This window comes from Pseudomonas sp. FIP_A4, from assembly GCF_036701605.1.
Taxonomy (GTDB): domain Bacteria; phylum Pseudomonadota; class Gammaproteobacteria; order Pseudomonadales; family Pseudomonadaceae; genus Stutzerimonas; species Stutzerimonas phenolilytica.
Window position 1 is genome coordinate 498,650 of the sequence record NZ_JAYDXP010000122.1, and the last position, 42,316, is coordinate 540,965.

The 42,316-nt window shown below is 64.8% G+C and carries 43 protein-coding genes and 1 pseudogene (1 of these 44 only partly in view); 15 read left to right on the forward strand and 29 right to left on the reverse strand.

Going from position 1 to position 42,316, the window contains the following annotated elements; all coding sequences use genetic code 11:
* The 7 genes from U8L64_RS12500 to mreB form a co-directional block, all read right to left on the reverse strand.
* Window positions 1-75: the beginning of a YhdP family protein gene (locus U8L64_RS12500; protein ID WP_333397806.1), read on the reverse strand. The gene continues 3,729 nt to the left of window position 1, outside the view; 75 of the gene's 3,804 nt are visible here — the first part of the coding sequence; its start codon is at window positions 73-75; the stop codon falls past the left edge of the window.
* A gap of 40 nt (window positions 76-115) precedes the next feature.
* Window positions 116-1,573, reverse strand: coding sequence for a ribonuclease G (gene rng, locus U8L64_RS12505; RefSeq protein ID WP_043295785.1), 1,458 nt, complete (start codon window positions 1,571-1,573; stop codon window positions 116-118).
* Between the two features lie 93 nt (window positions 1,574-1,666).
* Window positions 1,667-2,257, reverse strand: a complete 591-nt coding sequence (locus tag U8L64_RS12510; protein WP_043295784.1) for a Maf family protein — start codon at window positions 2,255-2,257, stop codon at window positions 1,667-1,669.
* 92 nt (window positions 2,258-2,349) lie between these two features.
* On the reverse strand, window positions 2,350-3,420 hold the full coding sequence (locus tag U8L64_RS12515) for a PEGA domain-containing protein (protein ID WP_333397811.1): 1,071 nt from the start codon (window positions 3,418-3,420) through the stop codon (window positions 2,350-2,352).
* 207 nt (window positions 3,421-3,627) lie between these two features.
* Window positions 3,628-4,116 carry a rod shape-determining protein MreD gene (mreD, locus tag U8L64_RS12520; RefSeq protein ID WP_008567325.1) on the reverse strand — a complete coding sequence of 163 codons (489 nt, stop codon included), beginning with the start codon at window positions 4,114-4,116 and terminating at the stop codon, window positions 3,628-3,630.
* A complete protein-coding gene (mreC, locus tag U8L64_RS12525; RefSeq protein ID WP_431978472.1) occupies window positions 4,113-5,063 on the reverse strand; it encodes a rod shape-determining protein MreC in 951 nt (316 codons plus the stop codon). Before mreC ends, mreD begins: the two co-directional genes overlap by 4 nt.
* Window positions 5,064-5,214: 151 nt before the next feature.
* Window positions 5,215-6,252, reverse strand: a complete 1,038-nt coding sequence (gene mreB / locus U8L64_RS12530) for a rod shape-determining protein MreB (RefSeq protein WP_008567329.1) — start codon at window positions 6,250-6,252, stop codon at window positions 5,215-5,217.
* Between the two features lie 302 nt (window positions 6,253-6,554).
* Here mreB and gatC point away from each other — a divergent pair, with 302 nt between their 5' ends.
* The 6 genes from gatC (at window position 6,555) to U8L64_RS12560 (ending at window position 12,541) form a co-directional block, all read left to right on the forward strand.
* A complete protein-coding gene (gatC, locus tag U8L64_RS12535) occupies window positions 6,555-6,842 on the forward strand; it encodes an Asp-tRNA(Asn)/Glu-tRNA(Gln) amidotransferase subunit GatC (RefSeq protein WP_054093566.1) in 288 nt (95 codons plus the stop codon).
* Complete coding sequence (gene gatA, locus U8L64_RS12540; protein ID WP_234303346.1) at window positions 6,839-8,293, forward strand: Asp-tRNA(Asn)/Glu-tRNA(Gln) amidotransferase subunit GatA; 1,455 nt, start codon at window positions 6,839-6,841, stop codon at window positions 8,291-8,293. Before gatC ends, gatA begins: the two co-directional genes overlap by 4 nt.
* Window positions 8,294-8,304: 11 nt before the next feature.
* Window positions 8,305-9,753, forward strand: a complete 1,449-nt coding sequence (gene gatB / locus U8L64_RS12545; protein ID WP_333397818.1) for an Asp-tRNA(Asn)/Glu-tRNA(Gln) amidotransferase subunit GatB — start codon at window positions 8,305-8,307, stop codon at window positions 9,751-9,753.
* A 134-nt stretch (window positions 9,754-9,887) separates the two neighbouring features.
* Window positions 9,888-10,286, forward strand: a complete 399-nt coding sequence (locus U8L64_RS12550) for a septal ring lytic transglycosylase RlpA family protein (protein ID WP_054093563.1) — start codon at window positions 9,888-9,890, stop codon at window positions 10,284-10,286.
* 70 nt (window positions 10,287-10,356) lie between these two features.
* The gene (locus tag U8L64_RS12555; protein WP_273526456.1) at window positions 10,357-11,430 is read left to right on the forward strand and encodes a calcium/sodium antiporter; all 1,074 of its coding nucleotides are present in this window, start codon (window positions 10,357-10,359) and stop codon (window positions 11,428-11,430) included.
* A gap of 28 nt (window positions 11,431-11,458) precedes the next feature.
* Complete coding sequence (locus tag U8L64_RS12560; RefSeq protein ID WP_043295778.1) at window positions 11,459-12,541, forward strand: calcium/sodium antiporter; 1,083 nt, start codon at window positions 11,459-11,461, stop codon at window positions 12,539-12,541.
* Window positions 12,542-12,685: 144 nt separating this feature from the next.
* On the opposite strand, the gene U8L64_RS12565 is transcribed toward U8L64_RS12560, so the two are convergent.
* The 3 genes from U8L64_RS12565 to U8L64_RS12575 form a co-directional block, all read right to left on the reverse strand.
* Entirely contained in the window at window positions 12,686-13,627 is a 942-nt protein-coding gene (locus U8L64_RS12565) for an AEC family transporter (RefSeq protein WP_333397823.1), read from the reverse strand.
* 94 nt (window positions 13,628-13,721) lie between these two features.
* Entirely contained in the window at window positions 13,722-14,282 is a 561-nt protein-coding gene (locus U8L64_RS12570) for a response regulator transcription factor (protein ID WP_003287379.1), read from the reverse strand.
* A 33-nt stretch (window positions 14,283-14,315) separates the two neighbouring features.
* Window positions 14,316-15,569: an ATP-binding protein gene (locus U8L64_RS12575; protein WP_008567338.1), complete on the reverse strand. Its 1,254-nt coding sequence runs from the start codon at window positions 15,567-15,569 to the stop codon at window positions 14,316-14,318.
* 154 nt (window positions 15,570-15,723) lie between these two features.
* On the opposite strand from U8L64_RS12575, the gene U8L64_RS12580 reads away from it, so the two are divergent.
* Together U8L64_RS12580 and U8L64_RS12585 are read left to right on the forward strand one after the other, a co-directional pair.
* Window positions 15,724-16,428 (forward strand): SIMPL domain-containing protein, encoded by a 705-nt coding sequence (locus U8L64_RS12580; RefSeq protein ID WP_333397830.1) that lies wholly within the window; start codon window positions 15,724-15,726, stop codon window positions 16,426-16,428.
* A 181-nt stretch (window positions 16,429-16,609) separates the two neighbouring features.
* Complete coding sequence (locus U8L64_RS12585) at window positions 16,610-18,817, forward strand: TonB-dependent receptor domain-containing protein (protein ID WP_333397832.1); 2,208 nt, start codon at window positions 16,610-16,612, stop codon at window positions 18,815-18,817.
* An 80-nt stretch (window positions 18,818-18,897) separates the two neighbouring features.
* Here U8L64_RS12585 and U8L64_RS12590 read toward each other — a convergent pair whose 3' ends face one another.
* The 11 genes from U8L64_RS12590 to nirS form a co-directional block, all read right to left on the reverse strand.
* The gene (locus U8L64_RS12590) at window positions 18,898-20,739 is read right to left on the reverse strand and encodes a nitric oxide reductase activation protein NorD (protein WP_273526450.1); all 1,842 of its coding nucleotides are present in this window, start codon (window positions 20,737-20,739) and stop codon (window positions 18,898-18,900) included.
* Between the two features lie 83 nt (window positions 20,740-20,822).
* Entirely contained in the window at window positions 20,823-22,247 is a 1,425-nt protein-coding gene (locus U8L64_RS12595; RefSeq protein ID WP_043295772.1) for a cbb3-type cytochrome c oxidase subunit I, read from the reverse strand.
* Window positions 22,248-22,291: 44 nt separating this feature from the next.
* Window positions 22,292-22,732, reverse strand: coding sequence for a c-type cytochrome (locus tag U8L64_RS12600; protein WP_043295771.1), 441 nt, complete (start codon window positions 22,730-22,732; stop codon window positions 22,292-22,294).
* A gap of 199 nt (window positions 22,733-22,931) precedes the next feature.
* On the reverse strand, window positions 22,932-23,438 hold the full coding sequence (ahbB, locus tag U8L64_RS12605; RefSeq protein ID WP_043295770.1) for a siroheme decarboxylase subunit beta: 507 nt from the start codon (window positions 23,436-23,438) through the stop codon (window positions 22,932-22,934).
* Entirely contained in the window at window positions 23,413-23,856 is a 444-nt protein-coding gene (locus U8L64_RS12610; protein ID WP_043295769.1) for an Lrp/AsnC family transcriptional regulator, read from the reverse strand. Before U8L64_RS12610 ends, ahbB (U8L64_RS12605) begins: the two co-directional genes overlap by 26 nt.
* On the reverse strand, window positions 23,849-24,364 hold the full coding sequence (gene ahbB, locus U8L64_RS12615; RefSeq protein ID WP_156716286.1) for a siroheme decarboxylase subunit beta: 516 nt from the start codon (window positions 24,362-24,364) through the stop codon (window positions 23,849-23,851). The genes U8L64_RS12610 and ahbB (U8L64_RS12615) overlap by 8 nt, the downstream gene beginning before the upstream one ends.
* The gene (locus U8L64_RS12620) at window positions 24,361-24,819 is read right to left on the reverse strand and encodes an Lrp/AsnC family transcriptional regulator (RefSeq protein WP_043295767.1); all 459 of its coding nucleotides are present in this window, start codon (window positions 24,817-24,819) and stop codon (window positions 24,361-24,363) included. Before U8L64_RS12620 ends, ahbB (U8L64_RS12615) begins: the two co-directional genes overlap by 4 nt.
* Window positions 24,820-24,821: 2 nt before the next feature.
* Window positions 24,822-26,000: a cytochrome D1 domain-containing protein gene (locus U8L64_RS12625; protein WP_054093555.1), complete on the reverse strand. Its 1,179-nt coding sequence runs from the start codon at window positions 25,998-26,000 to the stop codon at window positions 24,822-24,824.
* Window positions 25,997-26,338, reverse strand: coding sequence for a c-type cytochrome (locus tag U8L64_RS12630; RefSeq protein ID WP_054093554.1), 342 nt, complete (start codon window positions 26,336-26,338; stop codon window positions 25,997-25,999). The genes U8L64_RS12625 and U8L64_RS12630 overlap by 4 nt, the downstream gene beginning before the upstream one ends.
* Before the next feature lie 17 nt (window positions 26,339-26,355).
* On the reverse strand, window positions 26,356-26,670 hold the full coding sequence (locus tag U8L64_RS12635; RefSeq protein ID WP_003287397.1) for a c-type cytochrome: 315 nt from the start codon (window positions 26,668-26,670) through the stop codon (window positions 26,356-26,358).
* 59 nt (window positions 26,671-26,729) lie between these two features.
* The gene (gene nirS / locus U8L64_RS12640) at window positions 26,730-28,442 is read right to left on the reverse strand and encodes a nitrite reductase (protein WP_054093553.1); all 1,713 of its coding nucleotides are present in this window, start codon (window positions 28,440-28,442) and stop codon (window positions 26,730-26,732) included.
* A gap of 361 nt (window positions 28,443-28,803) precedes the next feature.
* Here nirS and U8L64_RS12645 point away from each other — a divergent pair, with 361 nt between their 5' ends.
* From U8L64_RS12645 to U8L64_RS12675, 7 genes are all read left to right on the forward strand, one after another.
* The gene (locus U8L64_RS12645; protein ID WP_442965288.1) at window positions 28,804-29,601 is read left to right on the forward strand and encodes a CbbQ/NirQ/NorQ/GpvN family protein; all 798 of its coding nucleotides are present in this window, start codon (window positions 28,804-28,806) and stop codon (window positions 29,599-29,601) included.
* On the forward strand, window positions 29,585-30,172 hold the full coding sequence (locus tag U8L64_RS12650; RefSeq protein WP_054093551.1) for a cytochrome c oxidase subunit 3: 588 nt from the start codon (window positions 29,585-29,587) through the stop codon (window positions 30,170-30,172). Before U8L64_RS12645 ends, U8L64_RS12650 begins: the two co-directional genes overlap by 17 nt.
* Before the next feature lie 10 nt (window positions 30,173-30,182).
* Window positions 30,183-30,440: a cytochrome C oxidase subunit IV family protein gene (locus U8L64_RS12655; RefSeq protein ID WP_054093550.1), complete on the forward strand. Its 258-nt coding sequence runs from the start codon at window positions 30,183-30,185 to the stop codon at window positions 30,438-30,440.
* A gap of 220 nt (window positions 30,441-30,660) precedes the next feature.
* Complete coding sequence (gene nirJ, locus U8L64_RS12660) at window positions 30,661-31,842, forward strand: heme d1 biosynthesis radical SAM protein NirJ (RefSeq protein ID WP_273526442.1); 1,182 nt, start codon at window positions 30,661-30,663, stop codon at window positions 31,840-31,842.
* Between the two features lie 70 nt (window positions 31,843-31,912).
* On the forward strand, window positions 31,913-32,749 hold the full coding sequence (cobA, locus tag U8L64_RS12665) for a uroporphyrinogen-III C-methyltransferase (RefSeq protein WP_054093549.1): 837 nt from the start codon (window positions 31,913-31,915) through the stop codon (window positions 32,747-32,749).
* Window positions 32,740-34,263, forward strand: coding sequence for a nitrite reductase (locus U8L64_RS12670; RefSeq protein ID WP_077683702.1), 1,524 nt, complete (start codon window positions 32,740-32,742; stop codon window positions 34,261-34,263). The genes cobA and U8L64_RS12670 overlap by 10 nt, the downstream gene beginning before the upstream one ends.
* A 126-nt stretch (window positions 34,264-34,389) precedes the next feature.
* Window positions 34,390-35,250 (forward strand): LysR family transcriptional regulator, encoded by an 861-nt coding sequence (locus U8L64_RS12675; RefSeq protein WP_043295758.1) that lies wholly within the window; start codon window positions 34,390-34,392, stop codon window positions 35,248-35,250.
* A 12-nt stretch (window positions 35,251-35,262) separates the two neighbouring features.
* On the opposite strand, the gene U8L64_RS12680 is transcribed toward U8L64_RS12675, so the two are convergent.
* The 8 genes and pseudogenes from U8L64_RS12680 to U8L64_RS12710 form a co-directional block, all read right to left on the reverse strand.
* On the reverse strand, window positions 35,263-36,402 hold the full coding sequence (locus tag U8L64_RS12680) for an HPP family protein (protein WP_333397858.1): 1,140 nt from the start codon (window positions 36,400-36,402) through the stop codon (window positions 35,263-35,265).
* A 94-nt stretch (window positions 36,403-36,496) separates the two neighbouring features.
* Window positions 36,497-37,939, reverse strand: coding sequence for a cytochrome-c oxidase, cbb3-type subunit I (gene ccoN / locus U8L64_RS12685; RefSeq protein ID WP_234303334.1), 1,443 nt, complete (start codon window positions 37,937-37,939; stop codon window positions 36,497-36,499).
* 293 nt (window positions 37,940-38,232) lie between these two features.
* Window positions 38,233-38,658, reverse strand: coding sequence for a CZB domain-containing protein (locus U8L64_RS20390; RefSeq protein ID WP_442965289.1), 426 nt, complete (start codon window positions 38,656-38,658; stop codon window positions 38,233-38,235).
* A gap of 39 nt (window positions 38,659-38,697) precedes the next feature.
* Window positions 38,698-38,967, reverse strand: a pseudogene (locus U8L64_RS20395) (methyl-accepting chemotaxis protein); the annotation flags it as partial.
* A gap of 384 nt (window positions 38,968-39,351) precedes the next feature.
* Window positions 39,352-40,095, reverse strand: coding sequence for an SDR family NAD(P)-dependent oxidoreductase (locus U8L64_RS12695; RefSeq protein WP_043295754.1), 744 nt, complete (start codon window positions 40,093-40,095; stop codon window positions 39,352-39,354).
* A gap of 144 nt (window positions 40,096-40,239) precedes the next feature.
* Window positions 40,240-41,430, reverse strand: coding sequence for an NnrS family protein (locus U8L64_RS12700; RefSeq protein WP_043295753.1), 1,191 nt, complete (start codon window positions 41,428-41,430; stop codon window positions 40,240-40,242).
* A 372-nt stretch (window positions 41,431-41,802) separates the two neighbouring features.
* Window positions 41,803-41,988 carry a twin-arginine translocase TatA/TatE family subunit gene (gene tatA / locus U8L64_RS12705; RefSeq protein WP_043295752.1) on the reverse strand — a complete coding sequence of 62 codons (186 nt, stop codon included), beginning with the start codon at window positions 41,986-41,988 and terminating at the stop codon, window positions 41,803-41,805.
* Between the two features lie 29 nt (window positions 41,989-42,017).
* A partial coding sequence (locus tag U8L64_RS12710) for a nitrous oxide reductase accessory protein NosL (protein ID WP_333397866.1) occupies window positions 42,018-42,316 on the reverse strand: 299 nt, incomplete at its 5' end.

Genomic DNA, 42,316 nt, shown 5'->3' on the forward strand with positions numbered 1-42,316 from the left:
GACGACCAGCCCCAGCGCCGCAATCGACAGCGACTGGCGCAGCAGCACGGCGAGAAAACGGGCGAGGCGATTCATCCGGCAGCGCTCCGCGGCTCAGGCCTGACGTGCATTCGGCTCAGAGCAGCACCACGTCGTACTGTTCCTGCGAATACATGCTCTCGACCTGGAACTTGATCGAGCGGCCGATGAAGCTTTCCAGATCGGCGACGTTGCCCGATTCCTCGTCGAGCAGCCGGTCGATGACCTTCTGATTGGCCAGCACCCGATAACCTTCCGGCTGGTAGGCACGGGCCTCACGCAGAATCTCGCGAAAGATCTCGTAGCAGACGGTTTCCGGGGTCTTCAGCTTGCCGCGCCCCTGGCAGCTGGCGCAGGGCTCGCAAAGCACCTGCTCAAGACTTTCGCGGGTGCGCTTGCGGGTCATCTGTACCAGGCCGAGCTCGGTGATACCGATGATGTTGGTCTTGGCGTGGTCGCGTTCGAGCTGTTTTTCCAGCGTACGCAGCACTTGGCGACGATGCTCCTCGTCTTCCATGTCGATGAAGTCGATGATGATGATGCCGCCGATGTTGCGCAGACGCAGCTGGCGGGCGATCGCCGTAGCGGACTCCAGATTGGTCTTGAAGATGGTTTCTTCCAGCGTCCGATGGCCCACGAAGGCGCCGGTATTGACGTCGATGGTGGTCATCGCCTCGGCCGGGTCGATGATCAGGTAGCCGCCGGACTTGAGCATCACCTTGCGCTCCAGCGCCTTCTGGATCTCATCCTCGACGCCGTAGAGGTCGAAGATCGGCCGTTCGCCCGGGTAGTGTTCGAGACGATCGCGCAGCTCGGGCATCAGCTCGCCAACGAACTGGCTGACCTTCTGAAAGTTCTCCCGCGAATCGATGCGGATCTTCTCGATGCGCGGGTTGACCAGATCGCGCAGCGTGCGCATCGCCAGCGTCAGGTCCTCGTAGATCAGCGAAGGCGCCGTGGCGGTCTTCATCTGCCCGGCGATCTGTTCCCACAGCCGGCGCAGGTAGCGGATATCCATGAGAATCTCGTCGCGCCCGGCCCCCTCGGCAGCCGTGCGCAGAATGAACCCGCCGGCCTCTTCGATCCCTTCGGCGGCAACGCATTCGGCGACGATTTGCTTGAGCCGTTCGCGTTCGGCCTCCTCCTCGATCCGCAGGGAGATGCCGACGTGGCTGGTGCGCGGCATGTAGACCAGGTAGCGCGACGGAATCGATAGCTGCGTAGTCAGCCGCGCGCCCTTGGTGCCGATCGGGTCCTTGGTGACCTGCACCACCAGGCTCTGGCCGTCGTGCACCAGGGCACTGATCGGTTCGACGGCGTTGCCTTCGCGCGCTGAAATCTCCGAAGCGTGGATGAACGCCGCGCGATCCAGGCCGATGTCGACGAACGCCGCCTGCATGCCCGGCAGCACCCGCACCACCTTGCCCTTGTAGATGTTGCCGACAATGCCGCGGCGCTGGGTGCGCTCGACGTGCACCTCCTGCAGGACGCCGTTCTCCACCACCGCGACCCGCGATTCCATGGGGGTGATGTTCATCAGGATCTCTTCGCTCATTGTCGTTTTTCTCGGCCGAAAAGCGGATTTGAAGCAGCCGCAGCTGTCAGGTCTGCGCCGATTCTAACGACATAAACGCCACAGCCACAGGCTCTAACTGGCGCTTTTGCTCCAGCGCGGCAATCCGAAGCGGTCGAGCAGCTGCGCCGTTTCGCACAATGGCAGGCCAACCACCGCCGAATAGCTGCCGTGCAGCTGGCTGACGAACACCGCACCCCAACCTTGAATGGCATAGCCGCCCGCCTTGTCTCGCGGCTCACCGCTGTCCCAGTAGGCTTGCGCTTCCGACGCATCGATGGAGCGAAACTCGACCTCGCTGTCGACCAGGCGCACCTCGCAGGCGCATCGGTTCGCCAGCACAATGGCGGTCAGCACGCGATGGCTGCGCCCGGACAGCGCGGCCAGCATGGCCAGTCCATCGGCCCGATCCGCCGGTTTGCCGAGAATGCGCTGATCCAGCACCACGCTGGTATCGGCGGCAAGCACGCAGGCATTCGCGTCAGGCAGGACGGCAAGTCCGGCGCGGGCCTTGTCCAGCGCCACGCGCCGGACGTAGTCCTCGGCCGCCTCGTCGGGCAGCGGCGTCTCGTCGACGCTCACCGCCAGGAGGGAAAACGGCACACCGATCTGTTGCAGGAGTTCACGACGTCGCGGCGACGCCGAGGCGAGATACAAGCTACTCATTGCGGACCCTGTCGAGAAATGCAGGAAAGGGTCGCACACGCGCCGGTATCAGGGAAGCGAATGGCCCGGCGGGAAAGCCGGGCGCGCGGAAATCAGAAGCGGAAATTGACGACGCGATCGTCGTCCAGCGACAGCTTGCGCGTCTGGGTGACGCCTTCGTGCGTCACCTGCACATCGTACTCGCCGCTCTCGAGGATCAACGACACCGGCGTCGCGCCGTGAACCTGGTCGTTGATACGCACCTGATCGTTGAAGCGGTTGCTGCGCACGATCAGCGAATAGCTGCGCGCATCGCACAGTTCGCTGCTCACGCCGAGGATGGCACAGGGCATTACCTTCTTCGGCTTGATCGCCGCCTCGATGGTCACTTCGGCACTGACCGTGCCATCCAGGTTCATGCTCGCTTCGGAGAAATCTGCCCTGGCGCGATAGGAATACCAGTTCGGATCCAGCTGCAGGCTGTCGATCTCGTCGCGCAGCTCCTCACCCAACACGCGCTGGTAACGCTCCTGCACCCACTGCGACATGCGGCTGTCGTTGCGATGCTCGGCCAGGCAGGCCGCCATGCTCTTGCTGGTCGAACAGCGGAACGACACCGACTCGTTGAAATGCAGGGTACGCTCCAGGCGCCTGGCAATGGCCTGAACCTTCTTGGCGTTGCGCTCGCGCGCCTCGGACGCCAGCAGCGCGGTCAGGCGCTCCACTTCACGGGTGAGCTGAGCGTATTTCAGATGCTGGCGCCCCAGCTCCTCTTCGGCCACCTGCACGCGCTGCCGCGCGGCCTGCTCAGCCTCAGAGCCACGTCGGTAGTCGGCAAGCAGTCCGTCCAGGCGTTCCTGGCCGGCTGGTTGTTTGAGGAAGTCTTCGATCTCCTGGTGGATCAGCGATTTGGCGCTGGCAAGCTGCAGCAGGGCGGAATCCAGCGAGCCCTTCTCGCTACGAAGCCGCTCCTGCAGCTGCTGCTTCTCCTGCCCGGCCGCCTCCAGCTCGCGCTGCTTGCGGTTCAGCTGCTCCTCACGCGTCATCTCGGCCTGCGCCGTACCGACAGATGACTGCAAGGCGGAGCCCGTAGCGGTCGGTGCGGCGCTTTCGGCCTGGCTATAGCCGCCCCCGACCAGCAGCAGGATCGCCAGGGCGCCGCCGCCTGCCAGCCACGACCGCATTCTGCGGGAACTCACCAAAACCTCAGCATCCATAGCCACTCGCCCGCGTTCTGTCTGCGCCGTATCGAAGTAGCCCTGGACCATACGCAAATGATGGCCCAGCGCCATGAAGGCGGCATGATTTCAGAAAACCAAGCGGGGTTCAATGCGGGCCTTGGTCGAACGCCTGCCCGAATGCCGCGGCGGCGGAAGGTTACTGTGCCGGGCTCAGTTGACGTCGAAACGACGACGCAGCCAGTGCAGCACGACGAAAATCCAGGGCCAGAGCAAGGCGCTGATGGGCACCGGTACGAGGAAGATGAGCGTCGGCGGCCGATTGCCGGTCAGGGTGTTCAGCCACAACTGCACCAGCTGCGCCAATCCGAGAACGACCAGCAACACCATGCTCTGCTGCCACAGCGGGAACATACGCAGCCGTTGCTGCAGGCTCAGCACGAGGAAGGCGATCAGGATCAGCGGCAGGCCGTTCTGCCCGAGCAGTGTACCGGCCAGCACATCCAGCATCAGACCAAAGACGAATGCCAGCCCCATGCCACCGCGATGCGGCAATGCCAGCGACCAGAACGCAATCACCAGGCCGAGCCAAAGCGGCCGAGCCAGCTCGGTGCTCGCCGGCATCGGCGCGATGCTGAGCAGCAGGGCCACCAGCAGCGACAGCCAGATTACCCAGCCGTTGTGCGCACGCCCGGCAATCATGGCCGCACCTCATCGGCACTCGGTTCCGCTGGCACGGCAGGCTGGCTGTCGCCGGCCGGCGCGGCTTGCGCTTTCACCTCGGACTGATCGGCGGTCTTCTCGGCACGCTCGGCCGCCTGACGATCGGCGCTGGCCTGCGCCTCGGCAGCCGCAGCGGCACGCTCCTCGGGGCTGCGCGAGTCACTGAAAACCAGCAACAGGTAGCGACTGCGATTGAGCATGGCGGTGGGCACCGCACGGACGATGGCGAAGGGTTGTCCCGAGTCGCGCACCACTTCCTTCACCTGCGCCACCGGGTAGCCGCTGGGGAAGCGCTGGCCGAGGCCGGAACTGACCAGCAGATCACCTTCCTTTATATCCGCCGTTTCGGCGACATGGCGCAGCTCCAGATACTCCGAATCGCCAGTGCCGGCCGCGATCGCGCGCAGGCCGTTACGATTCACCTGCACCGGAATGCTATGCGTAACGTCGGTCAGCAACAGCACCCGCGCCGCATACGGCATCACTTCCACCACTTGCCCCATCAGACCATTGGCATCGAGTACCGGCTGGCCGACGAAGACACCGTCCTGGCTGCCCTTGTCGATCAGGATCCGGTGGGTAAACGGATTGGGGTCCAGTCCGATCAGCTCGGCGACTATCACCCTGTCGTCGACCAGCGCCGCGGAATTGAGCAACTCGCGCAGCCGCACGTTCTGCTCGGTGAGCGTCGCCAACTTCTGCAGGCGGCGTTGCAGCAGCAGCGCCTCGGCCTTGAGCTTCTCGTTCTCCGCGACCAGGCTGCTGCTGCTGCTGATCTGCTCGGTGGCGCCCTTCCAGGCACGCACCGGCAGATCGGCCAGCCAGTAGAACGGGGTCAGCACCAGCCCCATCTGGCTACGCACGGGTTTGAGGGAATCGAAACGTGCATCCACCACCATCAGCGCGACACAGAGCACGGCGAACACCAGCAGGCGCACGCCGAGCGAAGGTCCCTTGGCAAATAGCGGTTTGATCGTGAAGCCCTCGAAACTACCTGCTACAAACTGAACGCGGCGAGCCGAAAGCAGAGTCGGGCTCGGCCTTCGGCTCGCCGCATCGGTTACTGCCGCCTGTGGCTCACTCGGTGGAGAGCAGGTCCATGGCGTGACGATCCATCATTTCCAGCGCACGACCGCCACCACGCGCCACGCAGGTCAGCGGCTCCTCGGCAACGATCACCGGCAGGCCGGTTTCCTGCGACAACAGCTTGTCGAGATCACGCAGCAGTGCACCGCCACCGGTCAGCACCAAGCCACGCTCGGCGATATCGGAAGCCAGCTCCGGCGGCGACTGCTCCAGCGCGCTCTTGACCGCCTGGACGATGGTCGCCAGCGACTCCTGCAGCGCCTCGAGCACTTCGTTGGAGTTCAGCGTGAAGCTGCGCGGCACGCCCTCGGCCAGGTTGCGGCCACGTACGTCAACCTCGCGGATCTCGCCGCCCGGGAAGGCGGTGCCGATTTCCTGCTTGATACGCTCGGCGGTCGATTCGCCGATCAGGCTGCCGTAGTTGCGGCGTACGTATGTGACGATGGCCTCATCGAAGCGATCGCCGCCAACCCGCACCGACTCGGCGTAGACCACGCCGTTGAGGGAAATCAATGCAATCTCGGTGGTACCACCTCCAATGTCGACGACCATCGAGCCACGCGCCTCGTCCACCGGCAGACCGGCGCCGATCGCAGCCGCCATCGGCTCTTCGATCAGGAAGACTTCACGCGCGCCGGCGCCCAATGCAGACTCGCGGATCGCCCGGCGCTCGACCTGGGTCGATTTGCACGGCACGCAGATCAATACACGCGGGCTGGGCTGCAGGAAGCTGTTCTCGTGCACCTTATTGATGAAGTACTGCAGCATCTTCTCGCAGACGCTGAAATCGGCGATCACGCCATCCTTCATCGGCCGAATCGCGGAAATGTTGCCCGGGGTGCGGCCGAGCATGCGCTTGGCCTCGGTGCCTACGGCCACCACGCTTTTCTGGTTGCCGTGGCTGCGGATAGCGACTACCGAGGGCTCGTCGAGAACGATGCCGCGATCGCGCACATAGATGAGGGTATTGGCAGTGCCCAGGTCGATCGACAGATCACTGGAAAACATGCCACGCAGTTTCTTGAACATTGGGAAAGGGCCCTGGGGCAAACGCGTGGGGAAAAAAGTGCCGCAAACTCTAACAATGGTGCCAAGTTAGGGCAAGGCGCGAATCCGCCCCACAGCCGCCAGACGTGCACCATTGCGCGCAATTGTCAGGCCATCGTCGCCATGCTCGGCGCTGCAGACGCGCTACCGGGAAGCGCCCTGTGCATGTAAGATCAACCGCTTTTCCGGGCTCGAAGCCCCCTCTTGCCGCGGCTCATGCCGCCAGCGTTCCGTCGGCCGGCCGACGGATGGCAACCCGATTCGTTTTCCGCTGGAGACCTGCGATGGCGCTTGAACGCTGCGAAGTGGAAAAGATCGCTCACCTGGCCCGCCTGGGTCTGGATGAAGGCGATCTGCCGCGCACCACCGAGACCCTCAACAACATCCTCGGCCTGATCGACCGCATGCAGGCCGTCGACACCACCGGCGTCGAGCCGCTGGCCCATCCGCTGGAAGCCACCCAGCGCCTGCGCGCCGATCAGGTGACCGAAACCAACCACCGCGACGAGTACCAGGCCATCGCCCCGGCCGTGGAAAACGGTCTCTATCTGGTTCCCAAGGTGATCGAGTGATGCATCGACTGACTCTGGCACAAATTGCCCGCGGCCTGGCCGCCAAGGACTTCTCTGCCGTCGAACTGAGCGACGCCCTGCTGGCGCGCATCGCCCAGCTCGACCCGCAGCTCAACAGCTTCATCACCGTCACCGCCGAGCGGGCGCGCAGCCAGGCGCAGGCTGCCGACGCACGCCGCGCCGCCGGCGAAAACGGCGCCCTGCTCGGCGCACCGATAGCGCACAAGGACCTGTTCTGCACCGAGGGCGTGCTGACCACCTGCGGGTCGAAGATCCTACACAACTTCCAGGCGCCCTACGACGCCACCGTGGTCGCGAAGCTGGCCGCAGCCGGCGCGGTCAGCCTCGGCAAGCTGAACATGGACGAGTTCGCCATGGGCTCGGCCAACGAATCCAGCCATTTCGGCGCGGTGAAGAACCCTTGGGACACTTCCCGCGTGCCCGGCGGTTCTTCCGGCGGTTCGGCCGCTGCGGTGGCCGCTGGTTTGGTTCCGGCCGCGACCGGCACCGACACCGGCGGCTCGATCCGCCAGCCGGCGGCGCTGACCAACCTCACCGGCATCAAGCCGACCTACGGTCGCGTCTCGCGTTGGGGCATGATCGCCTATGCATCCAGCCTCGATCAGGGCGGCCCGTTGGCGCGTACCGCCGAAGACTGCGCACTGATGCTCGGCGCCATCGCCGGCTTCGACCCGAAGGATTCGACCTGCGTCGACGCGCCGGTGGACGACTACCTGGCGACGCTGAGCCAGCCGCTGACTGGCCTGCGTATCGGTCTGCCGAAGGAATACTTCGGCGCAGGCCTCGACAGCCGCATCGCCGATGCCGTGCTGGCGGTGGTCGAAGAGCTGAAGAAGCTCGGCGCCACGGTCAAGGACATCAGCCTACCGAACCTGCAGCACGCGATTCCGGCCTATTACGTCATCGCGCCCGCCGAGGCCAGCTCCAACCTGTCGCGTTTCGACGGCGTGCGCTTCGGCTATCGCTGCGAGAACCCGGTCAACCTCGAAGACCTGTACAAGCGCTCGCGCGGCGAAGGCTTCGGCGCCGAGGTCAAACGCCGCATCATGGTCGGCACCTACGCGCTGTCGGCCGGCTACTACGACGCCTATTACCTCAAGGCACAGCGCATCCGCCGGCTGATCAAGAACGACTTCGTCAGCGCCTTCGGCGAGGTCGACGTGATTCTCGGCCCGACCACGCCGAACCTGGCCTGGAAGCTCGGTGAGAAGAACGCCGATCCGGTCTCGGCTTACCTGGAAGATATCTACACCATCACCGCCAACCTCGCCGGCATCCCCGGCCTGTCCATGCCGGCCGGCTTCATCGACGGCCTGCCGGTGGGCGTGCAGCTGTTGGCGCCGTACTTCCAGGAAGCGCGCCTGCTCAACGTGGCGCACCAGTACCAGCAGGTCGCCGACTGGCACACCCGCACTCCGGCCGGATTCTGAGGACGATACACATGCAATGGGAAACCGTGATCGGGCTGGAAATCCACGCCCAGCTCAGCACCCAGTCGAAGATCTTCTCCGGCAGCGCCACTACCTTCGGCGCCGAGCCGAACACCCAGGCGAGCCTGGTCGATCTCGGCATGCCCGGCACCCTGCCGGTATTGAATGAAGAAGCCGTGCGTATGGCGGTGAAGTTCGGCCTGGCGATCGACGCCGAACTGGGCCGCACCAACGTGTTCGCGCGCAAGAACTACTTCTATCCGGACCTGCCCAAGGGCTACCAGACCAGCCAGATGGATCATCCCGTGGTTGGCAAGGGCCATCTGGACATCACCCTGGAAGACGGCACGGTCAAGCGCATCGGCATCACCCGGGCCCACCTGGAAGAGGACGCTGGCAAGAGCCTGCACGAAGACTTCCACGGCATGAGCGGGATCGACCTCAACCGCGCCGGCACGCCGCTGCTGGAGATCGTTTCCGAGCCGGATATTCGTTCCGCCAAAGAAGCGGTGGCCTACGTCAAGGCGATCCACGCGCTGGTGCGTTATTTGGGCATCTGCGACGGCAACATGGCCGAAGGCTCGCTGCGCTGCGACTGCAACGTGTCGGTGCGGCCGAAAGGCCAGGTCGAGTTCGGCACCCGCGCCGAGATCAAGAACGTCAACTCGTTCCGCTTCATCGAGAAGGCCATCAACCACGAGGTGCAGCGGCAGATCGAGCTGATCGAGGACGGCGGCAAGATGGTGCAGGAAACTCGCCTGTACGACCCGAATAAGGACGAAACCCGTTCGATGCGCAGCAAGGAAGAAGCCAACGACTACCGCTACTTCCCCTGCCCCGATCTGCTGCCGGTGGTGCTGGAAGAGAGCTTCATCGAGCAGGTGCGCGGCGAGCTGCCGGAACTGCCGGGCGAGAAGCGCGCACGTTTCGAGAGCCAGTTCGGCCTGTCCACCTATGACGCCTCGGTGCTCTCCGCCAGTCGCGAACTGGCCGACTACTTCGAGGCCGTGCAACAGGTCTGCGGTGACGCCAAACTGGCGGCCAACTGGGTGATGGGCGAGCTGTCCAGCCTGCTCAACAAGGACGGCCTGGAGATCGAACAGTCGCCGGTGTCCGCCGCGCAGCTTGGCGGTCTGATCCTGCGCATCAAGGACGACACCATCTCCGGCAAGATCGCCAAAATGGTCTTCGAAGCCCTCGCGGCCGGCGAAGGCGAGAATGCCGACGAAGTCATCGAGAAAAAGGGCCTCAAGCAGGTTACCGACAGCGGCGCCATCGAGGCGATGCTCGACGAAGTGCTGGCGGCCAATGCGGAACAGGTCGAGCAGTACCGCGCCAGCGATGAAGCCAAGCGCGGCAAGATGTTCGGCTTCTTCGTCGGCCAGGCGATGAAGGCGTCCAAGGGCAAGGCCAACCCCGGCCAGGTGAACCAACTGCTGAAGAAGAAACTCGAAGGCTAAGTCCCGCGCAGCTGGCTCTCCCGGCCGGCCGCGCGCGGAGCGCCGTCTGGTCGAGCCGGCCGCTCGCGATCGGTGCGCGCGACGCGCCAGCACCCGGTTGCGACTGGCAGAATTCTTCAAGGAACGGATCGTTCATGCACCTCGTACGCCTGCTTGCCCCGCTACTGTTGCTCGCGTTAGTCACCGGCTGCGCCGAGCGACAGCGCGCACCGGCAGCGCCGCAGGCGCCGGTGGAACGCGGCTTCAGCCAGCAGGGCAAGGCGTCCTACTATGCGCGGATGCACCACGGCCAGCGAACCGCCAGCGGCGAGCGACACGACCAGAACGCGCTAGTTGCCGCCCATCGCTCGCTGCCGTTCGGCACGCGAGTGCAGGTGACCAACCTGGCCAACGGCCGCAAGGTCACGGTGCGCATCAATGATCGAGGCCCGTTTCGCCGTGGCCGCATCATCGATCTCTCGCGCGCCGCCGCACAGCAGCTCGGCATGATCGAGCGGGGCGTGGTGGCCGTGCGGATCGAAACCGTCGAATGAGCGCGCCAGGCGGCTACGGGCCCTATCTTCGCGGCGCCAGCACGCCGCCGGCCCATTGCACGCCACCCACATGACATTGCTCACCCTTGCCTATCTGCTTGCCGGCCTGATTCTGCTGACCTTCGGAGCCGGCAGTCTGGTCCGTGGCGCGACGCAGCTGGCGGCGCGCCTCGGCATCCCGCCGCTGGTAATCGGCCTGACGGTGGTCGCCTTCGGAACCAGCGCACCGGAAACCGCGGTCAGCCTCGAGGCGGCACTCGCCGGCAGCGGCGATATCGCGGTCGGCAACGTGATCGGCAGCAACATCGCCAACATTCTGTTGATCCTCGGACTCTGCGCGCTGATCGCGCCGCTGCGGGTTTCCCGCCAGCTGATCCGCCTGGACGTGCCGCTGATGCTCGGCGCGGGGCTGCTGGTCTATACGCTGGCCTGGGACGGTCGCGTCGGCCGCGGCGAAGGCGCTGTGCTGCTCGCCTGCTTGGCTGTTTATACGGCGCTGCTCATTCGTGCCGCTCGCCGTCAGCGCCCCGGCGCCGGTCCCGATGAGTTCGTCGCGGAATTCCATGCGCAGCCCGGGGCCTGGCCCGTGCAACTGCTGCGGGTGATCGTTGGCATCGGCTTGCTGGTGGCCGGCGCTCATCTGCTGATCGTCGGCGCGGTGGAGCTGGCGCGCGCCTTCGGTCTTTCCGAGCTGGTGATCGGCCTGACCGTCGTCGCAGTCGGCACCTCGCTGCCGGAACTGGCGACCTCGCTGCTGGCGGCGTTCAAGGGCGAGCGAGACATCGCGGTCGGCAATGTGGTGGGCAGCTGCATCTTCAATCTGCTGCTGGTGCTGGGCGCCAGTGCCGCGCTGGCGGGCGACGGCCTGTCGATCTCACCGAATGCACTGGCATTCGATTTCCCGGTAATGCTCGCGGTATTCGTTGCCTGCCTGCCGATCTTCTTCTCCGGCTATCGCATCAATCGCTGGGAAGGGCTGCTGTTCGTGGCCTACTACCTGGCCTACAGCCTGTATCTGGTGATGTTCGCCACCGGCCTGGGCGACCTTGAACGCCTGCGCGTCGCCATGCTCTGGTTTGCCTTCCCCCTGACTGCCGTTACGCTGGCGTTGATCGCCATGCGCGCCTGGCGCCGGCAGCGCTAACCGCCTTTCCACCTATGGAGTGTGTTCCGTGACCCTGATGACCTTCGTCTACCTGTTCGCCGGCCTGGTGCTGCTGGTTGCCGGCGCCGAATTGCTGGTGCGCGGCGCGGCGCGGCTGGCCGCGCAGTTCGGGATTTCGCCGCTGATCATCGGCCTGACGGTCGTGGCCTTCGGCACCAGCGCGCCGGAAATGGCGGTCAGCGTGCAATCGACGGTGTCCGGTCAGGGCGATATCGCGGTGGGCAACGTGATCGGCAGCAACATCTTCAACGTGCTATTCATCCTCGGCCTCTCGGCGCTGATCACCCCGATGCTGGTGTCGCGCCAGCTGATCCGTTTCGACGTGCCGATCATGATCGGCGCCAGCCTGCTGGCCTGGTTTCTCGCGATGGACCAGCAGTACGGGCGCCTGGATGGCGTGCTGCTGTTCGGCGGAGTTCTGACGTACACCGGCTTCCTGATCGTCAGCAGCCTGAAGTCGCGCAACAACGAGAATCAGGAATTTGAAGACGAATACGGCCTGCACGAACCGGCCGGACGCTTCGCCAGCCTGCGCCATCTGCTGTTCATCGCCATTGGTCTGGTGCTACTGGTGCAGGGCTCCAGCCTGCTGGTGGACGCGGCGGTCACGCTGGCCAAGGCGCTAGGGCTGTCCGAGTTGGTGATCGGCCTGACCATCATTGCCGCCGGCACCTCGCTACCGGAGGTGGCCACTTCGGTCATCGCCGCCATCAAGGGCGAGCGCGATATCGCCGTGGGCAACGTGGTCGGCAGCAACATCTTCAACCTGCTGGCGGTGCTCGGCCTCGCCTCGCTGGTTTCGCCGACGCCCATCGGCGTCTCGGGCAACGCCATCGCCTTCGACTACCCGGTGATGATCGCCGTGGCGGCCGCGTGCCTGCCGATCTTCTTCGCCGGCTACTGCATTCGCCGCTGGGAAGGCGCGCTCTTCTTCGCCTATTACGTGATCTATACCTCCTGGCTGATCATGCACAGCACCGACGCACCGGGGCTGGCCATGTTCAGTCAGGCCATGCTGTGGTTCGTTCTGCCGCTGACCCTGATCACGCTGCTGGTGATCGGCGCTCGCGCCTGGAAGCTGCAGCGCTGAACCGCTGCCGCCCGGCCGCTGCGCCCGCCAGCGGTGCTGGCGCAAGCGCCGGCAACAACGCCACGATAATGTTCTGCGCTCTGTTGGGCGATTAGCGCGATCGTCACCCGCCCGATCACGATCACGGCGTCACGCGCTGTCGCGCTAGATCCAGCCGAGCCCGCCGAGCAGGAACAGGCCGGCATTGATGCTCAGGGCGGCCATCAGAGTGGTGATGACGATGATGGTGGCAGCCAGCTGATGGTTGGCATCAACCGCGCGCGCCATCACGAAGCTCGCCGACGCCGTCGGGCTGGCGAAATAGAGGAACAGGATGCCCAATTCGGCCCCCCGGAATCCGCAGGCCCAGGCGCCGAGCGTGGCCATAAGCGGCAGCCAGACCATTTTCATCAGACTCGAACTCAGGGCGATCCCGCTACTGTCGCGCAACGCCGCCAGCGACAACGTCGCGCCAATGCAGATCAGCGCCAATGGCAGCGTCATCTGCGCGAAGTACTGACCGGACGTCATCAGCCAGCCTGGCAATGCGACCTGCCAGTAGGCGAACGGGATGGCCGAAACGACCCCGATAATCAGCGGGTTGCGCGCGATGCTGAGGAGAATGGCGCGCGCATCGGGACGTGCACCTGCGCTGTAGAGCGCCAGGATCAACGCCGACAGGCTGTTGTAGAGCAGGATCACCACGCCCGCCAGCACACTGCCGGCGGACAGGCCGTAGTCGCCGTACAGGCTGGCTGCCAGTGCCAAGCCGACGATGCCATTGTTACCGCGAAACGCGCCCTGCACATAGACTCCGCGCTCCACCCGCGGACAGCGCCAGATTGCCCAACCCCAGGCCACGGCGAACGTGGCGATGGTCGCCAGCACGAAGTAGCCGAGCAAGGCCGGCTGCAGGGCGGTGTTCAGGTCGGCCTTGAGGATCGAGATGAACATCAGGGTCGGCATGGTGCCCTTGAACACCAACGCCGAGGCGGTGTTGACGAACGCTGCATCGATCCAGCCGACGCGCCGGAGCACCACGCCAAGAAACAGCATGGCGAATACCGGGGCGGTGACGCTCAGGGTCTGGACGACGACAGGGAACATGGGCGGACTCGTTGGTGAAGAGGCCGCCTATGGTAAACGCTTCCGCGTCGGGAACTGGAGCTTCGACAGCAGTGCTGCCGCGTCGCGGCCGGGTTTAACGCCGGACCGGACGCTTCTGCAGCTTGCGCTGTAAGGTACGGCGATGCATGCCGAGGGCGCGCGCCGTCGCCGAGATGTTGCCGTCATGCTCGTTGAGCACGCGCTGGATGTGTTCCCACTGCAGGCGGTCGACCGACATCGGGTTTTCCGGCACCAGACTGTCGAGATCGGCATGCTGCGACAGCAGTGCGGCCAGCACGTCGTCGGCATCGGCCGGCTTGCACAGGTAGTTGCAGGCACCGCGCTTGATCGCCTCTACCGCGGTGGCAATGCTCGAGTAACCCGTGAGGATCAGCACGCGCATCTCGGCGTCGAGTTCGAGCAGTTTGGGCAGCAGCACCAGCCCCGAATCGCCTTCCATCTTCAGGTCGAGCACGGCGTAATCCGGGATGTCCTGGCGGGCCAGTGCCAGCCCCTCGTCGGCCGAGCCAGCGATGCTCACCCGCAGGCCGCGGCGGCTCATGGCCCGGGCCATCACGCGAGTAAACGTCGGATCGTCATCTACCAGAAGCAGGTGGGGTTGTTCTTCGCCCTCGTGCTGCAACTCGTCGGTCATGTATGCATTCCTCGCAATGGGGTCACGATCAGGTCAGGCGCGCACCGAACCATGCGGCAGGCGCAGTTCGGTAAGTGTGCCACCTTCTTCGTGATTGTAGAGCTTCACCGTTCCGCCGGCGCGCGTCACGCTAGCCTGGCTGAGGAACAGGCCGAGGCCGAAACCTTTGCCCTTGGTGGTGATGAAGGGGCGGCCGATCTGCTCGGCGATGGCCAGAGGAACACCCGCGCCATGATCACGGATGGTCAGTTTGATCCATTGCGCATCCCAGTCGAGGCGGATGTCCAGGTCCTCGGGACTGGCGTCGGTGGCATTGTTCAGCAGGTTGAGCAACGACTGGCTGAGGTCGGCCGGCGGCATCAGGCGTGGCGCGCTGCCACGGCCGACACACTGGAAGCGATAGGTCGCCTCCGGACGCATCAGATGCCAGCGCTGCAGCACCGCGTCGACCCATTCGCGCGCCGTCTGCTCGACGATCGCCTGACGACGGTCGGCTTCGGCGGCGCGCACCAGCTGACGCAAACTCTCCTTGCACAACTGCACCTGCGACTGCAGCAGGCCCAGATCCTCGTTCAGCTGCGGCTCCTTGTACTCCTGGCGCAGCTCCTTGAGCAGCACGCTCATGGTCGCCAGCGGCGTGCCGAGCTCGTGCGCCGCGCCGGCGGCCTGGGTGGCGACGGCCAGCAGCTGCTGATCGCGCAGGCTTTCCTCGCGACGCTGCGCCTGCAATTGCGCCTGTCTGCGCAACTGTTCCCCCATGCGCGCAACGAAGAAGGTGATCAGCGCGGCAGCCAGCGCGAAGCTCAGCCACATGCCATAGACCAGCAGCGTCGCGCGTTCAACCGATGGCAGGGTGATCGGGTCGTACCACACCAGCATCAGCGTGTAACCCGCCAGCGCGAGCCCGGCCAGCACCAGGGTATACAGCCACGGCAGCGTCGCGGCCGCGATGGTCAGCGGTACCAGATAGTAGGAGACGAAGGGGTTGGTCGAGCCCCCCGAGTAATACAGCAGCGCGCTGTGGATCAGCAGATCGAAGCCCAGATGCACGGCATATTCCAGCTCGGTCACCGGCCAGGGGCCGCGCAGGCGCAGCGCCGCGCCAAGACACAGCAGGCCGGAGATCGCGAGCGTGATGCCCAGCGCTACCCAAGGCAGAGTCAACGCCTGGGTCGCGTAGGCGAGCCCCACCGCACCGGCCTGCGCAGCCAGCACGAGGACACGTATCAGAATCAGAAGCCGAAGGTTCTGACGGCTGGCCGAAAGCAGCTGAACGGATGCGTACATGGAGTCTCCAAAGATGCGCCGAGTATAACCAAGCCACCCGTCGGACAATCTCCATGCGGCAACGCGACGCAGAGATTCGCTGCACGGAACGTTGGTCACGGTTACAGTTTCCACTTGCCGTCGCGATCGCCGGCGTTCAAGCCCAGGAGCGTTCATGTACTACCCCATCTCTCGCACCACCGTTCTGTTGGCCGTTCTCGCCAGCTGCGCCAGCCTGCCGGCTGGCGCCACGGAACCACGCTACAACCAGGTCTCGCTGCGCGCCGAAGTCAGCAGCGAAGTGGCGCACGACCGCATGCACGTCACCCTCTACAGCGAAGCACAGCATGAGGATCCAGCCCAGCTTGCCGCGCAGACTACCCACTCGCTGAATCAGGCGCTGCGGCAGGCCCGCCAGGCCAAGGGCGTGATCGTCAGCCAGGGCAGCCGCAGCAGCTACCCGGTCTATGACGACAAGGGCCAGCGGATCGTCGGCTGGCGCGAGCGGGCCGAGCTACGCCTGGAGAGCGGCGATTTCGCGGCCCTGTCGCAGTTGACCGGTGAGCTGATGAAGAGCCTGAAGATGGGCGACATGCACTTCAGTGTGTCCGATCCGATCCGCAAGCAGAACGAGGACGCACTGCTCAAGGATGCCGTGGCTGCCTTTCGCGCCCGCGCCCAGCTGGCTACCGAAGCACTGGGCGGTTCGGGCTATCGTCTGGTCAACCTGAACCTCGGCAGTGGCGGCGGATACCAGCCGGAGATGCGCAGCGCGTCGATGAAGTTCAGCCGGGACGCCATGCCCACGCCAGAGATCGAAGCCGGAACCCGCGAGATCAGCGTCACGGCCGATGGCACTATTGAAGTGCAGCTGCCCTGACGGCAGGTACCAGCGAACCATCGCAACAATTTCTTACAACGCTGCAAGCCCGCGTGTCGCGCGGCTTGTAGCGTGCAAGAGCGCTTAAGAGAGAACTTCTCAGGCGCGAATGATGCAACATATCAACTGCGAGTAATTATCATGCGCCGCAAAATTGCACTGCGCATCGATAGGAGTTCGCATGTCCGTTCCCTTTGCCCATACCGCCCTCGCCGCCGCCCTGCTCGGCAGCAGCCTTGGTGTCATGGCCCAGTCTTCTCCGGTCACGCTGGACAGCATGGTTGTCAGCGCCACCGGCTTCGAACAGAAGATCACCGAGGCGCCAGCGAGCATCAGCGTGATCACTCGGGAAGAACTGCAGGAAAAGCGCTTCAGCAGCATCGCCGAAGCACTGCAGGACGTCGAAGGCGTGGACGTGCACGGCAACACTGGCAAGACCGGCGGACTGAACATCAGCATCCGCGGCATGCCCAGCGAGTACACGCTGATTCTCATCGACGGTCGCCGCCAGAACGCTCCCGGCGACGTCGCGCCCAACGGCTTCGGTGAAACCTCCACCAGCTTCATGCCGCCGCCCTCGGCGATCGAGCGGATCGAAGTCATCCGCGGTCCGATGTCCACCCTCTACGGCTCCGATGCGCTCGGCGGGGTCGTCAACATCATCACCCGCAAGGTCGGCAAGGAGTGGGCCTCTTCGGTTGGCGTCGAGCATACCGTGCAGGAGCACAGCGACTACGGTGACAGCTCGAAGATCAACTTCTACAGCAGCGGCCCGCTGATCGAGGACAAGCTGGGCCTGGCGCTGCGCGGCAGTTTCTACGACCGCGATAGCGCCAGCCTGGCATTCTCCGATTCACACCTGCCGCTCAGCACCCGTGGCCCTTCGCCGGTAGAAGCCGAGAACTGGAGCGCCGGCGGCCGGCTAGCCTTCACCCCCAACCAGGATCACGACATTTCCCTGGACTTGGATCGCTCGATCCAGACCTACGGCAACGACAACTGCCAGCTCGGCAGCCTGGATGGGCTCGATCAGGACGACTGCACCACGCCGTCCACCAGCGCCTGGGGCTACCGCGACGAACTGCGTTTCGAGCGCGAATCGGCGACGCTGGCGCATACCGGGCGTTTCGCCTTCGGCACGCTGGATTCGAGCCTGATGCGCAACACCACCGAAACCATCGGCCGTACCAATCCGGGTACTCTCGGCAACCCCACCAATGCCGTGCTGCCCGGGGTGATCGCCGGCTCCGATCGCGAACTGAAGGCCACCAACCTGGTGTTCGACAGCAAGCTGGTGATGCCGCTCGGCGAGGCCAACCTGCTAACGCTCGGCGGCCAATGGTGGGAGGCCGAACTGGACGACGGCATCGCGCTGGACACCTTCGAGCAGACCACCTGGGCGCTGTTCGCGGAGAACGAGTGGCGTATCCGCGACGACCTCGCCCTGACCGTCGGCGCGCGCTACGACGACCACGAGGATTTCGGCGGGCAGATCACGCCGCGCACCTATCTGGTGTGGAACACCAACGACAACTGGACCATGAAGGGCGGCGTAAGCAAGGGCTACCGCGCACCGGCGATCAACGACCTGCATGACGGCATCAACGGCGTGACGCGCCAGGGCCGCACCCTGACCCTCGGCAATCCCGACCTCGACCCGGAGCAATCCACCAGCTACGAATTCGGCCTGTACTACGACAACCTCGCCGGCTTCAACGCCAACGGCACGCTGTTCTACACCGAGTTCAAGGACAAGATCATGTCCGGCCCGGACGTCAACTGCGCCACCACGCCCGGTGCCGGCGGCTGTCAGTGGCTGGTCGGCACCGGCCAGAGCGTCTACAGCCAGCAGGTCAACGTCGGCGAAGCGAAGACCCAGGGCATCGAACTGGCGACCCGCATTCCGCTGGCCGACGCCTGGTGGATCAACGCCAACTACACCTATACCGAGAGCGAGCAGAAGAGTGGCGACAACAAGGGCCGGCCACTGACCAACACGCCCGACCACATGCTCAATGCACGCCTGAACTGGCAGGCCACCGACCGCCTGAAGACCTGGCTGGCGTACGAATATCGCAGCGAGACCCTGCGCTTCCTCGACGCCCGCTCGACGCTCAGCGGTGACGATGCGGCGGTCTACGATCAGGTCGGCAACGAACTGGGCGCGTACAGCCTGTTCCACCTCGGCGCCAGTTATCGCGCCAGCCAGAACCTGACCCTGCAGGCCGCCATCTACAACCTGCTCGACAAGGACTTCCTGCGCAGCGACGCCTACATCGGCAGCAACGGCCTGGACTACGTCAGCGAGTACAGCCACAGCACCCGCTCGACCTCCGGCTACATCCCCGAGGGGCGGCGGCTCTGGCTGTCCGCCAACCTGGCGTTCTGACGTCCGCCGCCGCAACGACAGAGCCGGGCTTCGCCCGGCTCTGTCGTTTTCACCTCGGATGAGCCCCGTGTGCTGCGCGGCTACGGCTGGGTCAGCTGCTTGTACAGCTGCGGCAGGCGGAACGGCAGCTGCTGCGGTTCCTTGATCAGCGTGTAGCCGTTGGCACCGAACATATATGGCAGGTAGTCGCCAGCCTCGCGGTCGATGGTGATGCAGAACGGCAGCAGGCCCTGCCTGCGCGCCTCCATCACCGCCTGGCGGGTATCCTCGACGCCATAGCGGCCTTCATAGAGATCGAGGTCGTTGGGCTTGCCGTCCGTGACCAGCAGCAACAGCTTGCGCCGCTGCTTGCAGGCACCGAGCAGTTCGGTGGCCTGGCGGATGGCGGCGCCCATGCGGGTGTAGTAGCCGGGCTTGAGCGCCTGGATGCGGCCGCGGGTCTCGTCGCCATAGGGCTGGCGGAAGCTCTTGAGCTCCTGCATGCGCACCTGCTGGCGACGCAGCGAGGAAAAGCCGTAGAGCGCGAACGGGTCACCGACTGCCGACAGCGCCTCGCCGAACAGCAGCAGGCTGTCGGTGATCACGTCGATCACCCGGTGCTCGTTGTCCAGGTGCGCATCGGTGGACATCGACAGGTCGGCCAACAGCAGACAGGCCAGGTCGCGACGATTCTGCCGCTGCTCCATGAACAGCCCACGCTCGGCACACTGGCCGTTCTGCCGCTCGACGTGGAAGTCCAGCCAGGCCTGCAAATCCAGCTCCGAGCCCTGCGGCTGCTGACGCAGCCACTGACGATCATTGCGCAGGTGCTCGAACTGCCGACGCAAACGGCGCGCCAGCGGCGCCAGATGCAGCGGCAGCGGTTTGGCCTCCGAGCCGCGCGGCAGCATCATCTGCAGGTTGACGAAGTCCTTCTGCAGGGCCTGCTTGCGGTAATCCCACTCGGGCAGCTTGATGCCCTCACCCAGCGGCACGTCATCGAAATCCGCCGCCGGCAAGTCCAGGTCGAGCTTGAGTCCGCCGCCCTGACGCATGCGCTGGCGCGACAGCGCCAACTCGTCGAGGTCCTCGGCGACGCGCGCGGCGTCCAGGTCCTCGGTATCGTCGCCACAGCGATCCAATTCGACGTGTTCGGACCAGCTGAACAGATTTTCCAGGCGGAACAGCAGCAGCCCGCCCTTGCTGGTGCTTTCCTCGACGCGCTTGGCGCGCTTGCGCTGACGCGCTTCACCGCCCGGCGGGGTTTCCAGATTGCCCTCGCCGTCTTCACCACGGTCGGCGGCCTGCGGCTCGCCGAGGTTTTCCGCCGGGTACAACCACAGCGGCAGCGGCCAGGGCGCGCGCTCGCTGCGCGGGAACTGGCTGACGCTGCCCGGCTCGCGCAGCGCCTGACACAACGCTCGTTCCAGCGCGGCCTCGCCCTTGGGCAACTGGCTCGGATCCGGGCGCAGTGCCAGATGGGCCTCGACCAGCCGCTGATACCGTGGGCGCATGGCGGGAAATTGTGCCAGCAGCTGCTGTGTCCAGTGCTGGTTGTCACGCGCCCAGTGGCGCATTTCACCGGCCTGCGCTGCGAGCAGCGCCAGCCAGCGGTAGAGATCCTGGTTCAGCGCGGCCTCGGGGTACACCGAGAGGCTTTGCGGAAGCCGAAGGTTGTTGCGATCACACCAGGCCACCGGCAACTGTTTGCAGGTACCGGCGACCTGTTGCAGCAGGTTGCGCCGCAGCAGCATGTCCCGCGCTGCGGCAGCTTCGACACCGACGCCGCTGGCCCCGCCCATCGCGCGAAACAGCAGGGCCAACGAGCGCTGCATGCTTTCCAGCTCGACGCACGCCTCGGGGAAGTCCGGGCTGGCGCGGCGGGTGATGAAGCGGTGCCAGACACTGCCGACCCACTCTTCCACTTCGATGGTAAAGGCCATGGCGGGTTACTCCGTACAGGCATTTGAAAAGCGAAACGGCCCGCTAGTACCAGCCGGGCCGTCGATCATCACTACGCTTCGCCTCAGGCCGCGGTAGCGGCTGCCGAGGTGACCGTTACCCGGCCACGCTGCTTGAAGCTGTACAGGTAGCAGACCAGGCCGATCAGGAAGAACACGCCAGCGATCAGGCGCAGCCAGAAGAAGATGGCTAGCTGGTCAGTAGTGTTCATGAACGACATGGCGGCGCCATCTGCCGGGATGCGTTGCAGCCAGACCTGGACCACGCCTGCGGCGGTGAGGAACAGGGTGATCAGCACCATCGAGATAGTCATCAGCCAGAAGCCCCAGATCTCCACGGTCTGCGCACGAGCGTCCGGCGCTTCACCGAGTCCGCGCAGGCGCGGCATGGCGTAGCTGATCATGGTCATGATGATCATTGCGTAGGCACCGTAGAACGCCAGGTGACCGTGAGCGGCAGTGAGCTGCGAACCGTGGGTGTAGTAGTTCACCGGAGCCAGGGTGTGCAGGAAGCCCCACACGCCGGCACCAAGGAACGCCGTCACGGTAGTGCCCATTGCCCAGATCGCGGCGGCACGGTTCGGGTGCTCGCGGCGACGACGGTTCACCATGTTGAAGGCGAACAGCACCATGGCGAAGAACGGCAGCGGTTCCAGAGCGGAGAAGATCGAACCCAGCCACAGCCACACGGTCGGCGCACCGATCCAGAAGAAGTGGTGACCAGTACCGATGATGCCGGTGATCAGGGCCATGGCGATGATCACGTACAGCCACTTCTCGACCACTTCACGGTCAACGCCGGTGATCTTGATCAGGACGAAGGCCAGCATCGAACCCATGATCAGTTCCCACACGCCTTCCACCCACAGGTGCACCACGAACCACCAGTAGTACTTGTCGCGCGCCAGGTTTTCCGGGTTGTAGAAGGAGAACAGGAAGAACACCGCCAGGCCGATCAGGCCGGTCATCATGACCGTGCTGACCACGGTCTTGCGACCTTTGAGCATGGTCATACCGATGTTGTAGAGGAAGCCCAGGGCCACCACCACGATACCGATCTTGGTGATCGTCGGTTGCTCGAGGAACTCGCGTCCCATCGTCGGCAGCAGCTCGTTGTGAGTCAGCTCCGCCAGACCGGCGTAGGGGACGAACAGGTAGCCGAGAATCGTCAGCACGCCCGCCGCGGCAAACACCCAGAACAGGATGATGGCCAGTTTGGGACTGTGCAGTTCGCGATCCGCTTCCTCGGGAATGAGGTAGTAGGCCGCGCCCATGAAGCCGAACAGCAGCCAGACGATCAGCAGGTTAGTGTGGACCATACGGGCCACGTTGAACGGCAGCAGCGGGAACAGGAAGTCACCCACCACATACTGCAGACCCATGATCAGACCGAACAGAATCTGGCCGACGAACAGCATCAGCGCAAACACGAAGTAAGGTTTGGCAACAGCCTGCGATTGGAATTTGAGATGCGGGTTAATGATGCCCATCTCGTAGCCCTCCTAAGGATTCGGAAACAAAGACGTTCATCAACTCAACCTTCCTTGTTTGGCGGCCAGTTGTTGGTATCGATCTTCGAAGTCCACTTGAGGAACTCCGCCATATCGTCCACTTGCTGTTCGGTCAGGTTGAACTGCGGCATGGCGCGACGACCCGGTGCCCCAAGGGGCTGAGCCTTCATCCAGGCGTGCAGGAAAGGCTTGAAGGCCTCATCGCCACCGCGACGGACGAACACGTTGCCCAGCTCCGGCGCGAAGTAGGCGCCTTCACCAAGCAGGCTGTGACAGCCGATGCAGTTGTTGTTTTCCCAGACCGCCTTGCCGCGCACCACCGCTTCGGTGATTTCCGACTCGTTGGTTCGCTCGGGAAAGGTCTGTTCTGTGTGATAGGTCAGGCCTAGGAATACCAGGAAGAAGAACACGCTTCCCCCGAAGTAAATATTCCTGGCCATCCCCTTGGTGAAGGTCTCGGACATGGTCGCCTCCTCATGGCTTGGCGTGGCCAGTTTAAGAAGGCGCCTATCGAAACCTGCTTGATGGCAATCAAGAAAAACCTGAACACAACAGTCGGGCATTACGCGAAGGGAAAATCAGCCGGCGCCTGCGCAAAAATGCGCCAGCTCCGATGCCAGAGCAGCCGGCAGTGGGTGCGCCGGCCCGGCTTAAGCCCGACGCTCAGGCGCCGCGCTGAGCGGCCACGCGCAGGCCGGTCTTCTTCAGAATACGGCTGGACACCAGCATTTCGTCCGCCCGGCAGGCTTCGCCGAGCAGCGCTCGGATCTGGTTGCGATAGGCGTCGATGTCGCGCGCGTCGCGCCCGTGCACCATCGCGAAGAGGTTGTAGCGCCAACCGTCGCGGCGTGGCCGCCGATAGCAGTGACTGACGAAGGCCTGGGAACCGATCAGCGGGCCGAGGCGGGCCATCTGGGCATCGTCGACGTCCCAGACGGTCATGCCGTTGTGCCGGTAACCCAGCCGGTAGTGGTTGGGCACGGCAGCGATCCGACGGATCGCTCCGCCCGCCTGCAGGCGCTGCAGCAAGGCGAGCGTCGCATCCACCTCCAGCCCCAGCTCATCGGCCAGCCAGGCCCAGGGATCGTCGACCAGCGGCAACCCGGCCTCGGTGAGCTCGACCAAACGCCGATGCAACTGGGCGTCAGACGGGGAAGTGCAATCCGACATGGTAGGTCTCCTCCTTCGGCAGGTTGAGCACCGGCAAGCCAGTCTGCGCCTCGATCCGCGCAATGGTTTCGGCGATCCCCTCCGGGGTCGCGCAGCCGAGCACGAACCACATGTTCCACGCGTGCTCGCGCCGGTAGTTGTGTGCGACCTCCGGCATGGCGTCAAGAATCGCCGCCACCTCGTCGAAGCGCTCCTCCGGAACGGACAAAGCCGCGAGCGTGAAAGCGCCGCCCAAGCGCTCGATATCGAACATGGGACCGAAGCGGGTCAGCGTACCGTCGTCCAGCAACGCCTGCACGCGCGCGCGCAGCACCTCGGAGCTGCTCCCGAGCTCCTCGGCCAGCGCCTGCCACGGCTGCCGCACGAGTGGCAGACCATGCTGCAGGCGGTTGATCAGCTGGCGGTCGAAGTCATCCATGCGCAGCCTCTCTGGCCAGCGGCGGGGCATAACGGCCGCCGCACTGCTTGTAGGCGCGGGTGCTGAACAGCAACTGGTGCGGCACCTCGCTGAGGCCATGCTCGGCGAGCAGTGTCTCGATCAGCTGGCAGACCTGCTCGCGCTCACGCCCGTGAACCATGCAGAACAGGTTGTACGGCCACTGCGGCAACCGCCGCGGGCGCTGGTAGCAGAGATTGACACCAACGGCCTGACCGAGCCGGCGCCCGACCTCATCGACTTCGGCATCGGGGATGTCCAGCACCAGCATGGCGTTGGCCCGAAAACCCAGCGCGCGATGCTTGAGCACCAGCCCGACGCGGCGGAACAAGCCGTCCTCCTGCCAGAGCCGGACCTGATCGAGCACCTGCTCCTCGCTGCTGCCGATCTGCTCGGCGAGCTGCCGATAGGGCCGTGCCGCCAGCGGCAGGCCGGCCTCCAGCAGACGGCGCAGGTGCATCGCCTGCAGATCGTTCAGCGCAATGCTCATGACGGTTCTCCCAACGGAAAGCCGAGATCGATGCGGTAGGCATGCAGCATCGGCAGGTCGAGCGGCACCAGGCCGGTATCGGCCTCGATCTCGGCCAGCAGGCGATCGAGATGCGGGCGGTCCGGGCCGGTCAGCACGAACCACAGGTTGTAGTGGTGCTCGCGCAGATAGTTGTGGTTAACCTCGGGAAAGGCGCTGATGCGCGCGGCAACCTGTTCCAGCCGCGCTTGCGGCACGGCCAGCGCAACCAGGGTGCTGGCGCCGGCACGACTGTGCTCGAACACCGGACCGATCCGCGACAGGCCGCCGAACTCCTGCAATTGTTCCAGGCGCGCCAGCACCTCGCTTTCGGCGCAGCCCAGCTCGTCGGCCATCGCGCGATAGGGTTCGGCGCACAAGGGCATGCCGTGCTGATAGCGGTCGATCAGGCGGCGGCTGAGATCGTCGATCATCATGGTCACAACCCCGTTTCGTGCGCGCGACTGCTGAAGAAGATACCGCTCGGGCTTTCGGCCGGCAGGCGCTTGAGCAGTTGCAGGCGGTACGGGTCCCACACCTGGACTTCGTTGCCGTCGCGCACCGACAGCCAGAGCTGGTCGCCGCGTGCGGTGAATTCCATGTGCAGCACCGCGGGTCCCGGCTCGAGGTCGGCGATGATCTTGTGCGTTTCGCTGTCGATGACCTGAATCCGGTGATTGTCCGGGTGGGCGAAGTTGACCCAGATCTGCCGCGCATCGGGCCGCGCCATGACGAACACCGGCTGACCGACGACATCGATGGCGTCGGTCTGCTTCCAGTTCTGCGAATCCATCACCAGCACGCGGTGCTGGCCGATGGCCGGGACGAAGGTCTGGTTACCGGCGACGGTCCAGCCTTCCAGATGCGGCATCTTGTAGACCGGCAGTTTTTCCTGGCCGCGACCGTAACCATCGAGAATGCGCTCGACGCCCTTCTCCGGGTGCCACAGATCGATCTTGCCCATGCCGTCTTCACCGAACAGGCCAGCGATGTAATAGCGGCCTTCGGGCGTCAGCAAGGCGTCGTAGGGTTGTTTGCCGATATTGTCGAAACGCGTGATCTGCGGGGTGTTGCCCTGACTGAAATCCAGCAGCCAGGTTTCGTTGGTATCGAACAGGCTGTAGATGAAACGCTTGCCGGGCACGTCGGTGACGCCGACCACGCGCGAATTGCGGCTGCCATCGGCCAGCGGCGTGGCCGGAATGTCGGCGACCAGTTCGAGCGTCTGGGCGTCGAACACCTTGACGCCACCCGGCTCGTAGTTGCCGACGGCGATCAGCGTGCCGTCCTGGCTGATCGCGCCGCCGATGCTGTTGCCAGCCTGCACCACACGCTTGTCGATGCGCTGTTCGAGCAGGTCGACCTTGGTCAGCCCGCCGTCGCGGCCGAACACGTAGGCGAAGCGCTGATCGCGTGAAAACACCACCGAGGCGTGTGACAGATCGCCCAAACCCTCGACCCGCGCCAGGCGGGTCTGCCCGCTGCTCTCGATGATTTGCAGGCTGCCGGTGGCACGCTCGACGATCACGCCGAGATCGCCGCTGCCACGCAGCGGTTGTTGCGCGCAGGCGCCAAGCAACAGGCAGGCCGCGGCCAGCAGCAAAGACGGACGGTTCATGGCTTTGGATATCCTTGCAGAAGCAGATCGACCAACCAGGCGATGTCCTGCTCGTCGAGCAGGGCCTTCCAGCCGGGCATGGCGGTACCGGGGCGACCGTGGGTGACGGTGGCGATCAGGCTGTCACGGGGTTTGCCGGCAAGCGCGTCGCGAGTCAGCGCCGGGCCGAGGCCGCCGGTCATGCGCAGGCCGTGGCAGGAGCCACAGTCCTGCAGGAGCAGATGCTCGAGTTGCGCCTGGCGTTCGGCGGCGGGCGCCGCGGCCAGGGCCGCAGGAATCAGGAGGAGGGACGCCAGGGTCAGCCCCAAACGTGATACTGCGTGTCGGGAGCGGGTCATGGCGTCCTCCAGAGGTGTTACTTGAGACTCAGGACCCAGGTAGCCAGGGCCTTGGCTTCTTCTTCGGTCACGGCATTTGGCGGCATCGGGATCGGACCCCACTTGCCCTGGCTGCCGTTCTTGATGCTGGCGGCCAGCGTATCGACGGCGCCATCAACGCCGGCATTCTTCGCTGCCACTTCCTTCAGAGCCGGGCCGACCAGTTTGGCGTCGACGCTGTGGCAGGCCGCGCAGGGCTTGCTCTTGAACAGCGCTTCGCCGTCCTGGGCCAGCGCTGGCTGCAGGGCCAGAGCGCCGCCAAGGGCGAGCAGCGGGAGCAGAACTTTCTTCATGAGTACTTCCTCAAGGCTAAAGAAGGGGCGGATCTTGAGGCCCGCCCCCGGGGCTAAACTCAGTAAACGTCGTACTGAGTGTTGTGGACGTTAAATTTACCGGTTGGGGTAATCAACCTTTTGTCCTTGATCACTGTTTTGAGTTTCAGGGTCTTGTCGTCAACCACCACGATGGCCGACTCCTCCTCCTGACCACTCCACACCGAGAACCACACCTCGTCGCCGGCCTCGTTGTACTCAGGCTGCACGACGCGCTTGGCACCGTCCTTCAGACCGGCCCACTCGCCGATCGGCAGAACCTTGAAGCCCGCTTCCAGGTTGCTGATGTCGAACACCGCGGCCGACTGGCTGACCTTGGCATCCGGGTGGAAGGTGGTATCCAGGTACAGGTGCTTGGACTTCGGATGGGTCTTGATGAACAGCGAACCACCGCCCTGCCCCTTCAGGGTGTCGACGTGCTTCCACGCGTACTGCGGATGATTCTTCGGATCGGTACCGATCAGCGAGATGCTCTCGTCGCCCAGGTGGCTGGTGGCCCAGACCGGACCATATTTCGGGTGATTGAAGTTGGCGCCACGACCCGGGTGCGGAATCTTGCCGACTTCTACCAGCGCGCTCAGCTTGCGCTCCTTGGAGTCGACCACCGCAACCTTGTTGGAGTTGTTGGCGGCCGTCATGAAGTAGCGGTGCGTGCTGTCCCAGCCACCGTCATGCAGGAACGGCGCAGCGTTGATGCTGGTGGTGGTGAGGTTGTCGATGTCCTTGTAGTTGACCAGCAGGATCTTGCCGGTTTCCTTGACGTTGACGATGAACTCGGGATGCTCGTGCGAGGCGATGATCGCCGCAACGCGCGGTTCCGGGTGGTATTCCTGCTTGTCCACAGTCATGCCACGGGTGGAGACGATCTGCAGCGGCTGCAGGGTCTCGCCGTCCATGATGGTGAACTGCGGCGGCCAGTAGTCGCCGGCGATGACGTACTTGTCCTCGTAGCCCTTGTACTTGGAAGTCTCGACCGAACGGGCCTCGATACCCACCTTGATCTCGGCGACCTTGGTCGGCTCCTTGGCCCACAGGTCGATCATGTCAATCTTGGCGTCGCGACCGATCACCAGCAGGTAGCGGCCGGAGGCCGACATGCGCGAGATGTGCACGGCGTAGCCGGTGTCGATGGTCTTGACGATCTTCTTGGTCTCGCCGTCGATCAGCGCGATCTTGCCGTCGTCACGCAGGGTGACGGAGAACAGGTTCGGCAGGTCGAGATCGTTCATCTGTTTCTTCGGACGGTCTTCCGGCTTGACCAGGACCTTCCAGGAATTCTTCATCTCGGCCATGCCCCACTCCGGCGGGGTCGGCGGGGTGTGCTGGATATACTTGGCCATCAAGGTGATCTGGTCCTTGGTCAGCGCGTTCGAGGTGCCCCAGTTGGGCATACCCGCCGGCGAACCGTAGGTGATCAGCGCTTCCAGATAAGCCTGACCGCGCTCCTGGGTGATGTCCGGGGTCAGCGGCTTGCCGGTGGCGCCTTTGCGCAGCACGCCGTGGCAGCCGGCGCAGCGCTGGAAGTAGATTTCCTTGGCCTGCTCGAACTCACCGGCGCTCAAATCCGGCGCGCCCGGAGAACGCACGACCTGCGCACTGGCTGGGTCGACGGTCGATGCCTGGCTCTTATAAGCGGCCTGGGCTTTGTCTTCTGCTGTGTCTTGCGCCTGGGCTACGCCCAGAGCGAGCAGCGAAAAGCCGGCGACAAGTCCGGCCAGTAGTGGTTTGCGCATACGTTTTCTCCTCTGAATCGCCTCATGCGATTCCTGCTAAGTGACGGCGGTGCGGCAATTCCGGTGATTAATTGGTGCGGTTGCATCCTAGGAGAGCCCAAATCGCCGAGCGCTTGACGGCAATCAAGAGACCCCCCGACACCCCCCAGGCGTGACGCCTTGTCGCGGGGGCGACGATAGCCCGGCATTTGGCGCTGCGAGTAGCGAATGCCGGACCGGCGGCGACCAATTCGAGCGGGGCTTGACCGCGATCAAGCTTTGCCGGCGGACGCCTTGAGGGGCCGTGATGTGGGCGGTAGTTTGTCGTTCGTGATTAACCGACTACCGCAGTGAGGTATTGCCCGTGAATGCGCCCGAAAGACTGACCGTAGTTGCCGACACTCCCGACGCGCCGTTCTATCAGCCCCTGGGCAACGAACAGGCGCTGTTCGAGCAGGCCTGGCAACACGGCATGCCCGTGCTGATCAAGGGACCGACCGGTTGCGGCAAGACCCGCTTCGTGCAGCACATGGCGCATCGCCTGGGTTTACCGCTGTATACCGTAGCCTGCCATGACGATCTCTCCGCCGCCGATCTCGTCGGCCGTCACCTGATCGGCGCGCAAGGCACCTGGTGGCAGGACGGCCCGCTGACCCGGGCGGTACGCGAAGGCGGCATCTGCTACCTCGATGAAGTGGTCGAGGCACGCCAGGACACCGCCGTGGTGCTGCATCCGCTGGCCGACGATCGCCGCGAGCTGTTCATCGAACGCACCGGCGAGGCACTCAAGGCACCGCCGGGCTTCATGCTGGTGGTGTCGTACAACCCCGGTTACCAGAATCTGCTCAAGGGAATGAAGCCCAGCACCCGCCAGCGCTTCGTCGCCATGCGCTTCGACTACCCGCCGCAGGCCGAGGAAGAGCGCATCGTCGCCAACGAGGCCCAGGTCGATTCCGCGCTCGCCGCGCAAGTGGTCAAGCTCGGCCAGGCACTGCGCCGGCTCGAGCAGCACGACCTGGAGGAAGTCGCCTCCACCCGCCTGCTAATCTTCACCGCCCGCATGATCCGCTCCGGCATGACGCCGCGTCAGGCCTGCCTGGCCTGCCTCGCCGAGCCGCTGTCGGACGACCCGCAGACCGTCGCCGCGCTGATGGAGGTCGTCGATGTCCACTTCGGCTGAGGTGCTCATGCGCCCGGTTCGGCGGCTGCCGGGCGACCTGGCGATGTGGTTCTTCATCCTCGCCGAGCTGACCGTGTTCGCCCTGCTGATCGTCGCCTTCGCCGTGACCCAGCTGCTCGATCCGGCCATGTTCACCGAAAGCCGACAGGCGTTGGACAGCTCTATCGGCCTGGCGCTGACGCTCAGCCTGCTGACTTCGGGGCTGTTTGCCGCGCTGGCGGTCGAGCAGGTGCGCGCCGACCGCCAGAATCGCGCCGGCCTGCTGCTGCTCGCCGCGCTGCTGTCATCCTGCGTCTACGTGGTGCTCAAGCTGAACGAGTACGGGCATCTGTCCTCGCTCGGCCTGGGGCTCGAATACAACCGCTTCTTCACCCTTTACTGGATCCTCACCGGCTTCCATTTCCTGCACGTGCTGCTGGGCATGGTGATTCTCGGCTGGATGGCCGAGCGCTGCCGGCGCCGCGCCTACTCACCGCAACACCACGGTGGGATGGAATCCGGCGTGCTCTACTGGCACATGGTTGATCTGGTCTGGGTGTTGCTGTTCCCGCTGGTGTACGTACTGAACTGACGAGGTAGCCATGTCCGCTTCAAAAGTCCTGGTCGGCTGCTGGTTGGGACTGGCCCTGCTCTCCATCACCACCGTGCTGCTCGGCAGCGCCGGTTCGACGCTGCTGCTCGGCGGCACCATTCTGCTGGTGGCACTGGGCAAGGCCTGGCTGATTACCGAAGGCTTCATGGAACTGCGCCACGCGCCGCGCCTGTGGCGCCTGCTGCTGCTCGCCTGGCCGCTGCTGATCGCACTGATCGTCGTCCTGCTGATGCTGCGCGGCAACTAGCCGCAGCCCTGCGCGCCGGCGACGATGCCGGCGAAAGGCCCTGCCCTCCCCTCCCCCAACCGCACGTCGCGCCGCTCTGGCGCGGCGGTGGCATATCCGGTCTTTTATTGTTTCTCGTCAAGGATAGGCTCCGGGCGCTCGTTGATCCTGCACCCCATCGAGGCAGGTCACCGCGGGTGGCGTGCCCATGGAGCCAAGCGCTCCCCGAGGAGAAACGCTCATGTTGAGAATCAGCCATTACCTGCGCGCCCTGGCCCGGCCGACCACTCCCGTACTCGGTGCCCGTAGCGCGACAGGCGCGCGCCCGCCGGTGGTGATCTGGAATCTGCTGCGCCGCTGCAACCTGACCTGCAAGCACTGCTACGCCACCTCCGCCGACAGCGAGTTCCGCGACGAACTGGAAACCGCCGAAGCGCTCAAGGTGATCGACGACCTGCATGCCGCCGGCGTGCGCGTGCTGATCCTCTCCGGTGGCGAGCCACTGCTGCGCAAGGATATCTTCGAGCTGTCCGACTACGCGCGTGACAAGGGCTTCTTCGTCGCGCTGTCGACCAACGGCACGCTGATCGACGAGCGCAACATCGAACAGATCGTCGCCGCCCGCTACGACTACGTCGGCATCAGCATCGACGGTCTGGAAGCCGTGCACGACGACTGGCGCCAGCTCAAGGGCAGCTTCGCCGCCTCCATGCATGCCATCGACCTGTGCCGGCAACACGACATCCGCGTTGGCCTGCGCACCACGCTGACGCAGAACAACTACCCACAACTGCCGGCCATCCTGGAGCTGATGCGCGCACACGATGTGCAGAAGTTCTACCTCTCGCACCTCAACTACAGCGGTCGCGGCAAGCGCAGCCGCAAGGCCGACGCCCATCATCAGATGACCCGCGACGCCATGCGTCAGCTGTTCGAGCAGGCCTGGGACGATGTGCAGAACGGCCGCGAGACCGATTTCGTCAGCGGCAACAACGATGCCGATGCCATCCTGTTGCTGCAGTGGGTCGAAGCCAATCTGCCGCAGCACGCCGCGCGTCTCGAAGGCATGCTGCGCGCCTGGGGCGGCAACGCTTCCGGCAGCGGCATCGCCAACATCGACAACATCGGCGACGTGCACCCGGACACCTACTGGTGGCAGCACACCGTCGGCAACGTGCGCAAGCAGAGCTTCCGCGACATCTGGCTGGACAACCCGCAACCGCTGCTGCAGCAGCTACGCCAGCATCCGCGCGCAGTCGAAGGCCGCTGCGCCGATTGCCGCTGGCTGTCAATCTGCAACGGCAATACCCGCACCCGCGCCTGGGCCGAGGGCAACCTGTGGGCCGAAGACCCCGGCTGCTACCTGACCGATGAAGAGATCGGCCTACCGACGCCGCAGCGCATTCCCAGCATCGCCCTTTGATCCACTACAGCGGCCGGCAAGTGCCGCGTAGCGCCACACCGCAGCCCGATGAGAATTTTCAGGAGAGCCCATGGACCAGCCAATCACGCTACCCGCCTCGCTGAGCGCCGCGTTCGCCCCCGGCGAAGTCGCCCTGGTCGGTGCCGGCCCGGGCGATCCCGGCCTGCTCACCCTGCGCGCCTGGAGCCTGCTGCAACAGGCCGATGCGGTGGTCTACGACCGTCTGGTCAGCGACGGCCTGCTGGCCCTGCTGCCCGCCACCTGCAGCCGTCACTACGTCGGCAAGACCAGCGGCTACCACAGCCTGCCGCAGCCGGAAATCAACGCACTGCTGGCCGAACTGGCGCTGCAGAACAAGCGCGTGGTGCGCCTGAAGGGCGGCGACCCGTTCATCTTCGGCCGTGGCGCCGAGGAGCTGGAGTACCTGCTCGAGCGCGGCATCGACTGCCAGGTGGTGCCCGGCATCACCGCCGCTGCAGGCTGCAGTGCCTATGCCGGCATTCCGCTGACTCACCGCGATGTCGCCCATTCATGCCAGTTCATCACCGGCCATCTGCAGGAAAACGGCGAACTGCGCCTGCCCTGGAGCGCGCTGGCCGAAGGCAAACAAACCCTGGTGTTCTACATGGGGCTGGCCAGCCTTGGCGAAATCTCGCGCAATCTGATCGCCGCGGGCCTGCCGCTGGATACCCCCGCAGCGCTGATCGGCAACGGTACTCGCCAGGACCAGCAGGTGGTGCGCTGCACGCTCAAGCAACTGCCGAGCATGGCCGATGAAAAGCACCTGACGCCGCCGACCCTGACGGTGATCGGTCAGGTGGTCGGCCTGTTCGACGGCCAGCAGGTCGAATACCCGGCGCGCCTGCGCAGTGAAACTCCTCGCGAATCGGAGGCCGTATGCGGCTGATTCCTGCCCTGCTGCTGGCGGCCGCGCTGCCGGCCGCCACCTTCGTCGCACTCGACCTGGCCGTGCCGCGGGCCGCCGCCGCCGAAGCCCCAGATGCGGCCCAGGCCCTGTACGAACAACATTGCCAGAGCTGCCACGGTGCCAACCGCCTCGGCGGCGCCGGCCCGGCCCTACTGCCGGAAAGCCTCGGGCGGATCAAGCCGGCCGAAGCGCACAAGGTGATTCGCGACGGGCGCCCGGCCAGCCAGATGGCGGCATTTTCCAGTGTGCTGGACGAGACCCAGATCGCCAGTCTGGTGACCTATCTCTACCAGCCGCCGGCCACCCCGCCGAGCTGGAGCGACGCCGACATCCGTGCCAGCCACCGCATGCTCGCCGACCTGGCCAAGCTGCCCACCACCCCGCAGCACGGCGCCGATCCGCTGAACCTGTTCGTCGTCGTGGAAGCCGGCGACCACCACGTGACCATCCTCGACGGCGACCGCTTCGAGCCGCTGACGCGCTTCCAGTCGCATTTCGCCCTGCATGGCGGGCCGAAGTTCTCGCCGGACGGCCGCTTCGTCTACTTCGCCTCGCGTGATGGCTGGATCAGCAAGTACGACCTGCACAACCTGACCAAGATCGCCGAGGTGCGCGCCGGACTGAACACCCGCAACCTGGCCGTCAGCAACGACGGCCGCTGGGTACTGGTGGGCAACTACCTGCCGGGCAATCTGGTGCTGCTCGACGCGCGCGACCTGTCGCTGGTCAAGCACATCCCGGCAGTCGCCGAGGACGGCACCCCGTCGCGGGTCAGCGCCGTCTACACCGCGCCGCCGCGCAACAGCTTCGTGGTCGCCCTGAAGGACGTGAAGGAAGCCTGGGAGCTGTCCTATGCCGGCGAGCCGACCTTCGAGCCGCGACGGATCAAGGCCCGGGATTTCCTCGACGACTTCTCCTTCACGCCCGACTACAGCCATCTGCTGGCAACGTCGCGTCAGGCCCACGGCGGCCAGGTGATCGAGCTGGACAGCGGCCGGGTGGTCACCGACATCCCGCTGCCGGGCATGCCGCACCTGGGCTCGGGCATCTACTGGAAGCGCGACGGCAAGTGGGTGTTCGCCACGCCGAACATCAGCAAGGGGCTGATCTCGGTGCTCGATCTGGAAACCTGGAAACTGATCAAGGAAATTCCCACCCAGGGTCCGGGCTTCTTCATGCGTAGCCAGCAGAACTCGCCCTACGCGTGGACCGATGTGTTCTTCGGCCCGAACAACGATGTCGTGCATCTGATCGACAAGCAGCGCCTGGAAGTCGCCCATACCCTGCGGCCGATGCCCGGCAAAATCGCTGCCCACGTCGAATTCACCAACGACGGTCGCTACGCCCTGCTCAGTGTCTGGGACAAGGACGGCGCCCTGATCGTCTACGACGCCAACACGCTGAAAGAGATCAAGCGCCTGCCGATGAACAAGCCATCCGGCAAGTACAACGTCGGCAACAAGATCGAATTCGCCGAAGGCACCTCGCACTAACCCCGCTCTGCCGCTCCCCACACGGAGCGGCACTTTGGGCTGATAGCCTAACGTAGCAACCACAATTCACCACGACCGCTATACAATCTTCAGTCGAATCATTTTTCTTGCACTGAAGGCGCGTTCGTGGATATCGATCTTGCCCGTACCTTTCTTGAGATCATCCGCAGCGGCAGCTTCATCGGTGCCGCCGAACGCATGCATATCACCCAGACGGCGGTGACCGCGCGGGTGCACAACCTCGAAAGCCAGCTGGGCTGCCGCCTGTTCGTGCGCAACCGCGCCGGCGCGCGGCTGACCGACGACGGCGAGCGCTTCGTCGCCTACGCCAACCAACTGGTGCAGACCTGGGAAGCCGCACGGCGCGATCTGCCGCTGTCACAGGGCGGCGGCAAGCTGCTGACCCTCGGCTCCGAAGTGAGCCTGTGCAATCCGCTGATGCTGGCGTGGGTCCAGCGCCTGCGCCAGAGCCTGCCGAGCCATGCGATACGGCTGGAAGTCGGCAGTGGCGAAGAGCTGCAGAAAAAGCTCGACCTCGGCGTGCTCGATGCCGCCCTGGTGCACCAGCCGGAATACTGGCCGGGCCTGCAGATCGAACAACTGCTGGAGGAAAAGCTGATCCAGGTGGTGCAGGCGGAAAACCCCACGCCATACCTGTATGTCGACTGGGGCCCGGCGTTCCGCAAGCAGCACAACCAGGCGCTACCCGAGTACACCCGCGCCGCACTGTCGTTCGGCCTCGGCCCGCTGGCGCTGCAGTATCTGGTGCAGTGCGGCGGGCGTGGCTACTTCCGTACCCGCGTGGTCCAGCGCTATCTGGAGAGCGGCGTTCTCAAGCGGGTGGAGCAGGCGCCGGAATTTTCCTACCCGATCTACCTGGTCCATGCCCGCGCCAGCGAGTCTCCGGCGCTGGCCAGGGCCATCGAGCTGCTGCGCGAAGTGGCGCGCGACGACTTCGACTGGTCGCGCTGGTACTACGAGATCTGACGGTGCACCGGCTCAGTCCGGGAGATGCTTGAGCCAGTTGCGGTAGAGCGCGGCGATCAGGTCGGTCTGGGTGATCATACCGATCAGCCGCTGCTGCGCATCGATCACCGGCAGGCAGTGCAGGCCGCGGTCGGAGAGCAGATAGACCAGCTCTACCATGTGCGTATCGGCCGTCACCGACACCACCGGCGACGTCATGATGGCGCGCAGCTTGGTGCCGCGCAGGAAGTTCAACTGGCCGAAACTGAGCCGCCCCGGTTGCGGGTGGAAGTGCTTGAGCAGATCCACCTGGGTCACGATGCCGACCAGTCGATGATCGTCGCCCTCCACCACCGGCAGCGAGCGCAGCCGATGCGCCTGCAGCGTCTGCCAGGCCTGTTCGATGAAAGTATCCGGAGTGTGCCAGCGCAGATCGCGCGACATCACGTGCGCCGCGGTGATCTCCCCCATGCTGCGGCGCAGCGCGTGCTTTTCCGTCTGCTTGATCAAGCGTTCGAGATCGTCGCGGGTGACGTCGACATACTCGCCGAACTCCCGCAACGCCCGATCGACGTCGTCATGGGTGAAGCTCATGCGCTCGCCGGGCGGCAGATCATGGGTGTGATGGACGTTCTCGCGGCTCAGTCGCGGCTTCGGATAGGGATGTCCGGTGAGGTTGTTGTAGACCAACGCAACCACCACCAGCAGCAATGAGTAGAACAGCACCGGGCCGATCAACGCGAATCCCAACTGATGTACCTCCGCGCCACCGACCGCCGCCACCAGCGACAGCGCGATGCTCGGCGGATGCAGACAGCGCAGGGAAAACAGGCAGATCAGCGACAAACAGGCCGCCAGCGCCAGCGAAAGCACACTCGGCAGACCGCTCATGCCCAGCCCGATACCGATCAGTGCGGCGACCACATTGCCGGCCAGCAGCGCCCACGGCTGGGCGAACGGGCTGGACGAAGCAACGAACACCAGCACTGCCGACGCCCCGGCCGGCCCCATGATCTGCAGGGTCAGCGGCGTGCCGACGGTCCAGTAGCCGGCGCAGAACACCAGCGGCATGACCAGGGCGATGCCGAAGGCGGCGCGCAGCCATTCCTTCGGTGAAGCATTCAGGGGGGCGGGAATGAACGAGCGGAACCACAGGCTGAGGGAGTCGTGCATGTTTACTGCTTGGCGGATCGATCGGGGGTCGCCGCGAGGGCGTGCGAATAAAAAAGTCCGTCCTTGGACCAGGTGAGGAAAAACGGTGAGGCGGTCAGCCGGCCACGGTCAAGGGCGACACGCCGGTCAGTGGCTCTTCGCGCGCTGCGCGCACGGTCAGCCAGGTATTGAACGCCATCAGCAACATGCCCGCGGCGAAGATCGCGCCACCGGTCATGCGTACCAGGTAGCCGGGATGACTGGCTTCCAGCGCCTCGACGAAGGAGTAGGTCAGCGTGCCGTCCTCGTTGACCGCGCGCCACATCAGGCCCTGGGTGATGCCGTTGACCCACATCGAGGCGATGTAGAGCACAGTGCCGATGGTCGCCAACCAGAAGTGCGCGTTGATCAGGCCGACGCTGTACATCTGCTCACGACCCCAGAGCCGCGGAATCAGGTGATACAGCGAACCGATGGAGATCATCGCCACCCAGCCGAGCGCACCGGCGTGCACGTGGCCGATGGTCCAGTCGGTGTAGTGCGACAGGGCGTTGACGGTCTTGATCGCCATCATCGGGCCTTCGAAGGTGGACATGCCGTAGAAGGCCAGCGAGACGACTAGAAAGCGCAGGATCGGGTCGGTGCGCAACTTATGCCAGGCGCCCGACAGGGTCATCATGCCGTTGATCATGCCGCCCCAGCTCGGTGCCAGCAGGATGATCGACATCGCCATGCCCAGGCTCTGCGCCCAGTCCGGCAGCGCGGTGTAGTGCAGGTGGTGCGGACCGGCCCAGATGTAGATGGAGATGATCGCCCAGAAGTGCACGATCGATAGCCGGTAGGAATAGATCGGACGCCCCGCCTGCTTGGGCACGAAGTAATACATCATGCCGAGAAAGCCCACCGAGAGAATGAAGCCCACCACGCTGTGGCCGTACCACCACTGCACCATCGCGTCAGTCGCGCCGGAGTAAAGCGAGTAGGACTTGAGCAGGCTCACCGGAATCAGCGCGTGGTTGATGATGTGCACCATGCCGGTGACGATGATGAACGCACCGAAGAACCAGTTGCCGACATAGATGTGGCCGATCCGGCGGCGTGCGATGGTGCCGAAGAACAGGTAGGCGTAGAGCACCCAGATCAGCGTGACCCACAGCGCGATCGGCCACTCCATCTCGGCGTATTCCTTGGATGTCGTGTAGCCCAGCGCGTAGGTGACCGGCATCGCCACGCAGGCGGCCTGCCAGCCCCAGAACACCACGCTGGCCAGCCGATCGGAAATCAGCCGGGCGTGACTGGTACGCTGCACGATGTAGAACGACGAGGCGAACAGCGCGCCGCCGCCGAAGGCGAAGATCACCAGATTGGTATGGATGGGCCGCAACCGCCCGAAGCTGGTCCACGGCAGATCGAAGTTCAACTGTGGCCACACCAGTTGCGCCGCGATGAACACCCCAAGACCCATGCCGATTACGCCCCAAAACAGGGTCATCAGGGTGAATTGCCGCACCACGTGGTAGTTGTAGGCGATCGCTTCAGGGTTGTGCTGTTCGCTCATGCTCGCTGGGCGGGCCAGCACGGGCACCGGTGAACGAGCATAGAAATCTGCAGGCGCAACACTTCCAATGGTCGACGGACCGGCACACCGCACTCACTCGCCGCTCCTCCAGGGATCGGTTCATGTTCGGACGCGACGGTGAGTCGCGCAGACGGAATGCCTGAGCATTGTCAGCGGGCAGTTGAATAATCTCTAACGAATAGTATTGCAGGAAGAGTGCAATAAAATTGCACAAACATGCGTTTGGTCATTTTTACGACTGACCAATCGTGCTTCGCAACGCCTCGGCGGAATCAGGCAGCCCGCGTTACGCTTCGCTCGTATTGCTCGATCACGGCGTTGACGATACGCATCACCTCCAGGTTGGCCTCCTCCATCCGCTCCAGATGGCGCAGTGCGTTCTCTAGCGAGTCCTGCCCGAATGCATCGATCGCCGCCTGCCCCTGCGCGTGCACAGCGGTATGTGGCCGCTCGATCTGGGCGAAACAGTCCAGCGCCTGGATGTCCCGATTGCCCTCGCCGTAATACCAGCGTCCGAAGCGGCAATCGCGCTCGCCGGGCAGTTGTGGCGCCTGCTGCGAACGCTCGCCGAGCAGGTGGTTGTAGACCACGAACTTCAGCGACAGCTCGTCGAGGTTGGCCAGCTCGACCCCGGCGCGCAGCGAGGCCGCCGAACTGCTCTCGCGCATCGCGCCGGCCAGCTGATGCAGGGTGCGCATTGCCCCGACCGCATCCTCGGTGGTACGGCTGAAGCCCTGCGCATGAGTGCCCTGCAGCTGGATGTAGTCGTGCACGTTGCGAATCTCGGCCTGCACCTCGCCGATCTTGCGCACGATGTCGTCGGTCGCCAGCGCGGTTTTTTCCGCCAGGCTACGGATTTCCCCGGCGACCACCGCAAAGCCGCGCCCCGCCTCGCCGGCACGCGCCGCCTCGATGGCCGCGTTGAGCGCCAGCAGGTTGGTCTGACTGGCGATGCCGCTGATCAGATCAACGATGCCATTGATCTCCTGCGAGCGCTCGGCCAGGGTATCGACCTTGCGCGACGCCAGGTCCAGACCGCTTTCCATCTCCGCGGCGCGGCCCTGCAGCTCGCCGAAGTGCTTCTGGTTGCTCAGCGCTGCGGCCGCAACTTCACCAGCGCGCCCCTTGTTCTCGCCCAGCTGGCCGGTGAGGAACTCGAAGGATTCGCTCAGGTGCGCAACCGACACACTGAAGCGCGTCAGGCTGGCGGACACGCCGCGGTAATAGTCAAGCTGGCGCTGGCCACCCCGGCTGGCGGATTCGGCCTGCTGCAGCTGCTGCTCCAGCCCGGCGATGCGCGCGGCCTGCTCGGCATGGCTGGCGCGCAGTGCGTCCAGCTCCTGCTGCAGCCGCAGCGCCGCCTTGTTCTTGAACCACATGGGATCACCCCTTCAGCTGACGGTGTAGCCGTTGTCGACCACCCAATCCTGACCATAAACGCCCCGCGCGCCCTGCGAGAGCTGGAACAGGATCACGTTGGCAACCGCCGAGGACTCAAGGAAATGCCCCGGCAGCAGGCGCTTGGTGACGCTTTCGGCGACCTCGTCGAGCTGCTCGTCGGTCAGCCCGAGGCTACCCCAGATTGCGGTCGCGGTCGGCCCGGGCGAGACCATGTTGATGCGCACATCCAGCGGCGCGAATTCCACCGCCAGGGTCCGTGCCTGCGCGCCCAGCGCCGCCTTGCTGGCGATGTAGGCCGCCAGCCCCGGGAAGGCCGAACGGGTGAGGAAGGTACCGATGAAGACCACCGAGGCCGGCTTGGCCAACTCGCCGCGCAGCGCATTCAGGGTATTCAGCGCACCGGCACCGTTGACCGCCCACTGCCGGTCGAACGCCGGCATGTCGAGCCCGCAGGCCAGCTCGGCGATGCCGGCATTGGGCACCAGATAGCTCACCGGTCCCATTTCCGCGGCCCGCCGGCTCAATGCCTGCAGATCGTCGGCATGGGTCACGTCGCCCTGCAGCCAGACCAACTGATCGGGATAGGACTGCAGCAGCGGCTCGAGCCCACCCAGGGTACGCGACATAGCCAGTACCCGCGCGCCGCGCTGCAGCAACGCGGCGCACAGCGCCAGACCGATACCGGAACTGGCTCCGGTGATCACCGCCAGACGATCGAGGAATTCGCTTTTCATCGTTTACTCCATTGCTCGGCGCGGCCGAGCCCACGGCTGCCGGCACGGCGGCCGACAGCGGATTGGTGCCTCAGAAGGAAAGACGGCCTTCGCTCGTTCGATCCGTCCTCCGTGGCGCCGGCGAAATCGCCGACGCCGGTGAAATCAGCCCGGATGGCCATCGACCCGTGCACTCACCAGCATCGGTGCGTAGCGCCAGGCATAGATGAGGAAGGCCAGCGTCCAGCAAAGCGCCGCAAGCCAGAGTCCGGCGACGGGCCAGACCGCCGTGAGAAACACCCGCGCCAGCGTGCCCAGGTTGAACAGCACGAAGGCGGCGACGACTCCCGCCGGCGGCTGCAGCGGCCGGCCGGTATGCCCCAAGGTGACCCGTGCGATCATCGCCAGGATCAGGCCGCTCATGGAGCCGACGCTCAGCGCGTGCAACGCCGGGCTGGCATTGACCAGCAGGCCGAAATGCCAGAGCGCCAGGCCGAACGCCGCCACCACCAGCCAGAGCATCGCCAGATGCAATGACCACAGCAGCGCGACGCCCCAGATCCCTTTGTCGTACCAGCGCGCCAGACGCAGCAGGTGTCCAGCACCGACTGCGGCGAACAGCAACCCCAGCAGCGGATGCGCCTGCAACCCCAGTCCCAGCGCGTAGAGGATCGCAATCAGCGCCGTACCGACCAGCAAGGCGACATCCAGCCAGACCCACGGCTTGATCGCCTCGACCCAGCCCAGACCGCGCTGGGTAAAGAACGGGATCACCCGTCCGCCGATCAGGGCCATCAGCGCAGCCACCAGCCACAGGCCGGCCCACACGCCCTGGCGTTGCAGGCCGTCATCGCCCTGCAGCAGCCCCACCAGCACCAGCACGTCGGCCGCGATCATCAACGACAGCACCGCCACGATCGGGTAATTACGCTTCTGCCGCACCGCCCAGAGCATCTGCGCCATCAGCAGCGCGACGGCGAGCGGAAACAGCAGTTCCAGCGGCACCAGCAACGCCAGCGGCAGACCGAACAGCCAGCCCAGACGCGCCGCCAGCCAGACTAGCGCCAGCGCCATCAGCCGGTTGCCGGACGGCGCGACCTGGCCTGTCCATGTCTGTACGGCGGTGAGCAGAAAACCGGCAACGATGGCCATCGCGAAGCCGAACAGCATTTCGTGGCGATGCCAGGCGAGCCAGCCGCCGGTGGGTTGCAAGCCTGGCCAGAAGCCGGTCCAGGCGGCTACCCAGAGCGGAACTGCCAGCAGCGCGTAGACGCTGCCGGCGAGAAAGAATGGGCGAAACGCGAGCCTCCAGATGGGCGGGATACTCAGGGCTTTTCGCCGATCGATAACTTGCACGGAAGGCCTCCAGATCGTTCTCATGCCCGGCAGATGCGCCAGGATGGTGCAAGCTGACCGGAACCATGTGAGCTCCCACGACATCGGGAGCCAGGGTTACTTTCTACAGGTTAGAAGCCCTCGACAGACTTGATTGCAATCAGCTTTTTCCCGGACGGTCAGAAATCCCCGCAGCGCCGGGACTGAGATTGGCAGCGTTGCAGGCGGAACGGGATATCGAAGAGAAATTGCGGCGCGACGGCGAATTTGCGCAGGCGAACACCGCGAAAGCGGTGCGCGGCGCCGCGAAGATGCCCGCAGTTGCTGCGGGGAAGCGGGGGAATCGCCTGGCCCGATGCAGGCCAGGCGATGCCGGATCTGGACGCCCTGGCGTCAGACCCGATTGGCGTCCTGCTTGATCGCCTCGGTCGACGAGGCGCTCTCAGTGTCGCTGATGGATTTGCGGAACCCGCTGATCGCACTGCCCAGATCCGCACCCAGGCCACGCAGGCGCTTGGTGCCAAACAGCATGACGACGATCAGTAGGATGATCAGGAGTTGCCAGATGCTGATACCCATAACTAACTCACCTCGTTGGATTGACGCGGTCAGTGACCGGCGTGTGCGTTGTCGTGTTGCGCTGGCGCGTGTTCATCATGCATCGCCCCGTGCTGCATGCTCGCAGCCTCCTGCAGCAAGGCCTGGTCGATCTGCTCGAAGCGCAGCACGCGACCGCCATGCTCGGCCGCGAGTTTGTTCGCGGCCGCCTCGTCGGAGAAGCTCGCCAGCGATGCACCCATCGCCCCCTTGAGCGAAGTGCCGATCACGTAATAGGCGCTGGTCGCGTCGATCAGATGCGCGTCGTCCGGGTGTTCCCACTGGCTCTTGCCCATGTCGTGTACGTACA

Excerpts from the sequence above, each read along its gene's own strand:
- U8L64_RS12570 (WP_003287379.1), bottom strand. The coding sequence starts at position 14,282 with ATGACCGACGAGTTGCAGCACGAGGGCGAAGAACAACCCCACCTGCTT.
- cobA (WP_054093549.1), top strand. The coding sequence starts at position 31,913 with ATGGACCAGCCAATCACGCTACCCGCCTCGCTGAGCGCCGCGTTCGCC.
- gatC (WP_054093566.1), top strand. The coding sequence starts at position 6,555 with ATGGCGCTTGAACGCTGCGAAGTGGAAAAGATCGCTCACCTGGCCCGC.
- mreB (WP_008567329.1), bottom strand. The coding sequence starts at position 6,252 with ATGTTCAAGAAACTGCGTGGCATGTTTTCCAGTGATCTGTCGATCGAC.
- U8L64_RS12565 (WP_333397823.1), bottom strand. The coding sequence starts at position 13,627 with ATGTTCCCTGTCGTCGTCCAGACCCTGAGCGTCACCGCCCCGGTATTC.
- rng (WP_043295785.1), bottom strand. The coding sequence starts at position 1,573 with ATGAGCGAAGAGATCCTGATGAACATCACCCCCATGGAATCGCGGGTC.
- U8L64_RS12580 (WP_333397830.1), top strand. The coding sequence starts at position 15,724 with ATGTACTACCCCATCTCTCGCACCACCGTTCTGTTGGCCGTTCTCGCC.
- U8L64_RS12625 (WP_054093555.1), bottom strand. The coding sequence starts at position 26,000 with ATGAACCGTCCGTCTTTGCTGCTGGCCGCGGCCTGCCTGTTGCTTGGC.
- U8L64_RS12555 (WP_273526456.1), top strand. The coding sequence starts at position 10,357 with ATGACATTGCTCACCCTTGCCTATCTGCTTGCCGGCCTGATTCTGCTG.
- U8L64_RS12595 (WP_043295772.1), bottom strand. The coding sequence starts at position 22,247 with ATGGGCATCATTAACCCGCATCTCAAATTCCAATCGCAGGCTGTTGCC.
- U8L64_RS12600 (WP_043295771.1), bottom strand. The coding sequence starts at position 22,732 with ATGTCCGAGACCTTCACCAAGGGGATGGCCAGGAATATTTACTTCGGG.
- mreD (WP_008567325.1), bottom strand. The coding sequence starts at position 4,116 with ATGATTGCCGGGCGTGCGCACAACGGCTGGGTAATCTGGCTGTCGCTG.
- ccoN (WP_234303334.1), bottom strand. The coding sequence starts at position 37,939 with ATGAGCGAACAGCACAACCCTGAAGCGATCGCCTACAACTACCACGTG.
- U8L64_RS12650 (WP_054093551.1), top strand. The coding sequence starts at position 29,585 with ATGTCCACTTCGGCTGAGGTGCTCATGCGCCCGGTTCGGCGGCTGCCG.
- U8L64_RS20390 (WP_442965289.1), bottom strand. The coding sequence starts at position 38,658 with ATGCGCACCCTGCATCAGCTGGCCGGCGCGATGCGCGAGAGCAGTTCG.
- U8L64_RS12635 (WP_003287397.1), bottom strand. The coding sequence starts at position 26,670 with ATGAAGAAAGTTCTGCTCCCGCTGCTCGCCCTTGGCGGCGCTCTGGCC.
- U8L64_RS12510 (WP_043295784.1), bottom strand. The coding sequence starts at position 2,257 with ATGAGTAGCTTGTATCTCGCCTCGGCGTCGCCGCGACGTCGTGAACTC.
- U8L64_RS12575 (WP_008567338.1), bottom strand. The coding sequence starts at position 15,569 with ATGTACGCATCCGTTCAGCTGCTTTCGGCCAGCCGTCAGAACCTTCGG.
- U8L64_RS12585 (WP_333397832.1), top strand. The coding sequence starts at position 16,610 with ATGTCCGTTCCCTTTGCCCATACCGCCCTCGCCGCCGCCCTGCTCGGC.
- U8L64_RS12655 (WP_054093550.1), top strand. The coding sequence starts at position 30,183 with ATGTCCGCTTCAAAAGTCCTGGTCGGCTGCTGGTTGGGACTGGCCCTG.
- ahbB (WP_156716286.1), bottom strand. The coding sequence starts at position 24,364 with ATGAGCATTGCGCTGAACGATCTGCAGGCGATGCACCTGCGCCGTCTG.
- U8L64_RS12695 (WP_043295754.1), bottom strand. The coding sequence starts at position 40,095 with ATGAAAAGCGAATTCCTCGATCGTCTGGCGGTGATCACCGGAGCCAGT.
- ahbB (WP_043295770.1), bottom strand. The coding sequence starts at position 23,438 with ATGTCGGATTGCACTTCCCCGTCTGACGCCCAGTTGCATCGGCGTTTG.
- gatB (WP_333397818.1), top strand. The coding sequence starts at position 8,305 with ATGCAATGGGAAACCGTGATCGGGCTGGAAATCCACGCCCAGCTCAGC.
- U8L64_RS12670 (WP_077683702.1), top strand. The coding sequence starts at position 32,740 with ATGCGGCTGATTCCTGCCCTGCTGCTGGCGGCCGCGCTGCCGGCCGCC.
- U8L64_RS12630 (WP_054093554.1), bottom strand. The coding sequence starts at position 26,338 with ATGACCCGCTCCCGACACGCAGTATCACGTTTGGGGCTGACCCTGGCG.
- U8L64_RS12680 (WP_333397858.1), bottom strand. The coding sequence starts at position 36,402 with ATGCACGACTCCCTCAGCCTGTGGTTCCGCTCGTTCATTCCCGCCCCC.
- U8L64_RS12515 (WP_333397811.1), bottom strand. The coding sequence starts at position 3,420 with ATGCGGTCGTGGCTGGCAGGCGGCGGCGCCCTGGCGATCCTGCTGCTG.
- nirJ (WP_273526442.1), top strand. The coding sequence starts at position 30,661 with ATGTTGAGAATCAGCCATTACCTGCGCGCCCTGGCCCGGCCGACCACT.
- U8L64_RS12550 (WP_054093563.1), top strand. The coding sequence starts at position 9,888 with ATGCACCTCGTACGCCTGCTTGCCCCGCTACTGTTGCTCGCGTTAGTC.
- U8L64_RS12590 (WP_273526450.1), bottom strand. The coding sequence starts at position 20,739 with ATGGCCTTTACCATCGAAGTGGAAGAGTGGGTCGGCAGTGTCTGGCAC.
- U8L64_RS12610 (WP_043295769.1), bottom strand. The coding sequence starts at position 23,856 with ATGGATGACTTCGACCGCCAGCTGATCAACCGCCTGCAGCATGGTCTG.
- U8L64_RS12620 (WP_043295767.1), bottom strand. The coding sequence starts at position 24,819 with ATGATGATCGACGATCTCAGCCGCCGCCTGATCGACCGCTATCAGCAC.
- tatA (WP_043295752.1), bottom strand. The coding sequence starts at position 41,988 with ATGGGTATCAGCATCTGGCAACTCCTGATCATCCTACTGATCGTCGTC.
- nirS (WP_054093553.1), bottom strand. The coding sequence starts at position 28,442 with ATGCGCAAACCACTACTGGCCGGACTTGTCGCCGGCTTTTCGCTGCTC.